This is a genomic window from Agromyces sp. Leaf222 (genome assembly GCF_001421565.1).
GTDB lineage: Bacteria > Actinomycetota > Actinomycetes > Actinomycetales > Microbacteriaceae > Agromyces.
In genome coordinates this window covers 2,222,825-2,280,495 of the sequence record NZ_LMKQ01000001.1, presented here as the reverse complement: position 1 = coordinate 2,280,495, position 57,671 = coordinate 2,222,825, and the positions used below count along the sequence as shown (strand labels likewise).

49 protein-coding genes, 1 tRNA gene, 1 other RNA gene and 1 pseudogene (2 of these 52 running past the window's edge) are annotated in these 57,671 nt (G+C 69.5%); 25 read left to right on the top strand and 27 right to left on the bottom strand.

What is annotated here, in order from left to right:
• From ASE68_RS10115 to aceE, 6 genes are all read right to left on the bottom strand, one after another.
• Window positions 1-1,032, bottom strand: the 5' portion of a protein-coding gene (locus ASE68_RS10115) for a beta-ketoacyl synthase (protein WP_055857963.1). It extends 204 nt beyond the left edge of the window; 1,032 of the gene's 1,236 nt are visible here — the first part of the coding sequence; it begins with the start codon at window positions 1,030-1,032; its stop codon lies beyond the left edge, outside the window.
• Between the two features lie 81 nt (window positions 1,033-1,113).
• Window positions 1,114-1,362, bottom strand: a complete 249-nt coding sequence (locus ASE68_RS10110; RefSeq protein ID WP_055857961.1) for an acyl carrier protein — start codon at window positions 1,360-1,362, stop codon at window positions 1,114-1,116.
• Window positions 1,363-1,427: 65 nt separating this feature from the next.
• Complete coding sequence (locus tag ASE68_RS10105; RefSeq protein WP_055861098.1) at window positions 1,428-2,432, bottom strand: beta-ketoacyl-ACP synthase III; 1,005 nt, start codon at window positions 2,430-2,432, stop codon at window positions 1,428-1,430.
• A gap of 38 nt (window positions 2,433-2,470) precedes the next feature.
• On the bottom strand, window positions 2,471-3,391 hold the full coding sequence (locus ASE68_RS10100; RefSeq protein WP_055857959.1) for an ACP S-malonyltransferase: 921 nt from the start codon (window positions 3,389-3,391) through the stop codon (window positions 2,471-2,473).
• 149 nt (window positions 3,392-3,540) lie between these two features.
• Window positions 3,541-4,686: a CdaR family transcriptional regulator gene (locus ASE68_RS10095; RefSeq protein ID WP_235480812.1), complete on the bottom strand. Its 1,146-nt coding sequence runs from the start codon at window positions 4,684-4,686 to the stop codon at window positions 3,541-3,543.
• A 66-nt stretch (window positions 4,687-4,752) separates the two neighbouring features.
• A complete protein-coding gene (gene aceE / locus ASE68_RS10090) occupies window positions 4,753-7,479 on the bottom strand; it encodes a pyruvate dehydrogenase (acetyl-transferring), homodimeric type (RefSeq protein WP_055857955.1) in 2,727 nt (908 codons plus the stop codon).
• A 169-nt stretch (window positions 7,480-7,648) separates the two neighbouring features.
• Here aceE and ASE68_RS10085 point away from each other — a divergent pair, with 169 nt between their 5' ends.
• From ASE68_RS10085 to rnpB, 5 genes are all read left to right on the top strand, one after another.
• Window positions 7,649-8,116, top strand: a complete 468-nt coding sequence (locus ASE68_RS10085) for a peroxiredoxin (RefSeq protein WP_055857953.1) — start codon at window positions 7,649-7,651, stop codon at window positions 8,114-8,116.
• Window positions 8,117-8,192: 76 nt separating this feature from the next.
• Window positions 8,193-8,265, top strand: a tRNA-Val gene (locus ASE68_RS10080).
• Window positions 8,266-8,368: 103 nt separating this feature from the next.
• Complete coding sequence (locus ASE68_RS10075; RefSeq protein ID WP_055857951.1) at window positions 8,369-9,211, top strand: Nif3-like dinuclear metal center hexameric protein; 843 nt, start codon at window positions 8,369-8,371, stop codon at window positions 9,209-9,211.
• A 37-nt stretch (window positions 9,212-9,248) separates the two neighbouring features.
• Window positions 9,249-9,986 (top strand): zinc ribbon domain-containing protein, encoded by a 738-nt coding sequence (locus ASE68_RS10070; protein WP_055857950.1) that lies wholly within the window; start codon window positions 9,249-9,251, stop codon window positions 9,984-9,986.
• Window positions 9,987-10,088: 102 nt separating this feature from the next.
• An RNA gene (gene rnpB, locus ASE68_RS15010) (RNase P RNA component class A) lies at window positions 10,089-10,464 on the top strand.
• A 28-nt stretch (window positions 10,465-10,492) separates the two neighbouring features.
• Here the strand turns inward: rnpB and ppgK are convergent.
• Window positions 10,493-11,248: a polyphosphate--glucose phosphotransferase gene (gene ppgK, locus ASE68_RS10065; RefSeq protein ID WP_055857947.1), complete on the bottom strand. Its 756-nt coding sequence runs from the start codon at window positions 11,246-11,248 to the stop codon at window positions 10,493-10,495.
• A gap of 35 nt (window positions 11,249-11,283) precedes the next feature.
• Entirely contained in the window at window positions 11,284-12,147 is an 864-nt protein-coding gene (map, locus tag ASE68_RS10060; RefSeq protein WP_055857944.1) for a type I methionyl aminopeptidase, read from the bottom strand.
• Window positions 12,148-12,158: 11 nt separating this feature from the next.
• Here map and ASE68_RS10055 point away from each other — a divergent pair, with 11 nt between their 5' ends.
• Window positions 12,159-12,344, top strand: a complete 186-nt coding sequence (locus ASE68_RS10055; RefSeq protein ID WP_055857943.1) for a hypothetical protein — start codon at window positions 12,159-12,161, stop codon at window positions 12,342-12,344.
• 61 nt (window positions 12,345-12,405) lie between these two features.
• On the opposite strand, the gene panB is transcribed toward ASE68_RS10055, so the two are convergent.
• Entirely contained in the window at window positions 12,406-13,329 is a 924-nt protein-coding gene (gene panB / locus ASE68_RS10050) for a 3-methyl-2-oxobutanoate hydroxymethyltransferase (protein ID WP_055857941.1), read from the bottom strand.
• 87 nt (window positions 13,330-13,416) lie between these two features.
• Here panB and ASE68_RS10045 point away from each other — a divergent pair, with 87 nt between their 5' ends.
• A complete protein-coding gene (locus ASE68_RS10045; RefSeq protein WP_055857940.1) occupies window positions 13,417-14,754 on the top strand; it encodes a glutamine synthetase family protein in 1,338 nt (445 codons plus the stop codon).
• A 10-nt stretch (window positions 14,755-14,764) separates the two neighbouring features.
• A complete protein-coding gene (locus tag ASE68_RS10040; RefSeq protein ID WP_055857937.1) occupies window positions 14,765-17,785 on the top strand; it encodes a bifunctional [glutamine synthetase] adenylyltransferase/[glutamine synthetase]-adenylyl-L-tyrosine phosphorylase in 3,021 nt (1,006 codons plus the stop codon).
• A 218-nt stretch (window positions 17,786-18,003) separates the two neighbouring features.
• Here the strand turns inward: ASE68_RS10040 and glnA are convergent, their stop codons facing one another.
• Window positions 18,004-19,428, bottom strand: a complete 1,425-nt coding sequence (glnA, locus tag ASE68_RS10035; protein ID WP_055857935.1) for a type I glutamate--ammonia ligase — start codon at window positions 19,426-19,428, stop codon at window positions 18,004-18,006.
• A gap of 147 nt (window positions 19,429-19,575) precedes the next feature.
• Between glnA and ASE68_RS10030 the strand changes: the two genes are divergently transcribed.
• Window positions 19,576-20,010: an RDD family protein gene (locus ASE68_RS10030; protein ID WP_055857933.1), complete on the top strand. Its 435-nt coding sequence runs from the start codon at window positions 19,576-19,578 to the stop codon at window positions 20,008-20,010.
• A 145-nt stretch (window positions 20,011-20,155) separates the two neighbouring features.
• Here ASE68_RS10030 and ASE68_RS10025 read toward each other — a convergent pair whose 3' ends face one another.
• From ASE68_RS10025 to lipB, 3 genes are all read right to left on the bottom strand, one after another.
• Window positions 20,156-20,866 carry a DUF4191 domain-containing protein gene (locus ASE68_RS10025; protein WP_055857931.1) on the bottom strand — a complete coding sequence of 237 codons (711 nt, stop codon included), beginning with the start codon at window positions 20,864-20,866 and terminating at the stop codon, window positions 20,156-20,158.
• A 73-nt stretch (window positions 20,867-20,939) separates the two neighbouring features.
• On the bottom strand, window positions 20,940-21,929 hold the full coding sequence (lipA, locus tag ASE68_RS10020; RefSeq protein ID WP_055857930.1) for a lipoyl synthase: 990 nt from the start codon (window positions 21,927-21,929) through the stop codon (window positions 20,940-20,942).
• Window positions 21,926-22,567, bottom strand: coding sequence for a lipoyl(octanoyl) transferase LipB (gene lipB / locus ASE68_RS10015; RefSeq protein WP_055857927.1), 642 nt, complete (start codon window positions 22,565-22,567; stop codon window positions 21,926-21,928). The genes lipA and lipB overlap by 4 nt, the downstream gene beginning before the upstream one ends.
• 275 nt (window positions 22,568-22,842) lie before the next feature.
• On the opposite strand from lipB, the gene ASE68_RS10010 reads away from it, so the two are divergent.
• Entirely contained in the window at window positions 22,843-24,438 is a 1,596-nt protein-coding gene (locus ASE68_RS10010; protein ID WP_055857925.1) for a hypothetical protein, read from the top strand.
• Here ASE68_RS10010 and sucB read toward each other — a convergent pair.
• From sucB to ASE68_RS09995, 3 genes are all read right to left on the bottom strand, one after another.
• A complete protein-coding gene (gene sucB / locus ASE68_RS10005) occupies window positions 24,435-25,949 on the bottom strand; it encodes a 2-oxoglutarate dehydrogenase, E2 component, dihydrolipoamide succinyltransferase (protein ID WP_055857922.1) in 1,515 nt (504 codons plus the stop codon). The two genes, ASE68_RS10010 and sucB, sit on opposite strands and share 4 nt — an antisense overlap.
• 67 nt (window positions 25,950-26,016) lie before the next feature.
• Window positions 26,017-27,390, bottom strand: a complete 1,374-nt coding sequence (gene lpdA, locus ASE68_RS10000; protein ID WP_055857920.1) for a dihydrolipoyl dehydrogenase — start codon at window positions 27,388-27,390, stop codon at window positions 26,017-26,019.
• Window positions 27,391-27,489: 99 nt separating this feature from the next.
• Window positions 27,490-28,992, bottom strand: a complete 1,503-nt coding sequence (locus tag ASE68_RS09995) for a leucyl aminopeptidase (protein WP_055857918.1) — start codon at window positions 28,990-28,992, stop codon at window positions 27,490-27,492.
• Window positions 28,993-29,080: 88 nt separating this feature from the next.
• Between ASE68_RS09995 and ASE68_RS09990 the strand changes: the two genes are divergently transcribed.
• From ASE68_RS09990 to ASE68_RS09975, 4 genes are all read left to right on the top strand, one after another.
• Entirely contained in the window at window positions 29,081-30,007 is a 927-nt protein-coding gene (locus ASE68_RS09990) for a proteasome assembly chaperone family protein (protein ID WP_055857916.1), read from the top strand.
• A 355-nt stretch (window positions 30,008-30,362) separates the two neighbouring features.
• Window positions 30,363-31,664, top strand: a complete 1,302-nt coding sequence (locus ASE68_RS09985; protein WP_055857914.1) for an RNA polymerase sigma factor — start codon at window positions 30,363-30,365, stop codon at window positions 31,662-31,664.
• A gap of 7 nt (window positions 31,665-31,671) precedes the next feature.
• Complete coding sequence (locus tag ASE68_RS09980; RefSeq protein ID WP_055857910.1) at window positions 31,672-32,943, top strand: Mur ligase family protein; 1,272 nt, start codon at window positions 31,672-31,674, stop codon at window positions 32,941-32,943.
• Complete coding sequence (locus ASE68_RS09975) at window positions 32,940-33,701, top strand: type 1 glutamine amidotransferase (protein ID WP_055857908.1); 762 nt, start codon at window positions 32,940-32,942, stop codon at window positions 33,699-33,701. Before ASE68_RS09980 ends, ASE68_RS09975 begins: the two co-directional genes overlap by 4 nt.
• 149 nt (window positions 33,702-33,850) lie before the next feature.
• Here the strand turns inward: ASE68_RS09975 and ASE68_RS09970 are convergent, their stop codons facing one another.
• Window positions 33,851-34,081 carry a hypothetical protein gene (locus ASE68_RS09970; RefSeq protein ID WP_055857906.1) on the bottom strand — a complete coding sequence of 77 codons (231 nt, stop codon included), beginning with the start codon at window positions 34,079-34,081 and terminating at the stop codon, window positions 33,851-33,853.
• 145 nt (window positions 34,082-34,226) lie between these two features.
• On the opposite strand from ASE68_RS09970, the gene ASE68_RS09965 reads away from it, so the two are divergent.
• The gene (locus ASE68_RS09965) at window positions 34,227-36,305 is read left to right on the top strand and encodes a type IIA DNA topoisomerase subunit B (RefSeq protein ID WP_055857904.1); all 2,079 of its coding nucleotides are present in this window, start codon (window positions 34,227-34,229) and stop codon (window positions 36,303-36,305) included.
• A gap of 93 nt (window positions 36,306-36,398) precedes the next feature.
• Here ASE68_RS09965 and ASE68_RS09960 read toward each other — a convergent pair whose 3' ends face one another.
• Entirely contained in the window at window positions 36,399-38,873 is a 2,475-nt protein-coding gene (locus ASE68_RS09960; RefSeq protein WP_055857902.1) for a DNA topoisomerase (ATP-hydrolyzing) subunit A, read from the bottom strand.
• 78 nt (window positions 38,874-38,951) lie between these two features.
• Here ASE68_RS09960 and ASE68_RS09955 point away from each other — a divergent pair, with 78 nt between their 5' ends.
• Window positions 38,952-40,100: an alkaline phosphatase family protein gene (locus tag ASE68_RS09955; RefSeq protein WP_055857899.1), complete on the top strand. Its 1,149-nt coding sequence runs from the start codon at window positions 38,952-38,954 to the stop codon at window positions 40,098-40,100.
• Window positions 40,101-40,252: 152 nt separating this feature from the next.
• On the opposite strand, the gene ASE68_RS09950 is transcribed toward ASE68_RS09955, so the two are convergent.
• The gene (locus tag ASE68_RS09950; protein ID WP_082462157.1) at window positions 40,253-40,837 is read right to left on the bottom strand and encodes a DUF3043 domain-containing protein; all 585 of its coding nucleotides are present in this window, start codon (window positions 40,835-40,837) and stop codon (window positions 40,253-40,255) included.
• Between the two features lie 38 nt (window positions 40,838-40,875).
• Here ASE68_RS09950 and ASE68_RS09945 point away from each other — a divergent pair, with 38 nt between their 5' ends.
• The 5 genes from ASE68_RS09945 to ASE68_RS09925 all read left to right on the top strand — a co-directional run bounded on the left by ASE68_RS09945 (window position 40,876) and on the right by ASE68_RS09925 (window position 45,992).
• Window positions 40,876-42,306: a dipeptidase gene (locus ASE68_RS09945; RefSeq protein ID WP_055857893.1), complete on the top strand. Its 1,431-nt coding sequence runs from the start codon at window positions 40,876-40,878 to the stop codon at window positions 42,304-42,306.
• Between the two features lie 76 nt (window positions 42,307-42,382).
• On the top strand, window positions 42,383-42,733 hold the full coding sequence (gene erpA, locus ASE68_RS09940; RefSeq protein WP_055857891.1) for an iron-sulfur cluster insertion protein ErpA: 351 nt from the start codon (window positions 42,383-42,385) through the stop codon (window positions 42,731-42,733).
• 200 nt (window positions 42,734-42,933) lie between these two features.
• Entirely contained in the window at window positions 42,934-43,836 is a 903-nt protein-coding gene (coxB, locus tag ASE68_RS09935; RefSeq protein ID WP_055857890.1) for a cytochrome c oxidase subunit II, read from the top strand.
• Window positions 43,833-45,569: a cytochrome c oxidase subunit I gene (gene ctaD / locus ASE68_RS09930; protein ID WP_055857888.1), complete on the top strand. Its 1,737-nt coding sequence runs from the start codon at window positions 43,833-43,835 to the stop codon at window positions 45,567-45,569. The genes coxB and ctaD overlap by 4 nt, the downstream gene beginning before the upstream one ends.
• Entirely contained in the window at window positions 45,570-45,992 is a 423-nt protein-coding gene (locus ASE68_RS09925; protein WP_055857886.1) for a cytochrome c oxidase subunit 4, read from the top strand.
• Between the two features lie 218 nt (window positions 45,993-46,210).
• On the opposite strand, the gene ASE68_RS09920 is transcribed toward ASE68_RS09925, so the two are convergent.
• The 5 genes from ASE68_RS09920 to ASE68_RS09900 are packed head-to-tail and all read right to left on the bottom strand — an operon-like array spanning window position 46,211 to window position 51,314.
• The gene (locus ASE68_RS09920; RefSeq protein ID WP_082462156.1) at window positions 46,211-47,080 is read right to left on the bottom strand and encodes a methyltransferase domain-containing protein; all 870 of its coding nucleotides are present in this window, start codon (window positions 47,078-47,080) and stop codon (window positions 46,211-46,213) included.
• A 32-nt stretch (window positions 47,081-47,112) separates the two neighbouring features.
• Window positions 47,113-48,720, bottom strand: coding sequence for a cytochrome bc complex cytochrome b subunit (locus ASE68_RS09915; protein WP_055857882.1), 1,608 nt, complete (start codon window positions 48,718-48,720; stop codon window positions 47,113-47,115).
• Window positions 48,717-49,793, bottom strand: a complete 1,077-nt coding sequence (locus ASE68_RS09910) for a ubiquinol-cytochrome c reductase iron-sulfur subunit (RefSeq protein WP_055857880.1) — start codon at window positions 49,791-49,793, stop codon at window positions 48,717-48,719. Before ASE68_RS09910 ends, ASE68_RS09915 begins: the two co-directional genes overlap by 4 nt.
• 38 nt (window positions 49,794-49,831) lie before the next feature.
• Entirely contained in the window at window positions 49,832-50,626 is a 795-nt protein-coding gene (locus tag ASE68_RS09905; RefSeq protein ID WP_055857878.1) for a c-type cytochrome, read from the bottom strand.
• A gap of 49 nt (window positions 50,627-50,675) precedes the next feature.
• The gene (locus ASE68_RS09900) at window positions 50,676-51,314 is read right to left on the bottom strand and encodes a heme-copper oxidase subunit III (protein ID WP_055857876.1); all 639 of its coding nucleotides are present in this window, start codon (window positions 51,312-51,314) and stop codon (window positions 50,676-50,678) included.
• Between the two features lie 132 nt (window positions 51,315-51,446).
• Between ASE68_RS09900 and trpD the strand changes: the two genes are divergently transcribed.
• Entirely contained in the window at window positions 51,447-52,499 is a 1,053-nt protein-coding gene (gene trpD, locus ASE68_RS09895; protein ID WP_055857874.1) for an anthranilate phosphoribosyltransferase, read from the top strand.
• Between the two features lie 84 nt (window positions 52,500-52,583).
• Here trpD and glpK read toward each other — a convergent pair.
• The 3 genes and pseudogenes from glpK to ASE68_RS09880 form a co-directional block, all read right to left on the bottom strand.
• Window positions 52,584-53,891: pseudogene (gene glpK, locus ASE68_RS09890) on the bottom strand (glycerol kinase GlpK); the annotation flags it as partial.
• A 1-nt stretch (window position 53,892) separates the two neighbouring features.
• Window positions 53,893-54,207, bottom strand: a 315-nt coding sequence (locus ASE68_RS19860) for an FGGY family carbohydrate kinase (protein ID WP_255353505.1), incomplete at its 3' end; no start/stop codon positions are given.
• A 119-nt stretch (window positions 54,208-54,326) separates the two neighbouring features.
• On the bottom strand, window positions 54,327-55,085 hold the full coding sequence (locus ASE68_RS09880; RefSeq protein WP_055857869.1) for an MIP/aquaporin family protein: 759 nt from the start codon (window positions 55,083-55,085) through the stop codon (window positions 54,327-54,329).
• Between the two features lie 202 nt (window positions 55,086-55,287).
• On the opposite strand from ASE68_RS09880, the gene dhaK reads away from it, so the two are divergent.
• The 3 genes in view from dhaK to dhaM are tightly spaced (at most 4 nt apart) and all read left to right on the top strand, a layout consistent with a single transcriptional unit that may run on beyond the window.
• Window positions 55,288-56,289, top strand: a complete 1,002-nt coding sequence (gene dhaK / locus ASE68_RS09875; RefSeq protein WP_055857867.1) for a dihydroxyacetone kinase subunit DhaK — start codon at window positions 55,288-55,290, stop codon at window positions 56,287-56,289.
• A 4-nt stretch (window positions 56,290-56,293) separates the two neighbouring features.
• Window positions 56,294-56,941: a dihydroxyacetone kinase subunit DhaL gene (gene dhaL, locus ASE68_RS09870; protein ID WP_055857865.1), complete on the top strand. Its 648-nt coding sequence runs from the start codon at window positions 56,294-56,296 to the stop codon at window positions 56,939-56,941.
• Window positions 56,934-57,671, top strand: partial view of a dihydroxyacetone kinase phosphoryl donor subunit DhaM gene (gene dhaM / locus ASE68_RS09865; RefSeq protein WP_082462155.1) — the 5' portion only. Its footprint extends 24 nt past the window's final position; the window shows 738 of its 762 coding nt (coding positions 1-738); it begins with the start codon at window positions 56,934-56,936; its stop codon lies off the right edge, out of view. Before dhaL ends, dhaM begins: the two co-directional genes overlap by 8 nt.

Below are 57,671 nucleotides of genomic sequence, written 5' to 3'. Positions count from 1 at the left end.
GGTGCCGCCGAGCAGGTGACCGGTCGAGGCCTTCGTCGCCGAGACGGGGATCTCGTGCACCCGGTCGCCGAACACGCTGTGCAGCGCGGTGTACTCGGCGATGTCGCCGACGGGCGTGCTCGTGGCGTGCGCGTTGATGTGGGTGACCTCGTCGGGCGTGGCACCCGCCTGCGCGAGGGCGTCGAGCACGGCACGGCTCGCGCCGCGACCCTCTGGGTCGTTGGCGGTGATGTGGTACGAGTCGGCGCTCACGGCGCCGCCGGCGAGCTCCGCGTAGATGCGGGCGCCGCGGGCGAGCGCGTGCTCCTCGGTCTCGATGACGAGGCTCGCCGCGCCCTCGCCCATGACGAAGCCGTCGCGGTCGACGCTGTACGGACGCGACGCGTGCGCCGGGTCGTCGTTGCGCTTGGAGAGGGCCTGCATCGACGAGAACGACGCGAGCGTGATCGGGTGGATCGCCGACTCGGAACCGCCGGCGATGACGACGTCGGCGAGGCCGAGCTGCAGGTGCTCGTAGGCGTTCGCGAGCGACTCGGTGCTCGAGGCGCACGCCGAGGCGACGGTGCGCGCGAACGCACGGGCCTCGAAGTGCATCGAGATGGCCGCGGAGGCCGCGTTCGGCATGAGCATGGGCACGGTCATGGGCAGAACACGGCGCGGGCCGCGCTCGCGCAGGGTGTCCCACGCGTCGAGCAGGGTCCAGATGCCGCCGATGCCGGTCGCGTAGTCGACCCCGAGACGCTCGGGGGCGACCTCGGGTGCGCCGGCGTCGGCCCAGGCCTCCATCGCCGAGATCAGTGCGAACTGGCTCGACGGGTCGAGGCGCTTGGCGACCTGACGCTCGAGCACCTCTTCGGGGCGGACCTTCGCGGGGGCCGCGAAGTGCACCGGCAGGTCGTACTCGGCGACCCAGTCGTGCTCGAGCGTGCGAGCACCGGATTCGCCGGCGAGCAGGGCATTCCAACTGTCACGGGCGGTGCCGCCGAGCGGCGAGGACGCGCCGATGCCCGTGATCACGATCTTCTTGGTCATACGAGAAACACTCCGATGGAGGAAGGGATCAGGCTGAGCGAGCGGGCCGGGGCGTACGCGCCGGCCCGCTCGGAGCGTCGCCTAAGCCGAGGCCTTGACGATGAAGTCGACGGCGTCGCCGACGGTCTTGAGGTTCTTGACCTCTTCGTCGGGGATCTTGACGTCGAACTTCTCTTCAGCGTTGACGACGATGGTCATCATCGAGATCGAGTCGATGTCGAGGTCGTCGGTGAACGACTTGTCCAGCTCAACCGTGTCGGTTGCGATGCCGGTCTCGTCGTTGATGAGCTCGGCCAGGCCGGCAAGCACTTCTTCGGTGGACAATGCCATGGTTCTTCTCCTTGAGGGTGTCTCGTTTGACCGAGAGCCAGTCTAGATGGACAGGGGTCGGCGGTTCACGGCAGAACCACCACTTGGGCGCCGAACACGAGGCCGGCGCCGAAGCCGATCTGGAGGGCGAGGCCTCCGGAAAGTTCAGGGTGCTCCTCGAGCAGGCGGTGGGTCGCGAGGGGGATCGACGCCGCGGAGGTGTTGCCGGTCGTGGCGATGTCGCGTGCGATCGCGACCGACTCCGGCAGCTTCAGCTGCTTGGCGAACTCGTCGATGATGCGCATGTTCGCCTGGTGCGGGATGAACGCGGCGAGGTCGGCCGCGGTGATGCCGGCGGCGTCGAGCGCCTGCTTCGCGACCTTGGCCATGTCCCAGACCGCCCAGCGGAACACGGTCTGTCCCTCTTGGCGAAGGGTGGGCCATTCGGCCGCCCCGTCGCGGTACTCCACGAGCGTGCCGTTCATGCCCACCGCGCCGGCCTTCGAGCCGTCGGAGCCCCACACCGTCTGCGCGATGCCCGGGAAGTCGCTCGGCCCGATGACCACGGCGCCGGCGCCGTCGCCGAGCAGGAACGAGATGGAGCGATCGGTGGGGTCGACGACGTCGGAGAGCTTCTCGGCGCCGATCACGAGCGCGTAGTGCGCGACGCCCGTGCGGATGAGCGCGTCGGCCTGGGCCACCGCGTAGGCGTAGCCGGCGCAGGCCGCGTTCGTGTCGTAGGCGGCCGCGGGGTTCGCCCCGACGCGGTCGGCGACGACGGCCGACATCGACGGCGTCTGGCGCACGTTCGAGATGGTCGCGACGATCACGAGGTCGATGTGCTCCGGCGCGACGCCCGACTTCTCGATGGCTTCGCGCGCGGCATCCGTCGCGAGGTCGAGCGCCGACACGTCGGCCCCGGCGCGCGTGCGCGTGATGATGCCGGTGCGCTGCTGGATCCACTCGTCGGAGGAGTCGATCGGGCCGATGAGGTCGTCGTTCGGCACGGCGTTCTCGCCGCGCGCCGCGCCGACGGCGTAGATGCGCGTGTAGGCGGGGCCGTGCGACTGCTGCAGGGTGGGCTTGGTCATGTTCGACATTCTCTCGGAGCGTTCGGCCGTGCCGCGAATCAGGCGGCCTGTTCGATGAGTTCGATCGCGGCCGTAAGGTCGTCTGGGGTCTTCACGGCGACCGTCGGCACGCCCTTGAGTGCGCGCTTGGCCAGGCCGACGAGTGCGCCGGCCGGGGCGACCTCGATGATGCCCGTGACGCCGGCTTCGGCGAACGAGGCCATGCAGCGGTCCCAGCGCACCGGCGAGGAGACCTGGCCGACGAGGAGGTCGACGAACTCGGTTCCGGATGTCACGATGCGGCCGTCGCGGTTCGTCCAGATCGTCTGGGCGGGGTCGGCCGGGCTCAGCGTCGACGCGACCTCGGTGAGGCGTTCGACCGCGGGACCCATGTAGCGCGTGTGGAATGCGCCGGCGACCTGCAGCGGAATCACCCGGGTGCCCGCCGGCGGCTCGGCCTTCAGCGTCTCGAGGGCGTTGAGCGCTCCGGCGACGACGATCTGCCCGCCGCCGTTGAAGTTCGCGGGCTCGAGGCCGAGTTCGGCGAGGCGTGAGAGCAGCACCGACTCGTCGCCGCCGAGGACGGCGCTCATGCCGGTGGGCGTCTGTGCCGCGGCATCCGACATCGCGCGACCACGCTCGCCGACGAATCGCATGGCGTCGGCGGCGGAGAGCACGCCGGCGCCCGCGGCAGCGGTGATCTCGCCGACCGAGTGGCCCGCGATGCCGCCGATCTTCGCGGCGCGGCCGTCGGCCAGCAGCGCGTCGAGGGTGAGCAGGCCCGCTGCGACGATGAGCGGCTGGGCCACCGCGGTGTCGCGGATGGTGTCGGCGTCGCTCTCGGTGCCGTGCAGGGCGAGGTCGACGCCCGCGGCCTGCGAGTACGCGTCGAGACGCTCGGCGCGCGCGGGGTCCGCGAGCCAAGGGGCGAGGAATCCGGGGGTCTGGGAGCCCTGACCAGGGCAGACGACGACGATCACGTCCCTAGTCTGTCAATGACGCCGGGTGCGCGTGTGTGCCGATGCGACAAGCTCTCACGGAAAGGCTTGTGCGCGTCCCACAGGCGGCCGCACCTCCGACGCGTCTCAGGGACGTGGCGGAGTCGGCTGCCGCGAGGCGCGACGGCGTCTCAGACGTTGCGTCGCCGCGGCGGATGCTCGTGGTCGCTCATCGAGCCGATGATGAGCGCGGACTGCAGGATGAGCGCCTCGCGTGCGCCCGTCGCGTCCCACCCGATCACGTCGGAGACGCGCTTGAGGCGGTAGCGCACGGTGTTGGGATGCACGAAGAGCTCGCGCGCCGTCGCCTCGAGCGATCGACCGTTGTCGAGATAGCTCCAGAGGGTCGTGAGCAATTCGGTCGAGTGCGCCTGCAGCGGGCGGTAGATGCGGTGCACGAGCGTGGCCCGCGCGAGCGGGTCGCCCGCGAGCGCCCGCTCTGGCAGCAGGTCGTCGGCGTGCACCGGACGCGGCGCATGCCGCCAGGAGCGCGCGACGGCGAACCCGGCAAGCGCGGCCTTGGCGCTCTTGGACGCGTCGACGAGGTTCGGCACCTCGTGGCCGAGCACGAGGTGGCCGGCGCCGAAGTGACCCTCGAGCTGCGTCGCGAACTCCATGAAGGTCATCGCGGGCGACGTGCCGACCTCGTCGGGCTGCCGGCCGAGCTGCTCGGAGCGTCCGATCACGAGCACGAGGCGATTGCCCTGCACCCCGATCAGCACGTCGGCCTGCATGTGCCGGGCGACCCGGCGCACATGGTCGACGTCGAGCTGCTTCGGCGCGGTGCCCACGAGCACCGCGACCTCGCCGTGTCCGTGCCAGCCGAGCGCGGCGATGCGGCTCGGCAGCTCGTCGTCGTACTCGCCCGAGAGGATCGAGTCGACCACGAGCGCCTCGAGCCGAGCATCCCAGAGGCCACGGGCCTCGGCCGCGCGGGCGTAGACGTCGGCCGCGGCGAACGCGATCTCGCGGGAGTACAGCAGGATCGCCTCGCGCAGCGGCTCGCCGCCGTCGCGCACGCGATCCTCGACGACCTCGACCGTCACCCTGATCAACTGCAGCGTCTGCTGCAGGCTGACCGAGCGGAGCAGCTCGCGCGGAGCCGCGCCGAACACGTCGGCCGCGATCCACGGCGTCGAGCGCGGGTCCTCGAACCACGCGATGAACGAGGAGATGCCGGCCTGGGCGACGAGCCCGACGGCCGATCGCCGACTGGGCGGCATGTCCCCGTACCAGGGCAGGGTGTCCTCCAGGCGCTTCAGCGTCTGGGTCGACAACTCACCCGCGATGGTTCGCAACCATCCGAGCGTCTCTGCCTTGGTACGGGGTTTCGCCACCTCGGGTTAGCTCTCGCCGCCGGCGGAACCGGTGGTTCCGGCGTTGACGTCGTGCAGGCGGTACTTCGCGATCGCCTGAGCCGGCACCGAGGCGTCGAGCTCTCCGCGGGCCACGAGCTGCTCGAGCGCGCGCACCACGACCGACGGCCCGTCGATCTTGAAGTAGCGACGAGCCGCTGCGCGCGTGTCGGAGAAGCCGAAGTCGTCGGCACCGAGCGTGGCGAAGTCGCCGGGCACGTAGGCGCGGATCTGGTCGGGCACCGCGTGCATGTAGTCGGACACGGCGACGAACGGACCGTTCGAACCGGCCAGCTTCGTCGTCAGGTACGGCACGCGCTTCTCGGCATCGGGGTTCAGGAAGTTGTGCTCGTCGGCGGCGAGGCCGTCGCGACGGAGCTCGGCCCAGCTGGTGACCGACCACACGTCGGCCGAGACGCCCCAGTCCTGGGCGAGCAGGTGCTGCGCCTCGAGGGCCCAGGGCACCGCAACGCCGGACGCGAGGATCTGCGCCGACGGGCCGTTGCCGTTGCCGGCCGCGACCTTGTGGATGCCGCGGAGGATCCCGTCGACGTCGACACCCTCGGGCTCGGCCGGCTGCACGATCGGCTCGTTGTACACCGTGAGGTAGTACATGACGTTCGGGTCGGAGTGCGACCCGCCGTACATGCGCTCGAGGCCGGCACGCATGATGTGGCCGATCTCGTAGCCGTATGCGGGGTCGTAGCTGACCACGGCCGGGTTCGTCGACGCGAGCAGCGGCGAGTGGCCGTCGGCGTGCTGCAGGCCCTCACCCGTGAGGGTGGTGCGGCCGGCCGTCGCGCCGATGATGAAGCCGCGCGCCATCTGGTCGCCTGCAGCCCACATGGCGTCGCCCGTGCGCTGGAACCCGAACATCGAGTAGAACACGTACACCGGGATCAGGGGCTCGCCCTGCGTGGCGTACGCGGTGCCGATGTTCGTGAAGGCCGCGAACGCGCCGGCCTCGTTGATGCCGACGTGCACGATCTGGCCCTGCGGGCTCTCCTTGTAGGCGAGCAGCAGTTCGCGGTCGACCGAGGTGTAGTGCTGGCCGTTGGGGTTGTAGATCTTCGCCGTCGGGAAGAACGCGTCGATGCCGAAGGTGCGCGCCTCGTCGGGGATGATCGGAACGATGCGGTGGCCGAAGTCCTTCGAGCGGATGAGGTCCTTCAGCAGACGCACGAAGGCCATCGTCGTCGCGATCTCCTGCGTGCCGGAGCCCTTCTTCGAGATCGCGTAGGCCGAGTCGTCGGGCAGCGAGATCTCGACGTGCTTCGAGCGGCGCTCGGGAACGTAGCCGCCGAGCGCACGACGGCGCTCCTGCAGGTACTGGATCGCCTCGTCGCCCTGACCCGGGTGGTAGTACGGGGGCAGGTACGGGTTCTCCTCGAGCTGCGCGTCGGAGATGGGGATGCGCATCTCGTCGCGGAAGCCCTTGAGGTTGTCGAGGGTCATCTTCTTCATCTGGTGTGTCGCGTTGCGCCCCTCGAAGGACTTGCCGAGGCCGTACCCCTTGATGGTCTTCGCGAGGATGACCGTGGGCTGGCCCTTGTGCTCGGTGGCCGCCTTGAACGCCGCGTAGATCTTGCGGTAGTCGTGGCCGCCGCGCTTGAGGCCCCAGACCTCGTCGTCGCTGAGGTGCGACACGAGCTCGAGGGCGCGCGGGTCGCGGCCGAAGAAGTTCTCGCGCACGTACGCGCCGGACTCGGTCTTGTACGTCTGGTAGTCGCCGTCGGGCGTGACGTTCATGAGGTTGCGGAGCGCGCCGTCGTGGTCGGCGGCGAGCAGCGAGTCCCACTCGCGGCCCCAGACGACCTTGATGACGTTCCAGCCGGCGCCGCGGAAGAAGCTCTCGAGCTCCTGGATGATCTTGCCGTTGCCGCGAACCGGGCCGTCGAGGCGCTGCAGGTTGCAGTTGATGACGAAGTTGAGGTTGTCGAGGCCCTCGTTCGCAGCGACCTGGAGCTGGCCGCGGCTCTCGACCTCGTCCATCTCGCCGTCACCGAGGAACGCCCAGACCTGCTGGTCGGAGGCGTCCTTGATGCCGCGGTTGGTGAGGTACCGGTTCAGCTGGGCCTGGTAGATCGCGTTGATCGGCCCGAGGCCCATCGACACGGTCGGGAACTGCCAGAACTCGGGCATGAGGCGCGGGTGCGGGTACGACGAGAGCCCGTGAGGCGCACGCGACTTCTCCTGGCGGAATCCGTCGAGGTCGGCGTCGCTGAGGCGGCCCTCGAGGAAGGCGCGGGCGTACATGCCGGGGGAGGCGTGCCCCTGGAAGAAGACCTGGTCGCCGCCGCCGGGGTGGTCCTGGCCGCGGAAGAAGTGGTTGAGGCCGACCTCGTAGAGCGAGGCCGCGCCGGCGTAGGTCGAGATGTGGCCGCCGACGCCGATCTCGGGCCGCTGCGAGCGGTGCACGAGGATGGCGGCGTTCCAGCGGAGCCAGGCGCGGTAGCGGCGCTCGATCTCCTCATCGCCGGGGAACTCCGGCTCGTTCTCGGGGGCGATCGTGTTCAGGTAGTCCGTGGTCGGAACCATGGGCACGCCGAGGTGCAGTTCCTTCGAACGCTTGAGCAGGCTGAGCATGATCTCACGACCACGCTGGTGCCCCTTCGCCGTGACGAGCGCATCGAGGGATTCGGCCCACTCGGATGTCTCATCGGGGTCGGAATCCAGGGACTCGACGGAGTAGGGGTCCTGGTCGTTGACAGTCACACTCGACCTTTCTCTACGGCAGATCATGCCGGGCGCGGCGATCCGCGCGCACGACGAACGGCCGGGTTTCGACCGATCACACTTGGCCATACTAGTGACATTCGCACAACGTTTCGGCTCGGTACGCTGTGCCTTCGCTCAGCGTTCGACAAAGCAGAGGAGAGAACGGATGCCGCTCCCGGCCGGTGCCCTCGCCCCCGACTTCGAACTGGTCGACGAGGCCGGCCAGACGGTCCGGCTTGCCGATCAGACCGCCGTCGGGCCGGTCGTCCTGGTGTTCTTCCCGCTCGCGTTCTCGCGCACCTGCGAGGGCGAGTTGGGCGTGCTGCGCGACCACCCGGCGCTCTTCGCCGGGGCCGGTGCGCGGGTGATCGGCGTCTCGGTCGACTCGAAGTTCTCCCTCCGCGCCTGGACCGAGGAGCAGGGCTTCGGCTTCCCGCTCCTGTCCGACTTCTGGCCGCACGGCGCGGTCGCCCGCGCCTACGGCGCCTTCCTCGAGGATCGCGGGCACGCCGCCCGGGCGACCTTCGTGATCGACGGCGCCGGGGTGATCCGGGCGGGCTTCGCCACGGGGCCCGGTGAACCGCGCACCATCGAGCAGTACCGCGCGGGGCTCGCGGCGCTCGGCCCGAACTGACGGCCCCGACCGGTCGGCCGGCGCGTCGGGGCATCCGTCGCTCGCGATAGCATTGCGGATGCGTCGCTCACGCGGCGGGCCTTTAGCTCAGTTGGTAGAGCGCCACGTTTACACCGTGGATGTCGTCGGTTCGAGCCCGGCAGGGCCCACTCGAGAGGGCCCACTCGAGTTGGCCCACACGCTGTGGCCCGCACGCTCCGGCCAGGCCCGGCGGCCGGACGGTACTCGGGGGCGCGACGGTAGGCTTGGCACGTGCCCGCTGACCTCGCCGACGTCCTCACCACGATCGAACGGCTCTGGCCTGTCGCGGGCGCCGAGCCCTGGGATTCGGTCGGGCTCGTCACCGGTGATCCGGATGCCGCGGTGCGGCGGGTGCTCTTCACGGTCGACGCCGTCGGCGAGACCGTCGACGAAGCCCTCGAGTGGGGTGCCGACCTCGTGATCGCGCACCACCCGCTGCTCCTGAAGGGCGTGACCACCGTCGCCGAGGACGGCTACAAGGGGTCCCTCATCGCGCGCCTGATCCGCGGCGGCTGCGCACTCGTCGCCGCGCATACGAACGCCGACGTCGTCGAGCGCGGCACCTCCGCCGTGCTCGCCGAGCGCATCGGGCTCGTCGACGCGCGCCCGATCGTGCCGAGCGCGGGGCCGAGTGGAGCCGCGGAGTCCGAACCCAGCCGCGGACTCGGCCGCGTCGGGCGTCTCGCGCAGCCCACGACCGTCGGCCGGCTGGCCCGGCAGCTCGCCGAGATCCTCCCGCCGACGGCGACCGGCGTCCGCGTCGCCGGCGGCTTCGACGACCCGGTCGAGACCGTCGCCGTCTGCGGGGGAGCCGGCGACTCGCTGCTCGGTGATCCCGCGGTGCGCGCCGCCGACGCGTACATCACCGCCGACCTGCGGCACCACCCCGCATCCGAATCCCGCGAGCAGTCGAGGCTGACCCGCGGGCCCGCCCTCATCGACGTGTCGCACTGGGCCAGCGAGTGGCTCTGGCTGGATGCCGCGGCCGCACAGCTCGGCGAGGCCCACCCCGATCTCGAGCTCCGCGTGAGCGAGCTCCGCACCGACCCCTGGGACTTCCAGGTCGTGCAATGATGACCATTCCCACCGCGAATCCCACAAGGAGCACCACGTGAAGGCAAGCCCAGCCGACCAGCAGCAACTTCTGCGCCTCCAGGCCGTCGACACCCGACTCCAGCAGATCGCGCACCGGCTCGGAAGCCTGCCCCAGTCCGGCCCGATCGCCGAGCTCGCCGCCCGCGATGCAGCCGTCCGCTCGCGCCGTGCCGAGGCGCAGGGCGCCCTCGAAGACGTGCGCGCTGAACTGAAGCGCATCGAATCGGATGTCGCGGTCGTCGAGGCCCGCATCGCGCGAGACGGCGACCGGCTGCAGCACACCTCCTCGACGAAGGATGTCGCGGCGCTCGAGTCAGAGCTCGCCTCACTGGCGAAGCGGCTGAGCGACCTCGAAGACCAGGAGCTGATCGTCATGGAGCGCGTCGAGCAGGCCGAGGGCGTCGTCGCGGGCATCGACTCCGAGCGTGCCGAGATCGCCGAGCAGACCGCGGCCCTCGAAGCGGCGCGCAACGAGGCGTCCGCAGGGCTCGTCGTCGAGCGCGACGGCGCAGAGCGCGACCGCATCGTCGTGGCCGGCGAGGTTCCGGCGGAGCTGCTCGCCTACTTCGAGCAGCGTCGAGCGCGCGGCGCGGGCATCGGCGCGGCGCTGCTGCGCCAGCGCACCTGCGGCGGGTGCACGATGACCCTCACCGGATCCGATCTCGACGTCGTGCGACGCGCCGCTCCCGACGAGGTGCTGCTCTGCCCCGAGTGCGACCGCATCCTGGTGCGCACCGAGGAGTCCGGCATCTGATCGGAGGTCGCGCCGGGCGTGCGCTGCGGGTGCGAGGCGCTCCGACGGGGCGCACCGCGCGGCGCGTTCGCCCAGCCACGGCCTGTACGCTTGGCGTGTGAGCGGGTCGGCAAGACGACCGCGTCATCCGAGCGATCGGATGCCGAGGAACGTCCGGGCTCCGCAGGGCAGGACGGTGGGTAACACCCACCCGGGGCAACCCGCGAGACAGTGCCACAGAAAGCAGACCGCCCGGCGCGCAAGCGCCGGGTAAGGGTGAAACGGTGGGGTAAGAGCCCACCAGCGGCCGCGGTGACGCGGTCGGCTCGGTAAACCTCGTCCGGAGCAAGGTCAGACAGGGAACGATGGGGCTGCCCGTCCCGTTCCCGGGTAGGCCGCTGGAGGGGCACGGCAACGTGTCTCCGAGAGAGATGGTCGTCCAGCCGGGGTCGCGCAAGCGCCCGGTGAACAGAACCCGGCGTATCAGCCGGCCCGCTCACACCTTCGCGCGCCGGGGTCGCCCCGGCTCAGTCGAGTGCGAGCGCCGCGGCACCGATGATGCCCGCGTTGTTGCGGTGCACGGCCGGCACGATCGGCGTCTTCAGGTCGAGCAGCGGCAGGAAGTGCTCCTGGTGCTTCGAGACGCCGCCGCCGACCACGAACAGGTCGGGCGAGAAGATGAACTCCACGTGCGCGTAGTAGCGCTGGAGGCGCTCGGCCCACTGCTTCCAGCTGAGCTCCTCGCGCTCCATCGCCGAGTACGCGGCGCGGTGCTCGGCGTCGTCGTCGTCGAGTTCGAGGTGTCCGAGTTCGGTGTTCGGGATGAGCACGCCGTCGTACAGGAACGCCGAGCCGATGCCCGTGCCCAGGGTCGTGAGGATCACGAGCCCGTCGACGCCGGCCGCAGCACCGAACCGCAGCTCGGCGACGCCGGCGGCATCCGCGTCGTTGATGAAGTGGATGTCGCGGCCGAGCGCCTTCTCGAAGAGCTCCTCGGCGTGCAGGCCGATCCACTTCTTCGAGACGTTGGCGGCCGACAGCGTGTGCCCGCGCTTCACGATGGCCGGGAAGCAGACGCCGAGTGCGAGTCCGTCGATGTCGCCGTCGGCGCCGATCGCCTGGAGGAGTTCGGTCGTCGCCTCGACGATGTCATCGGGCTTGCCGCCGTCGGGGGTCAGGACCTTGCGGCGCTCGGAGACGAGTGCGCCGGTCTCGAGATCGACGATCGCCCCCTTGATGCCCGTTCCGCCGATGTCGATCCCGATCGCGTGCTTGGTCGCCATGCCGACACACTATCGCGGCCTCGACGGCGGAGGCGTCAGGGAAGGGTCAGGATCTCGGCGCCGCGCTCGGTGACGACCAGCGTGTGCTCGAACTGCGCGGTGAGCGAGCGGTCGCGGGTCACGACGGTCCAGTCGTCGCCCCAGACATCCCACTCGATGGATCCGAGCGTGAGCATGGGCTCGATCGTGAACACCATGCCGGGCTCGATGACGGTGTCGAACTGGGGCGCGTCGTAGTGGGGGATCACGAGCCCGGTGTGGAACGCCCGGCCCACGCCGTGACCGGTGTAGTCGCGCACGACGCCGTAGCCGAACCGCTTCGCGTACGCCTCGATGGCACGGCCGATGACGTTGACCTGCCGGCCCGGCGCGACCGCGCGGATGCCGCGGGCGAGCGCCTCGCGCGTGCGCTCGACGAGCTGCGTCGCCTCGTCGCTCGCCTCACCGACGAGGAAGGTGTGGTTGAGGTCGCCGTGGTACCCGTCGAGGTAGGCGGTCACGTCGATGTTCACGAGGTCGCCGTCGGCGAGCACCGTGTCGTCGGGGATGCCGTGGCAGATGACCTCGTTGACCGACGTGCACGAGGACTTCGGGTACCCGCGGTAGCCGAGCGTCGAGGGGTACGCGCCGTGGCCGACGACGACCTCGTGCGCGATGCGGTCGAGCTCGTCGGTCGTGACGCCGGGCCGGATCGCGGCCGCCGCCGCCTCGATCGCGCGAGCCGCGATGCGCCCGGCTGCGCGGATCTTCTCCACCTCGTCGGGGGAGTAGCGGTCGCCGGCGGTGTTCTGGGCGGGTGCCGCGCGACCGACGTACTCGGGGCGGGCGATCGACGACGGCACCTGACGGGTCGGCGAGAGTCGTCCGGGAATGAGGTGGCCAGCGGCGTCCTTCGGCATAGGATCAGCCTATGGCCGAGGACATCGAACACCGCTTCTGGTACAACCTCAAGACGGGCGCAGTGGAGCAGGGCTTCGTGTCGCCGTCGGTCGACCGTGCCGGGCCCTTCGACACGCGCGAGGAGGCCGAGCACGCACTCGAGAAGCTCCGCGCGAACAGCGCGAAATGGGCCGCAGAGGACGCCGCCGACGACTGACCGGTGATCGGCGAGTCACGGCTCGCACGTCACCCGGTGCGCGACTCGGGGCCGGGGCGGCTCACTCGTAGCTGTGCTCGGCGCTCGGGTACTCGCCGCTCGCGACGTCGGCCTGCCACTCGGCGGCCGCCTTGCCCAGGATGCCGGCGAGGTCGGCGTACTGGCGAACGAACTTCGGCACGCGGCCGACGGTGAGGCCCGCCCAGTCGGTCCAGACGAGCAGTTGGCCGTCGGTGTGCGGGCCGGCGCCGACGCTGATGGTCGGGATGTCGAGGCGTTCGGTCACCTGGCGTGCGGCGTCGGACGGCACCATCTCGAGCACGACGGCGAACGCACCGGCATCCTGCACCGCCTCGGCGTCGGCGAGCAACTGCTGCACGCCCTCGCCGCGGCCCTGGATGATGTGCCCGCCGAGCCCGTGCTCGCTCTGCGGCGTGTAGCCGATGTGCGCCATGACCGGGATGCCGGCCTGCACGACGCGGCGGATCTGCTCGGCACTGCGCACGCCGCCCTCGAGCTTGACCGCGTGCGCGCCCGTCTCCTTCATGAAGCGGATCGCCGTGTGCAGCGCCTCCTCGGCGCCGACCTCGTAGGAGCCGAACGGCATGTCGGCGATGACGAACGCCCGCTTCACGGCGCCGGCGACGGCGCGCGTGAGGGGGATCAGCTCGTCGACCGTGACGGGCAGGGTCGTCTCGTAGCCGAAGACGTTGTTGCCCGACGAGTCGCCGACGAGCAGGAAGTCGATGCCGGCCTCGTCGAAGATGCGCGCCGTGAGCTGGTCGTAGCTCGTCAGGCCCGTGATCTTGATGCCGTCGCGCTTGGCGTTCTGGAAGTGGCGCGTGCGGACGCGCCTCGGGCCCCCTGGGGCTGCACCGCCGCCGTAAGGCGTGGTCTCGACGGCCGGTTCGGCCTGCGCGGCCGAGTTCGTCGCGGCGGGACTCGGCGCGTCAGGAGTGGCGGGGGATGCAGGCTGGTCGGACATGATGGCAGTCTCCCATACGCGCCCGCGCCGAAGGGCTCGCCGAACGTCCGCTTACCGCTACCCTGAGAGGAGCGAGAGAGGGTGTGGATGGACAAGCAGCGTGACTTCGTTCTTCGGACGATCGAAGAGCGGGGGGTCAAGTTCGTCAGGCTCTGGTTCACCGACGTCGTCGGCACCCTGAAGTCGGTCGCGATCGCCCCGGCAGAGGTCGAGGGCGCGTTCACCGAGGGCATCGGCTTCGACGGCTCGGCCATCGAGGGCCTGAGCCGCACCTACGAGTCCGACCTGCTCGCCTACCCCGATCCCACGACGTTCCAGACGCTGCCGTGGCGCGGTGACATCGACCCGACGGGTCGCATGTTCTGCGACATCACGACGCCCGACGGCGAGCCGGCCGTCGCCGACCCGCGCAACGTGCTCAAGCGCACGCTCGCGCGTGCGGCCGACCGCGGCTTCACGTTCTACACGCACCCCGAGATCGAGTTCTACCTGCTCCGCTCGTCGAAGTTCGGCGACGAGGGGCCCGTGCCCGTCGACTCGGCCGGCTACTTCGACAACGTGCCGGGCGGCACCGCTCACGACTTCCGTCGCCGCTCGGTGCGCATGCTCGAAGACCTGGGCATCTCGGTCGAGTTCAGCCACCACGAGGCCGGCCCCGGCCAGAACGAGATCGACCTGCGCTACGCCGACGCGCTCACCACGGCCGACAACATCATGACGTTCCGCACGGTCATCAAGGAGGTCGCGATCGAGCAGGGCGTCTACGCCACCTTCATGCCCAAGCCGTTCTCGCAGTATCCGGGCAGCGGCATGCACACGCATCTCTCGCTCTTCGAGGGCGACGCGAACGCGTTCTACGAGGCCGGCGCGCAGTACCAGCTCTCCAAGATCGGGCGTCAGTTCATCGCGGGCCTCCTCCGCCACGCCAACGAGATCTCGGCGGTCACGAACCAGTTCGTGAACTCCTACAAGCGGCTGTGGGGCGGCGACGAGGCCCCCAGCTTCATCTGCTGGGGCCACAACAACCGCTCCGCGCTCGTGCGCGTTCCGCTCTACAAGCCGAACAAGGGCCAGAGCGCGCGCGTCGAGTACCGCGCCATCGATTCCGCGGCCAACCCGTACCTCGCCTTCTCGCTGCTGCTCGCAGCCGGCATGAAGGGCATCGAAGAGGGGTACGAGCTGCCGGCAGAAGCCGAAGACGACGTCTGGGCCCTCACCGACAGCGAGCGCCGTGCACTCGGCTACAACCCGCTGCCCGCGAGCCTCGACCACGCGATCGAGTACATGGAGGAGTCCGAGCTCGTCGCCGAGACGCTGGGCGAGCAGGTCTTCAACTACGTGCTCGCGAACAAGCGTGCCGAATGGCGCTCGTACCGCTCGCAGGTCACGCCCTTCGAGCTGCAGCGCAACCTCGAGATCCTCTGACGCGCCCCGGATGTCACGCCAGGCACCAACACTCGGTCGACTGGCGCGCGCCGGTTTCGACGACCTCTCGGCCGCCGCGGCCAGGCTCGGGTCGCTCGCGGAGCTGACCGGACTCGACGAGGAGCACCTGCTCGTCGCGTTCGGGCACGCCGCAGACCCCGACGAGGCGCTGATCGCCACCGAACGGTTGCATGCGCGCGCGCCGCAGGAGGTCTCGGCGGTGCTCGCTCCCGCAGCTTCGGCCGAGCGGTTCGCTCGGCTGGTCGGCGCGTCGAGGGGGTTCGCAGACTTCCTGCAGCGGCATCCGTCCGAGATCGCGCTGTTCCAGGAGGTGCCGGGGCCGCCGTTCACGACCGACGAGGCCCGCGCGCTCCTGCTCGCGACCGTCGCCGGCGCCTCGGCGCATCCCTCCGTGTCATACGAGCGCGTGGCGTCGGCACTGCGCGTGCGCTATCGCAGCCTGTTGGCCCGCATCGCCGTGTTCGACCTCACCCGGGTCGACGCGGTCGAGGCGGTCGAGACGGTGGCGGCCGGACTCGCCGACCTCTCTGGTGCGACCCTCGACGCGGCGCTCGACGTCGCCCGGCGGTTCAGCGCCCGCGCGGAGGGTGCGCCGGCAGCACCGGGGCTGTACCCCGAGGCGGAGGTCGCGGCATCCCGCCTCGCCGTCATCGGCATGGGCAAGGCCGGGGCGCGCGAGCTCAACTACGTCAGCGACGTCGATGTCATCTTCGTCGGCGAATCGGCCGACGAAGAGGTCGTCTCGACGGCGCGAGCGCTCGAGATCTCGACCCGACTCGCGATGCTCACGATGCGCGTCATCGCCGAGCCGGGCATCGAGCCGCCGCTCTGGGAGGTCGATCCGAACCTCCGCCCCGAGGGCAAGGACGGCGCGCTCGTTCGCACGCTCGAGTCGCACCTGCAGTACTACGACCGGTGGGCCAAGAGCTGGGAGTTCCAGGCCCTGCTGAAGGCGCGGCCGCTCGCGGGCGACCTCGAGCTCGGTGATCGCTACGCGGCCGGAGTCGCACCCAAGGTGTGGGCGAGCTCGGGCCGTGACGGGTTCGTCGAGTCCGTGCAGCGCATGCGCGAGCGCGTGACCGAGCACATCCCGGCCGACGAGGTCGGCGTGCAGCTGAAGCTCGGCCCGGGCGGCCTCCGCGACATCGAGTTCACGGTGCAGCTGCTGCAGCTCGTGCACGGTGCCTCCGACGACGCGATCCACCAGCCGGGCACGCTGCCGGCACTCTCGGCCCTCGCCGACAACGGCTACGTCGGTCGCGAAGAGGCCGCCGAGTTCTCGCGCGACTACCGACTGCTCCGTGTGCTCGAGCACCGCCTGCAGCTCGAGCGGCTGCGACGCACCCACCTCATGCCGCGTGATGCGGCAGGCCTGCGTCGGCTGGCTCGGGCCTCCGGGCTCGCCCCCGATGCCGAGCGACTCGGCGAGATCTGGCAGTCGACCAAGCAGCGCGTGCGCGGGCTGCACGAGCGCCTGTTCTACCGTCCGCTGCTCTCGGCGGTCGCCGCCCTCCCGGCGTCGGGACTCGAGCTCACGAGCGCCCAGGCCGAGGCGCGGCTCGCGGCGATCGGCTTCCGCGACCCCCGCGGTGCCCTCGCGCACATCGGTGCGCTCACCTCGGGCGTCTCCAGGAGAGCCCAGATCCAGCGCAACCTCATGCCCGTGCTCATCTCCTGGTTCGCCGAGGGCACCGACCCCGACTTCGGGATGCTCTCCTTCCGGCGGCTGAGCGACACCCTCGGCACGACCCACTGGTACCTCGGACTGCTCCGAGATTCCTCGGATGCCGCGCTCAACCTGACGAAGGTGCTCTCCGGGTCCCGCTACGCGGCCAAGATGCTCGAACGCAGCCCCGAGGCGGTGGCCTGGCTCGAGGACCTCGATGAGCTGCGTCCGCGATCCCGCGAGGCACTCCGCGAGGAGTCGCGCGCCGTGCTGCAGCGGCACCACGATCCCGACGCCGCCGCCAAGATCCTGCGGGCCATCCGACGCCGCGAGGTGCTGCGTCTGGCGTTGGCGGCGATCCTCGACGTGTGCACGGTGCAGGAGCTCGGCTGGGCGTTGAGCGACCTCACCGAGAACCACATCGCCGCGCTCGTCGCCGCGATCCGTGGCGAGGAGCCCGACGGCATCGAGTTCGCCGTGATCGGCATGGGCCGATTCGGCGGGCGAGAGCTCGGCATCAGCAGCGACGCCGACATCATCTACGTCTATCGGGCCACGGATGCCGCACCCGACGCCGCGCATTCGCGGGCGTTGCGCATCGTCGCCGAACTGGTTCGACTCAGCGAAGACGCCCGGCTGCCGTTCGAGCTCGACGCGGACCTCCGCCCCGAGGGCCGAAACGGCGTGGTCGCACGCTCGCTCGACGCCTACCGGGCGTACTACGCGCGCTGGTCGCTGACCTGGGAGGCGCAGGCGCTGCTCCGCGCGCGCGGCGTCGCGGGCGACCCGGCGTTGCTGGCCGACTTCACCGAGCTCGCCGACACGATCCGCTATCCAGAGCAGATCTCCGAGCGCGACGTGCGCGAGGTCAAGCGCATCAAGGCCCGCGTCGAGAACGAACGACTGCCCCAGGGCGCTGATCCCAAGCGGCACCTCAAGCTCGGGCGCGGATCCCTCAGCGACGTGGAGTGGTTCGTCCAACTGGCGCAGCTCGAGCATGCGGCCGGGGTTCCGGCGCTTCGCACGACGTCGACGCTCGAGGCCCTCGACGCGGCGGTCGAGCACGGCCTCATCTCCGCCTCCGACGCCGAGACGCTGCGCGCGGCATGGATTCTCGCCTCCCGTGCGCGTTCGGCCCTGACCCTCTGGCTCGAGCGCACGACCGACGTGCTGCCCGTCGAGCGCACCCAACTCGAGGGCGTCGCCCGCATCATGGGCTACCCGCCCGGATCGGCCACCCAGCTCGAAGACGACTACCTCGCCGTCACCCGTCGTTCGCGCGCCGTGTTCGAGCGCGGGTTCTACGGCGAGGAACAGCAGCGCCGCGAACCGACGTCGGGCTGACCGGGGCTCGCCCGCCCGCGGGCTCGCGTGCCGACGGCCGGCGTCCGCGGGTCAGTTCGTGGGCAACCGGATGTCGGCGCACCCGGGGCCGTTGGCGACCGCGAGCGGCGCGGAAACCGAGCAGCGCGGAAACCGAGCAGCGCGGAAATGCGGAACGGCCCGCATCGCCGAAGCGATGCGGGCCGTTCCTGTGGGGACACCGCAGGGGGATGCGGGGATCAGACGCCGTAGTAGAGCTCGAACTCGAACGGGTGCGGACGCTGAGCCAGCGGCTTCAGCTCCTTCTCGCGCTTGTAGTCGATCCAGGTCTCGATGAGCTCCTTGGTGAACACGCCGCCCTCGAGGAGGAAGTCGTGGTCGGCCTCGAGCGCGTCGAGCACGGCGTCGAGCGAGCCCGGAACCTGCGGGATCGTCTTGGCCTCCTCGGGCGGGAGCTCGTAGAGGTCCTTGTCGACGGGCTCGTGCGGCTCGATGCGGTTCTTGATGCCGTCGAGGCCCGCCATGAGCTGCGCGGCGAACGCGAGGTACGGGTTGCCCGAGGCATCCGGAGCGCGGAACTCGATGCGCTTGGCCTTGGGGTTGGTGCCCGTGATCGGGATGCGGATCGCAGCCGAGCGGTTGCCTGCCGAGTAGACCAGGTTGACGGGAGCCTCGAAGCCGGGAACCAGGCGGTGGTACGAGTTCACCGTCGGGTTCGTGAAGGCCAGCACCGCGGGGGCGTGCTTGAGGAGGCCGCCGATGTACCAGCGCGCCAGGTCGGAGAGGCCGCCGTAGCCCGCCTCGTCGTAGAAGAGGGGCTTGCCCTCGCTCCACAGCGACTGGTGCGTGTGCATGCCCGAGCCGTTGTCGCCGAAGAGCGGCTTCGGCATGAACGTGGCGGACTTGCCCCACTGCTCGGCCGTGTTCTTGACGATGTACTTGAACTTCAGGATGTCGTCGGCCGCGTGCACCATGGTGTCGAAGCGGTAGTTGATCTCCTGCTGGCCGCCCGTGCCCACCTCGTGGTGCGAACGCTCGAGGATGAAGCCGGCCTCGATGAGGTTCAGCGTGATGTCGTCGCGCAGGTCGGCGGTCTTGTCGACCGGGCTGACCGGGAAGTAGCCGCCCTTGTAGGGGGTCTTGTTGCCGAGGTTGCCGCCCTCTTCTTCGCGGCCGGAGTTCCATGCGCCCTCGTCGGAGTCGATGGAGTAGAAGCTCGCGTTCTGCTTCACCTCGTAGCGCACGTCGTCGAAGATGTAGAACTCGGCCTCGGGGGCGAAGAACGCGGTGTCGGCGATGCCGGTGGACGCGAGGTACTTCTCGGCCTTCTTGGCGACCTGACGCGGGTCCTTCGAGTAGATCTCGCCGTTGCGCGGGTTGTAGATGTCGAAGATCATCACCAGGGTGCGCGCGGTGCGGAACTGGTCGATGTACGCGGTGGTCACATCGGGGATGAGCTGCATGTCGGACTCGTGGATGTTGGCGAACCCGCGAATCGAGGAGCCGTCGAAGAGCTGGCCGACGGTGAAGAACTCCTCGTCGACGGTCGACGCCGGGATGTTGAAGTGCTGCTGCACACCCGGGAGGTCGGTGAAGCGGATGTCGAGGAACTTGACATCCGTCTCCTTGATGAACTTAAGCACTTCAGACGAATCACTGAACATGGGTTGGAATCTCCAAGGGGGCGAGTTGAACCGGCGAGGCCGGACGGACGTGCACAGCCGTAGTCGACCGTACCGAGTGGTGGTTACCCGACCATGACGCAATTGTTTCAGACGTGTTACGTCGCCGCCGCTCGGTAGAATCGATGGATGCCTGACGCGACCCCCACCACCTTCGGCCAGCTCGAGCCCAGCCGGTGGCCGGGGGAGCGGCTCGGGCTGCCCGACGAGGGCCCGAACTCGGTCGCGCGGGTCGGTCGGCGCATCGCCGCGATCCTCATCGACTGGGCCGCCGCACTGGTGATCGCGCTGCTCTTCGCGCCATACAGCTCGCTGCTGCACTCCTGGCTCACGCTCGGCATCTTCGCGCTCATGCAGGTCGTGTTCATCCCGACCATCGGCGGCAGCGTCGGCCACCGGCTCATGGGGCTGCGCATCCTGCCGATCGCCGGAGGATGGGTCGGGCTCTGGCGCCCGGTCGTGCGCACGCTGCTGCTCGCCATCGTGGTGCCCGCGCTCGTGTGGGACTCCGACCAGCGCGGATTCCACGACAAGGTCGCGGGCACGGTGCTCGTCCGCTCCTGAGCGGCGGATGCTCCGCACGCCGGCTCGCGACATCCGGAGCCCCTGAGGCACGCCCGCCCGCGGCATCCGGAACCGGATCGATCGCCCGAACGACGAACGCGGCACCCGACCAGGTCGGATGCCGCGTTCGGGCGTCGGTGGGGGATCAGCGCATCTTGCCGCGCTGCGGCCGCGCCTTCATCGGGTCGATGCCCTTCGGGATGGGCAGCGAGGACTGCAGCGAGTTCAGGCGGTTCGACACCGCGAGCACCTCGGGCTTGGTCAGGGAGCGCTTGATCTTTCGCAGGGCGGCGGGCAGGCGGTGCAACTCGATCGCACCGTCGTCGTGGCCGACCGCGATGAGCGTGATCGGCACGTTCGGCAGCACGCGGGCGACCTTGCGCTTCTCGTCGTCGAGCATGCGCTTGGTGCGCGTCTGCGGACCCTCGCTGATGAGGGCGACGCCGCCGCGCCCGACGGAACGGTACACCGCGTCTTGCGTCTTGCCGTTGACGGCGACGGGCATCTCGTTGCCGATCCAGCCGCCGCGGAGTCCGCTGCGCAGGACCGCACCGACCGCACCGGGCTGGCCGTCGATCTGCGCGTAGGCCGCGCGCTCGGCACGTCGACCGAGGACGATGAGCGCGAGCAGCAGGCCCGCGAGCACGCCCGCCACGATCCACAGCGCGATCGTGAAGCCATTGCCCTCGCTCAACCAGAGGGCGAGCCCGAGCCCGACGATGACGGGGGCCAGGAACACGAGCAGCATGAGCCACTGCGCGCTCGAGTCGTAGCGGCGGGTCATCTGGAAGACCTGCCACATCTGCTTCAGACGCCCTGGCTCCTTCGGAGCGGACGAATCCTTGGTGCGTGCCATGTGCACAAGGATACCGGCGCGAAGGGCCGCTTCCGACCGCGATCGTGACGGTCGGAAGCGGCATCCGGATGACTCAGCCGACTGCCTGCGCGAAGCCCAGTGCCGGATCGGCCAGATGGGACAGCTCGGCGGGCAGCGTGCGCCCCTTGGCATGCATGGACTGGGCCCACAGCCGCCCTGCTCGGTACGACGATCGCACGAGCGGCCCGGAGAGCACGCCGAGGAACCCCATCTGTTCCGCCTCGGCCTTGAGCTCGATGAACTCCTCGGGCCGCACCCACCTGGCCACGGGCAGGTGGCGAGGGCTCGGACGGAGGTACTGCGTGATGGTGATGATGTCGGTGCCGGCATCGTGCAGGTCGTGCAGGGCCTGCGTCACCTCCGCACGCTCCTCGCCCATGCCGAGGATGAGGTTCGACTTGGTGATCAGGCCGGCATCACGGCCTTGGGTGATCACGTCGAGCGATCGCTCGTAGCGGAACGCGGGCCTGATGCGCTTGAAGATGCGCGGCACGGTCTCGACGTTGTGCGCGAAGACCTCGGGTCGGGCGTCGAACACCTGCCGCAGCAGGTCGGGCTCTCCGTTGAAATCGGGCACGAGGATCTCCACGCCGGTTCCCGGCGACTGGCGGTGGATCTCGCGGATCGTCTCGGCGTAGAGCCAGGCGCCGCCGTCGGGCAGGTCGTCGCGGGCGACGCCGGTGACGGTCGAGTAGCGCAGCTGCATGCGCTGCACGGATTCGGCGACGCGCCGCGGCTCGTCGACGTCGTAGTCGGCCGGCTTGCCGGTGTCGATCTGGCAGAAGTCGCAGCGCCGCGTGCACTGGGAGCCGCCGATGAGGAAGGTCGCCTCGCGGTCCTCCCAGCACTCGTAGATGTTCGGGCAGCCGGCCTCCTGACAGACCGTGTGCAGGTCTTCGCTCTTCACGAGGTCCTGCAGTTGGCGGTACTCGGGCCCCATCTTCGCCCTGGTCTTGATCCACTCGGGCTTGCGCTCGATCGGCGTCTCGGCGTTGCGGACCTCGAGGCGCAGCATCCGGCGCCCGTCTGGAGCGGCGCTCATGCGGCGATCACGGCCTCGAACTCGGTGCGCAGGGCGGCCTCGACCTCGTCGACGACCTCGGTCGGCGTGACCTCGCGGCCCAGCTCGCGCGAGATGGTCGTCACCCCGGCGTCGCGGATGCCGCAGGCCACGATTCTCGAATACGGTTCGAGTTCGTTCGAGCAGTTCAGCGCGAAGCCGTGCGTGGTCACGCCCTCGGCGACGCGGATGCCGATCGCGGCGATCTTGTTCTCGTGACCGGCATCGCCGACCCAGACGCCCGAACGGCCCTCGACTCGTCGACCCTCGACGCCCAGGCCCGCGAGCACGGCGATGAGCACGCCCTCGAGCCTGCGGACGTAGCCGACGACGTCGACCGGCTCGTCGAGGCGCAGGATCGGATAGCCGACGAGCTGCCCTGGGCCGTGCCAGGTGATCTTGCCACCGCGATCGACGTCGATGACCGGGGTTCCGTCGGTCGGCCGCTCGTCTGGCGACGTGCGCCTGCCTGCGGTGTAGACGGAGGGGTGCTCCAGGAGGAGGACGGTGTCGGGGCGTTCGCCCCTGACGACCGCGCGATGGACGGCGCGCTGAAGGTCGAGACCTTCGATGTACGGCACGGAGTTGGCGCTTAGCCCCGCGACGACGAAGTCGAGCATGCTCCGAGTCTAGACACGAGCGCCGTGCCACTCGTCCTCCCCACGCCGCGTCGGCGGACGCTTCGCATCGGTGGAGCTGGTCCTCGTCGTTCCGGGTGACTCATGGGCGGCACCGTAGGCGGATGAGCAGTGGGCGGACGAACGGCGGGCGGTCGGGTGGCAGGTGGTCTGGGGGCGAGCGGTCTGGCGGCGGAGGCGGGCGAGGTCGGCCCGGCCGACGATCGGGGGGATCGGATGCCGGGGAGTCCGCGCACCTCCAGGCCGCGCCGCTCGCCGTGGCAGGCGCGGGCATCGCGGGCTACCGGATCCTCAGGCGCATCGGATCCGGCTCGCGGGCCGACGTCTTCCTCGCGGTCGCGCAGCACGCCGAGGCCAGCGGCGATGCGTCCGCAGACCGGCGAGCCGACTCCCCATGTGAGACCGCCCCGCTCGTCGTGATGCGCATCTACCGCGACGACGTCGACGACCTCTCGATCGCCGCCGAGCTCGATGCGATGCACGCCGTTCCGGGCGCCGGCCTGCCGACGCTGCTGGATGTCGCGACCACCGACTCCGGCGGCAGGGTCGCCGTCGTGGAGCGCATCGGGGGAGCGACGGTCGCGCAGGTGATCCACGAGCGCAGCCTCGAGCCGGGCGAGGCCGTGACCTTGATCGCACCGGTCGTCGCGGGCATCGCACGTCTGGCCGAAGCCGGATTCGTGCACGGCAGGCTCGCGCCGAGCGATGTGCAGCTCGACTCCAGCGGCCGACCGCGTCTGCTCGGTCTCGGTGGTCTCGAGCCGCTGCCGGGTGACCACGCGTCCGCCACGATGTTGCGTCGAACCGGGCTCGACGCGCTCACGGCGTACGTCGACCAGGTCGTGGGCGCCGTACGCCCGGTCGGGGTGTTCGACGCCGCGGTCGATCTCGCCAAGACCGCGCTCGCGACTCGACCGTTCTCCCCGTTCGAGCGGGACCTCGAGCAGGCCCTCTTCCGCGCGGCGGCGCCGGCGCCGGTCGCGGGGCTTCCGCCGGTGCGGGAGCTCAGGCTCCCCGCTCGCGTGCTCGCCCCGCAGGCTCCCGAACCCGTCGAAGCGGCCGCGACCGCCGGTCCAGGTGCGAAACGGATGCGGCGCCGAGGGCTGCCGGGGCAGGCGGAGTCACGGCGCCTGACCTCGGGCCTGTTCGATCTCGCCGAGGTTCCGGTGCCGCTGATCGAACATCTCGCCGAGTCCGCCGATGCCGATCGCGTGGCGACCGTTCGACGGCGCGCGACGGCGTGGGTCGGGGCGCGTCGCAGGCCGGTGGTGGTCGGCGCGCTGCTCGGCGCTGCAGCGCTCGTGCTGCTGCTCACGGTCGTACCCTCCGCGGGCGGTGGCACCGATGGGAACCAGGGCGCGACTGCGTCGGCGGATGCCGGTCGGGCCGTTGCCGGAGCGGCGGAGGATGCGGAGGCCGACGGGGATCCGGCGGCCACGTCGACACCGAATGCGGGTGCAGTGACGGATGCGGAGTCGAGCGTCGACGAGGGGGAGGCAGACGACGACGAAGCGGGGTCGCCGGGCGAGGGTCTCGAGTCGCAGGACCCCGTCGTGGGCGCTCGCTCGCTGCTGCAGTTGCGCGAGTCCTGCTTCGCCGAGCTGGATCCGTCGTGCGTCGCCTCGTACGTGCAGCCCGGCTCGCCATTGGAGGACGCGGATTGGAATCTGATGCTCGCGGCGCGGGATGGCGCGGGCGGCGTGGAGGCCTACGATCCCGAGCGGATGGAGGTCGTGACGGAGATGGGTGCTGCGGTGCTCGTGCAGGTGGCACGTGTCGACGACGAAGAACCGGCCTCGCTCCTCGTGGTGAGGAGCGAGGCCGGTTGGCGTCTTCGCGAGATCTTCGACTAGATGCCGAGGTCGGCCTCGAAGTCGCCCGACTCGAGACGGTCCTTGACGGCCGTCAGGAAGCGAGCGGCGTCGGCGCCGTCGATGATGCGGTGGTCGTACGAGAGCGCCAGGTAGACCATCGAGCGAACGGCGATCGCCTCGGAGCCGTCGGTGGTCACGACCACCGGACGCTTGACGACGATGCCGGTGCCGAGGATCGCCGACTGCGGCAGGAACACGACGGGCGTGTCGAACAGTGCGCCGCGCGAGCCGGTGTTGGTCAGCGTGAACGTGCCACCCGAGAGCTCGTCGGGCTTCAGCTGGTTGTTGCGCGTGCGGTCGGCGAGGTCGGCGATCTGCGCGGCGAGGCCGGCGATGTCGAGCTCGCCCGCGTTGCGGATGACCGGCGTGAGCAGGCCGCGCTCGGTGTCGACCGCGATGCTCACGTTCTCCTGCGCCGGGTACACGATGGAGTCGCCGTCGACGGTCGAGTTGATGATCGGGAACGCGCGCAGCGCCTCGGCGGTCGCGAGGGCGAAGAACGGCAGGAAGCTGAGCTTGTTGCCGGTCTTGGCGAGGAAGTCGCCCTTGACCTTGTCGCGCAGGCGCGCGACCTTGGTCACGTCGACCTCGACGACCGAGGTGAGCTGTGCGGTCGACTGCATCGACACGACGGCGCGCTCGGCGACGACCTTGCGGAGTCGGGTCATCGGAACCGTGGTGCCGCGCAGCGGCGACGCCTCGAGCGGCGTGCGAGCGGGAGCCGCCTCCGCCTGCGGGGCGGACTGCGCCGAGATGACGTCCTGCTTGCGGATGCGGCCGCCGACACCGGTGCCGGTGACGCTGGCGAGGTCGACGCCCTGCTCGTTGGCGAGCTTGCGGACGATCGGCGTGACGTAGCCGGGTGCGCCGGCGTGCGAGCCGGACGCGGCCGGAGCCTCGGCAGCGGCTGCCGGTGCCGCGGGTGCTGCCGGAGCGGCAGGTGCCTCTGCGGCCGGAGCCGCGGGAGCGGCAGGTGCCTCTGCGGCGGGAGCCGCAGGGGCGGGTGCTGCCGGAGCCTCTGCTGCCGGGGCTGCCGGGGCTGCGGGTGCTGCTGGAGCTGCCGGTGCCTCTGCGACCGGGGCCGCGGGTGCTGCCGGAGCCGCCGGTGCCTCTGCTGCCGGGGCGGGTGCTGCCGGAGCTTCTGCGGCCGGAGCGGCCGGAGCCTCGGCAGCGGGTGCTGCCGGTGCCTCGGGCGCCGGGGCTGCGGCGGGCTCGGGCTCGGGCGCTGCCTCAGCGGGCGCTGCAGCGGCGCTGCCGTCGCCGATCGTCACGAGTGCGGTGCCGACCTCGACGGTCTCGTCCTCCTGGACGAGGATCGCCTCGATGACACCGGCAACCGGCGACGGGATCTCGGTGTCGACCTTGTCGGTCGAGACCTCGAGCAGCGGCTCGTCGACCTCGACACGGTCGCCGACGTTCTTCAGCCATCGGGTGACCGTGCCCTCTGTGACACTCTCACCGAGTGCCGGGAGGCTGACGGATTCGCTCATGCGCTTGTCTCCTTCACAGCGTTGGGACGCTTCTAGCTTATTGCAGTCGTATTGGGGTGATACAGGATCAGAGGGCGTGCAGCGGCTTGCCTGCGAGCTTCAGGAACGCCTCGCCGAGCGCCTCGTTCTGCGTGGGGTGCGCGTGGATGAACGGGGCGATGTCCTCGGGGTAGGCCTCCCAGTTCACCGCGAGCTGGGCCTCGCCGATGAGTTCGCCGACGCGGCCGCCGATCATGTGCACGCCGACGATGGGGCCGTCGTTGACGCGGACGACCTTGATCGAGCCGCTCGTCTCGAGGATGTGGCTCTTGCCGTTGCCGGCGAGGTTGTACTCGTAGGAGGAGACCTGGTCGGCGCCGAACTTCTCGCCGGCCTTCGCCTCGGTGTAGCCGATCGAGGCGATCTCGGGCTCGCAGTACGTGACCTTCGGGATGTTGACGTCTTCGATGATGATCGGGTTGAGGCCCGCGATCTCCTCGGCGACGAAGATGCCCTGCTGGAAGCCGCGGTGCGCGAGCTGGAGCCCGGGGACGATGTCGCCGACGGCGTAGACGCCGGGCACGTTCGTCGCGAGGCGCTCGTCGGTGAGCACGAAGCCGCGGTCCATGGCGACGCCGACCTCCTCGTAGCCGAGGCCGGCGGTGACGGGGCCGCGGCCGACGGCGACGAGCAGGAGCTCGGCCTCGACGGTCTCGCCGTTCTCGAGCGTCACGACGACGCCGTTCTCGTGCTGGGTCACCGACTGGAAGCGCACGCCGATCTTGTAGTCGATGCCGCGCTTGCGGAACGCGCGCTCGAGCTGCTTTGAGATCGACTCCTCCTCGTTCGGCACGAGGTGGGGGAGTGCTTCGATGATGGTGACCTCTGCGCCGAACGACTTCCAGACGCTGGCGAACTCGACGCCGATCACGCCGCCGCCGAGGATCGCGACCTTGCCAGGCACGAAGTCGAGCTCGAGCGCCTGCTCGCTCGTGATGACGCGGCCGCCGATCTCGAGGCCGGGCAGCGAGCGCGAGTAGGAGCCGGTCGCGAGGATCACGTTCTTGCCGACGATGCGCTGGTCGCCGACCTGCACCGCGTTCGGCGCGACCAGGCGGCCCTCGCCCTCGATGACGGTGATGCCGCGGGCCTTGACCAGGCCCTGCAGGCCCTTGAACTTGCTGGAGACGATGCCCTCGCGGTACGCGGTGACCCCGGCGACGTCGATGCCCTCGAACGTCGTGCGCACGCCGAACCGGGCGGCATCGCGAGCGTGCTCGGCGATCTCGGCCGCGTGCAGCAGCGCCTTGGTGGGAATGCAGCCACGGTGAAGACACGTGCCGCCGAGCTTGTCCTTCTCGATGAGGCCGACGGTGAAGCCGAGCTGGACGGCCCGCAGAGCTGCTGCGTACCCTCCGCTGCCGCCACCGAGGATGACAATGTCAAAGTTCTGCTCGGACAACCGGAATCTCCCTTGCGCACCTGTAACTGCGACACGGACTGCCCCGGATGCGTGACCGGCGGCAGAGTGAAGGGCGAAGATCTCGCCCATACGACCTTACTACCCGGCGGAGAGGTCCTCGCCCAGCGCGATGAGCGTTCGCACGCCGATCGCGGTGCCGCCGGATCCGGTGTGCCCCCATGCGCCGGCCTGGTTGAACGATGGGCCCGCGATGTCGAGGTGGGCCCACGGGATGCGTTCGCCGGAGTCCTCGCGTCGGCCGACGAACTCCCGCAGGAACACGCCGGCCACCAGCATGCCGGGGATGGTGGTGCCGAGCCGGGTGTTCGCGAGGTCGGCGACATCCGACTTCAGGTTGGCCTTGAGGTAGCCGGGCAGCGGCATCGGCCAGAACGCCTCGTCGACCGAGTCGGCGGAGGCGCGGACGCGACCGACGAGCGAGTCGTCGCCCATGAGGCCGCCCATGCGGTGGCCGAGTGCGACGACCTGCGCGCCGGTGAGGGTCGCGACGTCGACGATCGCATCGGGCTGCTCCTCGCTCGCGGCGACGAGGCCGTCGGCGAGCACGAGGCGGCCCTCGGCATCCGTGTTCAGCACCTCGACGGTCTTGCCGCCGCGGATGCGCAGCACGTCGTTGGGGCGGATCGCGGTGCCCGATGGCATGTTCTCGGCGAGGCAGAGCCACCCGGTGACCCGGATCGGCGCCTCGAGCGCGGCGAGCGCGAGGATCGCCGAGAGCACCGTCGCGGCGCCGGCCATGTCGGACTTCATGCCGACCATCGAGCCGCCCGGCTTGAGCGAGAGCCCGCCGGAGTCGAACGTGATGCCCTTGCCGACGAGCGCCAGGTGGTGGCTCGCAGTCGTTGGAGCGTACTCGAGGCGGACGAGCCGCGGCCCACGCGACGAGCCCTGCCCGACGCCGAGGATGCCTCCGAACCCGTCGGATTCGAGGGCTTCCTCGTCCCACACGGTCGAGGTCACCCCGAGCACGTCGGCGGTGTCGACGGCGATCTCGGCGAGTCGGGCGGGGGACAGGTCGGCGGGCGCCGCGTTCACGAGGTCCTTCGTGCGGTGCACCGCGTCCGCGATGATGCGCACGCGCTCGACGCGAACCCGATCTGCGGATGCCGGTGCGTGCACGGTGACGACCGCGACGGGCGTCTTCGGCTCCGAGCGGTACGTCGTGTAGAGGTACGCGCCGAGTGCGGCTCCCTCGAGCATCGCCTCGGCGGGGGAGCCCTCGGAGGCGGCGTCGGGCTCCTGGCCGTCGAGGGCGTCCGGAACGGCGACGGCGACGTGCGAGACGCCGGTGAGCTGGCGCAACGCGCTGCCGACGGCGAGACGCAGGCTCGCGGCATCCGCTCGCTCTCCGACCCCGGCGACCGCGACGACGGCCGGGCCGTCGCCCGAGGAGGGGATGCGCACGAGCTCGTCCGCCGCGCCGGACACGCCGAGCCCCGCGAGCAACGGGGCGACCCAGGCGTACCCGTCGACGTCGAGCAGCCTTGGGCCGTCGGGCGTGCTGACCGCCGTGAGCAGCACGACGTCGGCCTCGGAGGCGGTGGGCGGGAGTTCGCTGGTGCGCAGTTCGGGGACGCTCATGGTGGGAATCGTACGTGTTCGCTCTGAGCATCGACGGGGCGTCGCCGATCGGGGGCCGGTGCCAAGATGCGCTCAGTAGGCTTGAGGCATGCGCGATCCACGTTCCCTCTACGAGCTGAGCCCCGGTGTCGAGGTGCCCGCCGGGCTGCCGCTCGTCGCCGGACTCACCGGCTTCGCCGATGCCGGCGCCGCCGTCGCGCAGACCATGGAGTTCCTGCTCTCGACGCTCGACAACGTCGAGGTCGCGCAGTTCGACGCCGACGAGCTGCTCGACTACCGCGCGCGTCGCCCCATCATCCTCTTCGAAGAGGACCACATCACCGAGTACCGCCCGCCGCGCCTCCTGCTCTCGCTCGCCCGCGATGAGATCGGGCAGCAGTTCCTGCTCCTCAGCGGCTACGAGCCCGACTTCCAGTGGGAGCGGTTCGGAGCCGCGGTGCTGCAGCTCATCGAGCGCTTCCAGGTCTCCTCGCTCACGTGGATCAACGCGATCCCGATGCCCGTGCCGCACACGCGGCCCATCAGCATGACGGTCAGCGGCAATCGACCGGAGTTCGTCGAGGCGATGTCCGTCTGGCGGCCGACCACCGAGGCTCCCGCGAACGCGCTCCACCTCGTGGAGTACCGCTTGCAGGAGCTCGACCACCCGGTCGCCGCCTTCGTGCTGCTCATTCCCCACTACCTGGGCGACACCGAGTACCCGGCGGCCGCGGTCGCCGCGATCGAGGCGGTCTCGGCCGCGACCGGCCGGATCCTCCCGACCGACAGCCTCCGCGAGGCCAACCGCGAGTTCGTCTCCCGCATCGACGAGCAGGTGGCCGGCAACGGCGAGCTCGCGAAGCTCGTCGGCACGCTCGAGGAGCGTCACGACACCTACATGCAGGAGACCTCCTTCCGCTCGCCGCTCACCGACGAGGAGGGAGAGCTGCCGTCGGCCGACGAGATCGCGGCCGAGCTCGAGAAGTTCCTCGCGGTGCGCCGCAGGCACGACGACGAGTCGCCGCTCGGCGGGTGAGGCCGTCCGTCCCTCGCTGAACCGTCTTCCGCGACGCGAGGTGACGCGACGCGACTCGGGTCGCACCGGCTCCGGGGTGAGCGAACCTCGGGAATGCGGATGCCTCGACCGGCGTTGTGTTGAGGGAACGGACGTGTGTCCTCGAGGCGCGGGCGAGACGCGCTGCCCGCGTGGACGAGACGTGCAGTCTGCGGCTGTATAATGGTGAAAGGACCCGTTCTGGTCCGCGGGCACGATCGCGTGCCGGAGTCGCGGACTTGACATGGGTCCTCATAGTGTCCGAAAACGATCGGACCCACCACGACCCGCGACCCTCACTGGGCATGCGCCGTGCGATGTAGGAGAGGTTCAACCAATGGCAACGACGAAGGCTGCGACGTCGGCGAAGGACGAGGCCGAGAAGCCCGCCGCTCGCGCGACGGCTGCGAAGTCGACCACGGCCAAGGCAGGCGCGAAGACCGCGACTGCGAGCAAGACGCCGCGAAAGACCACCGCCAAGGCGGGAACGAAGGCCCGTGGCGCCGCCAAGGCCGGCGCCGATGACGACGGCGAAGAGAACGAAGAGGTCGAGGTCGACGTCGTCGAGGTCCCCGAAGGTGCAGAGGGCACCGACGCCGCGGCATCCGACGAAGACGAAGACGAGAAGCCCGTGGTCGTCGAGCCGCACCCCACCGGTGCGCTCGTGCTGCGCGCCGTCGACGACGAAGACGAGGTCCCGGTCTACTCGAGCGCCATCACCGGTGCGACGGCCGACCCCGTCAAGGACTACCTGAAGCAGATCGGAAAGGTCGCGCTGCTGAACGCGGCCGAAGAGGTCGAGCTCGCGATGCGCATCGAGGCGGGCCTGTTCGCCGAAGAGAAGCTCTCGCACATGACCGATGCCGAGAAGCGCTCGCAGCTCGGTCGCGAGCTGCAGTGGGTCGCGAAGGACGGCCAGCGCGCGAAGAGCCACCTGCTCGGCGCCAACCTCCGCCTCGTGGTCTCGCTGGCCAAGCGCTACACGGGTCGCGGCATGCAGTTCCTCGACCTGATCCAGGAGGGCAACCTCGGCCTCATCCGTGCGGTCGAGAAGTTCGACTACACCAAGGGCTTCAAGTTCTCGACCTACGCGACCTGGTGGATCCGTCAGGCCATCACGCGCGCCATGGCCGACCAGGCCCGCACCATCCGCATCCCGGTGCACATGGTCGAGGTCATCAACAAGCTCGCCCGCGTGCAGCGGCAGATGCTGCAGGACCTCGGTCGCGAACCCACGCCCGAGGAGCTGAGCCGCGAGCTCGACATGACCCCGGAGAAGGTCATCGAGGTGCAGAAGTACGGCCGCGAGCCCATCTCGCTGCACACGCCGCTCGGTGAAGACGGCGACAGCGAGTTCGGTGACCTCATCGAGGACACCGAGGCGGTCGTTCCGGCCGACGCGGTGGGCTTCACGATGCTGCAGAAGCAGCTCGAGTCGCTCCTCGACTCGCTGAGCGAGCGCGAGGCCGGCGTGATCCGCATGCGCTTCGGCCTCGGCGACGGCATGCCGAAGACGCTCGACCAGATCGGCGACACGTTCGGCGTCACGCGCGAGCGCATCCGCCAGATCGAGTCCAAGACGATGGCGAAGCTCCGCCACCCGTCGCGGTCGCAGTCGCTGCGCGACTACCTCGAGTAGGCCGGCGGTGCCAGCTGGAACCCTGCGCTACGCGCCGGCGATCCTGGCCGGCAGGCTCACCCGATTCGCCGCCCGGCTGCGCAAGCCCGGCGGCGGATCGGCTGTTCCCGGCCTCGTCGTCAACCGCCTCGCTCCGAACTACCTGAAGCGCACGCTCTCTGGCTTCCCCCAAGGGCTCGTCGTGGTGTCGGGTTCGAGCGGCAAGTCGACGACCACGAAGATGCTCGTCGCGATCCTCCGCGCCCACGGCGTCGACGTGTTCACGAACCCGTCGACCGCGAACATCAGCCAGGGCCTCACCTCCGCGCTGCTCGAGCGCGCCGACTGGCGGGGCCGTGTGCCCGGCGAGATGGCCGTGCTCGAGATGGATGAAGGGCACGGCGCGCTCGTCATGCAGGGCGTGGACGCCCGCACGGTGACGCTCATGAACGTGATGGTCGACCAGGTCGACCGGTTCCACGACTCCGAGATGGTGGCCGGCATGCTCGCGCGCATCGCGGCGCGCGCACGGGAGTCCGTGGTCGTGAACGCCGACGACGCCTACCTCGAACAGCTCGCGGCCCGGGTCGGGGCGGAGGTCGCGGTGCGGCGCTTCGGGGTCTCCGAGTCGGTCGTCGCGGCATCCCCCCGCGGTCTCGGCTACGCGAAGACGGCTGAGTCGCGCCTTTCAGTCGGTGAGGGCGTGCGACTCGAGTCCGTCGACGGACGCAGCGCGCTGATCGACGACCACGGGGCGACCGTGGCCGTCACGCTTCCGGCACGCGGCACCCACTACGGCGTCGATGCGACGGCCGCGTACACGACCGCGAAGTCGGTGCTCGGCGAACGGTTCGACGCGGCGGTCGCCGCCGACGCGCTGAGCGCGATCCCGGCGGTCTTCGGGCGGGGCGAGCGCGTGAGCGTGCGTGGTCAAGAGGTCGATTTCGTGCTCGTGCAGAACACCGCGAGCTACCAGCTCAACGTCGACAGCGTCGAGCCCGGTACCTCCGACATCCTGTTCGCGATCGGATCCGACGTGCGCGACCCGTCGTACTTCTGGCCCGCCGACGCCTCATCGCTCGGACGGGTGTCGATCGTCAGCGGCTCCAAGGCGGCCGAAGCCGCGCTCATGCTCGCCTACGACGGCGTCGGCATCGACCGGGTCGAGCCCGATCTCGCGCGGGCCGTCGACGACTTCCTCGCTGCGCCCGCGCCGGCATCCGGAACGAAGACGATCATCTTCTCAGCCGACTCGATGCGGCGCACGCGCGCACACCTCGGACTCACGGGAGCGGAATGACCCTCACGATCGTCACCCTGCTGCCGTCGCTGCTGAACACGAACGGCGACGCCGAGAACGCCGCGGTGCTCGCCCGGCGCGCCGGTTGGGCCGGTCTCGACGCGCGCGTCGTCGAGGTCGAGTCGCGCGACGACCTTCCCGCGCGCGTCGACGCGATCGTGATCGGCTCCGGCACGGATGCCTCGCTCGACGCCGCCCGCACGCGGCTGCTCGAGCTGCACGACGACCTTCGGCGCTGGGGTACCGAGGGCGTGCCCATCCTCGCGGTCGGCACCGGATGGGAGCTGCTCTCCTGGGGCATCGAACTGCCCGACGGCACCGGCATCGAAGGCCTCGGCATCCTGCCGGGGCGCGCCGTGCCCGACGTCGGCGGCCGCATCATCGGCGACCTGGTGGTCGCCGAGCGCGGCTCGCGAGAACTGCTCGTCGGCTTCGAGAACCATGCGCGCGCCTACGTCGGCGCCGAGGGCTCGCCGCTCGGGCGAGTCCGCTCCGGCGCAGGCAATGCGAAGGGCTCCGGTCAGGAGGGCGTCGTCATGGGCGAGGTCATCGGCACGCACCTGCACGGCCCGGTGCTGGCCAAGAACCCGGCCCTCGCCGACCGCATCCTCACGACCATGGCCGCGCGCGCCGGACTCGGCTACGAGCCGGGGGAGAAGACGCGCGTCGTTGACGCCTACGCGGAGTCCGCGCGCCGCGCACATCTCACGGCCGCCGGCGTCGAGGTGGAACCCGCAGCGTCCGACGCGCGGGACTGAACCCGATAGGGCCGGCAGGATCGCGCCGGACCGTCACGACTCGCTCTCGGGCGCCGATCGCGGCGGCGGCAGGCGCGAGGAGCACCCGGCAACGAAGGACGCCCCGGGATTTCCTCCCGGGGCGTCCTTCATTCGTCTGCTGCGCGGCCCTAGGGGCGGTCGTTGAGGCGCGACGACTCGTCGTGCCAGCTGTGCGCGATCTGCGAGAGCTTCTCCTGGTGCTTGCGCCCGTGGTGAGCGCAGAACAGCAGTTCTCCGTTGCCCACGACGACACGAATGTAGGCCTGCGCTCCGCAGGCGTCGCAGCGGTCGAGAGCGGTGAGCTCGTACGGGGTCTCGAGTTCATCGACCGCACCGTTGGTTTCGGTGTGCTGCGTCATGGCTCCTCCTCCTGGCTCACTGCGCGAAATCCGTTCCTCAATGAAAACACGAGTCGGGCGAGGTTCCTTCCGTTCTGCCGGGCATTTCGCTCACCGCGTAGCGCCTGCGCTCCGGCGTCGTCGGTGCTCAGTAGGCTTGTGCGACGTGAGCTCCGACTATTCCGCCCGCCATCTCTCCGTGCTCGAAGGCCTCGAGGCCGTTCGCAAGCGACCCGGCATGTACATCGGTTCGACCGACTCCCGAGGGCTCATGCACTGCCTCTGGGAGATCATCGACAACTCGGTCGACGAGGCGCTCGCCGGGCACGGCAGCGACATCGGCGTACGGCTGCATCCCGACGGCAGCGTCGAGGTGCGCGACCGCGCGCGCGGCATCCCCGTCGACATCGAGCCGAAGACCGGCCTCTCCGGCGTCGAGGTCGTCTTCACCAAGCTGCACGCGGGCGGCAAGTTCGGATCCGGCTCGTACGCGGCATCCGGTGGCCTGCACGGCGTCGGCGCCTCCGTCGTGAACGCGCTGTCGGAGCGTCTCGACGTCGAGGTCGACCGCGACGGCAAGACGTGGGCGATGTCGTTCCACCGCGGGGAGCCCGGCATCTTCGCCGATTCGGGTGAGCCCTCGCCCGACGCGCCGTTCACCCCGTTCGAGGACCGCAGCGAGCTGCGCGTCGTCGGCAAGGTCGCCAAGGGCGTCACCGGCACGCGCATCCGGTACTGGGCCGATCGGCAGATCTTCACCAAGGGCGCAGAGTTCCAGTCCGAGGAGCTGCTCGGGCGCGCCCGCCAGACTGCATTCCTCGTGCCCGGCCTCGCGATCGACGTGACCGATGACCGCGGCGAGACCCCGCACACCATGTCGTTCCAGTTCGAGGGGGGCATCTCCGAGTTCGTCGAGCACCTCGCCGTCGACTCGGCCCTCACCGATGTGTGGCGCCTGACCGGGGTCGGCTCCTTCACCGAGACGGTGCCGGTGCTCACCGAGGGCGGGGCGATGGTCCCGACCGAGCTGAAGCGCGAATGCGTGGTCGACATCGCGCTTCGGTGGGGCACCGGGTACGACACGGTCGTCAAGTCGTTCGTCAACATCATCGCCACGCCCAAGGGCGGCACGCATCAGACCGGCTTCGACCAGGGGCTGCTGAAGTTCCTGCGCCAGCAGGTCGAGCAGAACGCGCGCCGACTCAAGGCCGGCAACGACAAGCTCGAGAAGGACGACGTGCTCGCGGGACTGACCGCGGTCATCACCGTGCGCCTTCCCGAACCGCAGTTCGAGGGCCAGACGAAAGAGGTGCTCGGCACCCCCGCCGTGCGCGCGATCGTGACGAACGTGCTCACGAAGGAGCTCGGCCTCCGCTTCTCGTCGACCAAGCGCGATGACAAGGCGCAGTCCTCGCTGCTGCTCGACAAGGTCGTCGCCGAGATGAAGTCCCGCATCTCGGCGCGCACGCACAAGGAGACGCAGCGACGCAAGAACGCCCTCGAGTCGTCGTCGCTGCCGGCGAAGCTCGTCGACTGCCGGTCGACGGATGTCGCGCACAGCGAGCTGTTCATCGTCGAGGGCGACTCCGCGCTCGGCACGGCCAAGCTCGCACGCGACAGCGAGCACCAGGCGCTGCTGCCGATCCGCGGCAAGATCCTCAACGTGCAGAAGGCGAGCGTGGCTGACATGCTCGGCAACGCCGAGTGCGCGTCGATCATCCAGGTCATCGGGGCCGGCTCGGGGCGGAGCTTCGACATCGCGACGGCACGGTACGGCAAGGTCATCATCATGAGCGACGCCGACGTCGACGGCGCCCACATCCGCACCCTGCTGCTCACGCTCTTCTTCCGTTACATGCGGCCGATGATCGAAGAGGGGCGGGTCTTCGCCGCCGTGCCACCGCTGCATCGTGTCGTCGTGATGAACCCGGGCTCGAAGCCGAACGAGACGATCTACACGTACTCCGAGGCCGAGCTCACGGGCGTGCTCGCCGGGCTGAAGAAGCAGGGCCGGCGGTATCAAGACCCGATCCAGCGCTACAAGGGCCTCGGCGAGATGGATGCCGACCAGCTCGCGACCACCACGATGGATCGTCGCCACCGCACGCTGCGCCGGGTCGGCCTCGGCGACGCCGAAGCCGCCGGCCGCGTGTTCGAGCTGCTCATGGGCAACGAGGTCGCCCCGCGCAAGGAGTTCATCGTCGAGAGCGCCGACGCGCTCGAACGCGATCGCATCGACGCCTGAGCCCGGTCGGGGTTCGCCCCGACGAACGGAGATGAGCAACGCGGCGGCCCGACTCGGGCCGCCGCGTTCTCGCGTTCGTCGTCGGAGCGGTCGCTATGCGATGCGCGTGCCGACCGAGGCGACGTGCGCCTCGAGCGGCTGGCCGGAGGCGTCGCGCTTCGCGCCGGGGTCGGGCAGCTGACGCGCGGCTCCGTCGGCGGCGACCGCAAGCGCGGGCGAGGGACCGACCCAGGCGAGGTGCAGCGCATCTTCGCCCTTGAGGAACCGCTGGGCGCGCACGCCGCCCGTGGCGCGGCCCTTGCCGGGGAACTCGGCGAACTCGCTCATCTTGGCGCTGCCCGTGTCGACGCCGAGCAGGGTCTCGTTGCTGGCCGCGATCGTGACGACGACGGTCGAGTCGAGCTGATCGGCGGGCAGGCTCGTGAAGTGGATCGCATGGGCGCCCGCGCTGAGCTTCATGCCGGCCATTCCACCGGCGGGGCATCCCTGCGGGCGAACGGTCGCCGCCGGGAAGTGCAGCAGTTGCGCGTCGGAGGCGACGAACACGAGTTCGTCGCCCTCGTCGCCCTGCACCGCGCCGACGACCTCGTCGCCGGCCCTGAGGCCGATGACCTCGAACTCGGGCTTGTTGGGGTAGGCGCCGGTCGAGACGCGCTTGACGATGCCCTGCTTCGTGCCGAGCGCGATCGAGCGCTGCGAGGTGAGCGAGACGAGCGCGAGCACCTTCTCATCGCGGTTGGGGAGCGAGAGGTAGTCGCCGATCCTCACGCCGGCACCGAGCTGCACCGAGGTGGGCGGCAGCATCGGCACGTCGACGGGCGTGAAGCGGATGAGCCGACCGAGGTTCGTGACGGCGCCGATCTCGGAACGGGTCGAGGTCTCGAGCGTCGAGAGGATCGCGTCGTGCTTGCTGCGGCGGGAGGGCACGGTGATCGTCGGTGCGCCGTTCTCGGTCGCGGCGAGGTCGACGCGCGCGATGCGGCCGGTGACCGAGAGGAACACCCGGCAGGGGACGTCGGCGAGCTCGAGGATCGCTGCGGCGCGCTTCGCCGCCGCACCAGTGGCGATCGGGCGCGCATCGGTGAGGAGGGTGCGGCGCGGCGTGCCGTACTTCTCGGCGATCTCGGCGAGCTCGTCGGAGACGAGCGCCTCGATGCGGTGTCGGCTGGCCAACAGCGTCTCGAGCTCGGCGATCTCGGCGCGCAGCTTGTCGCGCTCGGCCTCGAGCTCGATGCGCGAGAACTTCGTGAGCCGGCGCAGTTGCAGCTCGAGGATGTAGTCGGTCTGCACGAGGCTGAGGTCGAAGACCTCCATGAGCCGGCTACGGGCGGCGGCCGTGTCGTCGCTCGATCGGATCACCTGGATGACCTCGTCGATGTCGAGGATCGCGATCAGCAGGCCGTCGACGAGGTGCAGGCGCTCCTGCCGGCGCGCGAGGCGGTACTGCGAGCGGCGCGTGACGACCGAGATGCGGTGTTCGACGTAGACCTGCAGCAGCTCGCGGAGTCCGAGCGTCTGCGGCCCGCCGTTCACGAGCGCGACGTTGTTGATGTTGAAGGAGTCCTCGAGCGGCGTCAGCCGGTAGAGCTGTTCGAGCACCGCATCGGGGCTGAACCCGGTCTTGATGCCGATGACCAGTCGCAGCCCGTTCGTGCGGTCGGTGAGGTCGGTGACATCCGAGATGCCGCTGATCTTCTTGGCGTTGACGCCGTCCTTGATCTTCTCGATGACCTTCTCGGGGCCGACGAGGTAGGGGAGTTCGGTGACGACCAGCCCGGTCTTGCGAGCCGTGATCGGCTCGATTCGCACCTTGGCTCGGGTCTTGAAGCTGCCGCGCCCGGTCGCGTACGCGTCGCGGATGCCGGCGAGTCCGACGATCGTGCCGCCCGAGGGCAGATCGGGCGCCGGCACGAACTCCATCAGGTCGTCGAGCGTGGCGTCGGGGTTCGCGATCAGGTGCCTGGCCGCGGCGACGACCTCGATGAGGTTGTGCGGGGCCATGTTCGTGGCCATGCCGACGGCGATGCCGCTCGCCCCGTTGACCAGCAGGTTCGGGTACGCGGCCGGGAGCACGGCCGGCTGCATGAACTGGTTATCGTAGTTCGGCACGAAGTCGACGACGTCTTCGTCGAGGCCGTCGTTCATCGCGATCGCTGCGGCGGTGAGGCGGGCCTCGGTGTAGCGGGAGGCCGCGGGGCCGTCGTCGAGCGACCCGAAGTTGCCGTGGCCGTCGACGAGCGGCACGCGAAGGGTGAACGCCTGCGCCATGCGAACGAGGGTGTCGTAGATCGCGGTGTCGCCGTGCGGGTGGTACTTGCCCATGACCTCGCCGACGACGCGGGAGGACTTGACGTGTCCGCGGTCGGGGCGCAGCCCCATCTCGTTCATGCCGAAGAGGATCCGTCGCTGCACCGGCTTGAGCCCGTCGCGAGCGTCGGGCAGGGCGCGGGAGTAGATGACGGAGTAGGCGTACTCGAGGAACGAGCCCTGCATCTCGGTGGCGACGTCGACGTCTTCGATGCGTTCGACGATCGGTTCTACAGCGGGCGGGTTCTTGGCTCGGGTCATCCGTGTTCTCTGCTGCTGGCGGCGTGGGGTGCACGCCGGGAACGAAGGGCGCGCCCTGCCTATGCGAGACTGGGCGCGATGCCTGCCATGCTACCGGTGCCCGCCGACGACGCTCCGCGCCTCACCGGAGTGATGGGCAGTTCGCTCGCCAGCCTGACGGGTGGCGAGAACGCGTTCGGGCTGCCTGCGGCATCCGGTGCCGTCGTCGTCCTGGTCGACGGACTCGGTGCGACCAACCTGCAGTCGCGCGCCGGGCACGCCCGCTTCCTCTCCGCGCGCATGGCCAAGCGCGACGTGATCCGCACGGTGCTGCCCTCGACCACGGCCGCCGCGCTGGCGAGCCTGACGACCGGTCGGCTTCCGGGCGAACACGGCCTGGTCGGCTACCGGGCCCTCGACGTGGCGAACGACCGGCTCGTGAACCAGCTCAGCGGCTGGGATGCGGCGATGGTGCCCGAGACCTGGCAGCGATCCGAGACCGTCTTCGAGCGCGCCTCCGCGCAGGGCATCGAGAGCTTCGCCATCGGCGCCGCTCGGTACGCCGACTCCGGGTTCACGAGGGCCGTGCTGCGCGGGGCGGAGTATCGCGCAGCCGCCTCGCTCGCCGACCGGTTCGCCGCGGCGCTCGAGCTGCTGCAGGGCGGCGACCGGCGGCTCGTGTACCTCTACGTGCCCGAGCTCGACCAGGCGTCGCACGCGCACGGCTGGGAGTCGGACCGCTGGCTCGGCCTGCTCGAGCAACTCGACGGCGAGGTCGCCTCATTCGAGCAGCGGATGCCGCGCACGACCGGCCTGCTCGTCACCGCCGACCACGGCGTGGTCGACGTTCCCGCCCATCGCCACGTGTTCGTCGATGCGAAGCCCGGACTCGTCGACGGCGTCCGCCACCTCGGCGGGGAGCCGCGGCTCCTCTCCGTCTACCTCGAGCCCGACCTCGGCGCGGGGGAGCGAGCCGCCGCGCTCGACCGCTGGCGTGCTGCCGAGGAGCACCGGGCGTGGGTGTTCTCGCGCGATGAGGCGATCGAGGCCGGCGTGTACGGGCCCGTCGCCGACGAGGTGCGCCCGCGCATCGGCGACATCCTCGTGGCCGCCCGCGCGGGCGTGGCCTACTACGACAGCCGGGAGGCCAACCGCCAGGCCGAGGCGATGATCGGCCAGCACGGCTCGCTCACCGACGAGGAGACGCGGGTTCCGCTCATTCGCGGCGGCGCGTTCCGGCGCGCCTGACGGTCACCGTCCGAGGGCGGCCGTGCGCGGACTCCCGCATCAGGGCGTTCGCACCATGCGCATCGGCCTTGGTGCGACATCCGTGCCCTCTGACGAGACGACGGCCGGGGCATCCGCCGCCGGCCGTCGTCTTCTGTTCGTCGTGCCGGGAGTCAGCTCGGGTACTGACCGCGCTTGACCTGCGGCTTCGGCAGGCGCAGCATGCGCAGCTGCAGGGCGCGCATCGCCGCGTACCAGCGCACCTTCTCGGCCTTGTCGCCGTAGCGCTGCCGGAGCTTGCGGGTCAGCACCGCGCCGAGGATGATCACGTCGATCACCGAGACGAGGAAGAAGGACCACAGCGCGATGATGCCGATGGCCTGCACCTCGGTGCTGGGGATGAACGTCAGGATGATGACGGCGAACATGACCGGGATGAGAATCTCGCCGATGCTGAAGCGCGCGTCGACGTAGTCGCGCACGAACTTCTTCTGCGGACCGCGGTCGCGCAGCGGAAGGTACCGCTCGTCGCCCGCTGCCATGCCGACCCGTGCACGCTCGCGTGCCTCGGTCTCCTTCGCGCGCGCCGCCTTCTTCGCTTCCTTGCGGTCGTCGGGCACGAGCGGTCGCTTGCGGGCGGCCTCCTGCTGGGCACGCGTGGGCGTGGGCGCACCCTTGCCGCTGGATTTGAGACGCGCCTGCGTCTCTTCGAGCGTCTCGGCGCTCGGCTGGTCGTTGTCAGTGGGGTTGTTGGCCACGGGGATCCCTCGAATCGGTTCCCCTTAAGATTACCGGCATGACCGAGCACCAGCCCACCGATCCCGATTCCACAGGCGCCGCAGAGGTCGTCGCCGCGATCCGCGACGCCGTCGACGTCGGATTCCCGTCGACCGTCGCCGACCTCGCGAACCTCGTGCGCATCCCGTCCGTCTCCTGGCCGGCGTTCGACCCCGAGCACGTCGCGCAGAGCGCCGAGGCCGTCGCGGCCCTGCTCCGCGACACGGGCGTGTTCGACCTCGTCGACATCCGTCATTCCGCCGTCGAAGACGGCTCGGAGCTCGGCCAGCCCGCCGTGGTCGCGAGCCGGCCCGCTCGCAACGGTCGACCCACCGTGCTGCTCTACGCACACCACGACGTGCAGCCGCCAGGCAAGGAGGAGGACTGGGAGACCTCGCCGTTCGAGCCGACCCAGCGCGGTGACCGGCTCTACGGCCGCGGCGCCGCCGACGACAAGGCCGGCGTGATGGCGCACGTCGGCGCCATCCGGGCCTTCGCGGAGGCTGCGGGCGACTTCGACCTCGGCATCGCCGTCTTCATCGAGGGCGAAGAGGAGTGGGCGTCGCGCTCGTTCGCGAACTTCCTCCGCGACAACCGAGAACTCCTCGCCGCCGACGCGATCGTTGTCGCGGACTCCGGAAACTGGGATCTCGAGACGCCCGCGATCACGGTCGCGCTCCGCGGCGCCGTCGCCTTCAACGTGCGCATCCGCACGCTCGACCACGCGTCGCACTCCGGCATGTACGGCGGCGCGGTGCCAGACGCGATGCTCGCGGCCATCCGCCTGCTCGACACGATCTGGACGGCCGACGGGTCGGTGGCGATCGAGGGCCTCACGAGCGCGGACCTCGAGCCGCCCGCCTACGACGAGGCCCAACTCCGCGCCGAGACGGGACTCCTCGACGGCGTCACCCCCATCGGCGACGGCGCGATCCTCTCGCGCATCTGGGCGAAGCCCTCCGTCACCATCACGGGCATCGACGCGCCGGATGTCGCGAACGCGTCGAACACGCTCGTGCCGGAGGTGCTCGTGCGGGTCAGCGCCCGCATCGCGCCCGGCCAGGACGCCACGGAGGCGTTCGAGGCGATCCGCGCGCACCTCGAGGCGAACGCCCCCTTCGGCGTGAAGCTCGGCTTCGAGGGCGTCGACCTCGGACAGGCATTCCTCGTCGACACCAGCGGCTGGGCCGTGGAAGACACGCGTGCCGCGATGACGGATGCCTGGGGCAGGCCGCCCGTCGACATCGGCGTCGGCGGGTCGATCCCGTTCATCGCCGAGCTCGTCGAGGAGTTCCCCGGCGCGCAGATCCTCGTGACCGGCGTGGAGGATCCGGACTCGCGGGCGCACAGCCCGAACGAATCGCTGCACCTCGGCGTCTTCAGGCGGGCGCTCCTCAGTGAGGCGCTGCTGCTCGCACGCCTCGACGCGCGGGGGAGCGGAGCATCCTGATTCCGGGTCATCTCGCAGCACGCCGGGTTAGACTTCCAGTGAACATGAGGCGTTCTTCGACGCACCGAGGAGAGACATGAGCGACACGATCACCGAAACGACGCACGGCGTGAAGCTGAGCGACCCTGCAGCCGACAAGGTGCGGAGCCTCCTCACGCAGGAGGGCCGCGACGACCTGCGACTCCGCGTCGCGGTGCAGCCCGGCGGCTGCTCTGGCCTCATCTACCAGCTGTACTTCGACGAGCGACTGCTCGACGGTGACGCGGTCGTGGACTTCGACGGTGTCGAGGTCATCGTCGACAAGATGAGCGTGCCCTACCTCGACGGAGCCTCCATCGACTTCGAGGACACGATCCAGAAGCAGGGCTTCACGATCGACAACCCGAACGCCGAAGGCAGCTGCGCCTGCGGTGATTCGTTCCACTGAGGATCGATCCGAACTGAGCAAAGGGAGGCTGCCATTGGCAGCCTCCCTTTCTTTCTTTGCGCCGATGGTGGCGGAATTCCGCGGCGGCAGGGGCCCGAAACGGCCCTGAGATGCACACTGGCGGGGCTGAGTCGGAGTAGGCTGTTCCACGATCATGCGCTTCGCTGTGAAGCGCCTTCGAGTCTCCCGAAAGGTCACCGGTGCGCCACAATCGCCGTCTCCGATGGGCTGCAATCCCGATCGCAGCGTCGCTCAGCCTCGTACTCGCAGGGTGCACGACGGCTCAGCTGAACGGATTCCTGCCGGGCTTCGAAGAGGGGCAGCCTCCCGTCACGAACCACACCGAGCGCGTCTCGGGCCTGTGGGTCACGTCGTGGATCGTGCTGCTCATCGTCGGTGTCATCACGTGGGGTCTGACGATCTGGGCGGTCATCGCCTACCGTCGCCGCAAGGGCCAGACCGGCCTCCCCGTGCAGCTGCGCTACAACATGCCGATCGAGGTCTTCTACACGATCGTGCCGTTGATCCTCGTGCTCGGCTTCTTCGCCTTCACGGCTCGTGACCAGGCCGAGATCGAGAAGCGGTTCGCCGCCGACGACATCGACGTCCAGGTCGAGGTCATCGCCAAGCAGTGGGCGTGGGACTTCAACTACGTGAACGAAGACGTCTACTCGCCCGGCATCCAGGGCCAGCTCGACGACGAGGGCCCCGAGGGCTCGCTCGTCGAGTCCGAGATCCCCACGCTCTACCTGCCCGTCGGCAAGAACGTGGAGATCGAGCTCGAGTCGCGCGATGTCATCCACTCGTTCTGGGTCGTGGACTTCCTTTACAAGAAGGACATGTTCCCGGGCAAGACCAACTACATGTCGTTCGTCCCCGAACGTGAGGGCACCTACGAGGGCAAGTGCGCCGAGCTCTGCGGCGAGTACCACTCGCTCATGCTCTTCAACGTGAAGGTCGTCTCCGAAGCGGAGTACGAGGACTACATCGAGTCGTTGCGCGATCTCGGCCAGGAGGGTCAGCTCTCCAACGAGTACGACCGCAACCAGAACCTGCCCGGAACGGGCGCGCCCGAACTGAAAGAGGAGCACGAAGGCGAATGAGCACCACGACCGCACCGGCTCGGCCGCAGTCGAGCAGCCTTCCCTTCGGAGCCTCGAAGGTCGAGCGCAAGGGCAACATCCTCGTCAAGTGGATCACGTCCACCGACCACAAGGTCATCGGGTACATGTACCTGATCACCTCGTTCGTCTTCTTCTGCATCGCCGGCGTCATGGCGCTGATCATCCGCGCCCAGCTCTTCGAGCCCGGGCTCGAGATCGTGCAGACCCGCGAGCAGTACAACCAGCTGTTCACCATGCACGGCACGATCATGCTGCTGATGTTCGCGACGCCGCTCTTCGCGGGGTTCGCGAACGTCCTCATGCCGCTGCAGATCGGCGCACCTGACGTCGCCTTCCCGCGACTGAACGCGTTCGCCTTCTGGATGTTCGCATTCGGTTCGCTGATGGCCGTCGCCGGCTTCTTCACCCCGCAGGGAGCCGCATCGTTCGGATGGTTCGCCTATCAACCGCTCGCGTCGACGACGTTCTCACCGGGCGTCGGCGGAAACCTCTGGATGCTCGGCCTCGGCCTCTCGGGCTTCGGCACGATCCTCGGCGCGGTGAACTTCATCACCACGATCATCACCATGCGCGCTCCCGGAATGACCATGTTCCGCATGCCGATCTTCACCTGGAACACGCTCGTCACCTCGATCCTCGTGCTGATGGCGTTCCCGGTGCTCGCGGCGGCCATGCTCGCCGCGGCGGCCGACCGCGTGTTCGACGCCCACATCTACGACCCCGCCAACGGCGGCGTCATCCTGTGGCAGCACCTCTTCTGGTTCTTCGGCCACCCCGAGGTGTACATCATCGCGCTGCCGTTCTTCGGCATCGTCTCCGAGATCTTCCCGGTGTTCAGCCGTAAGCCGATCTTCGGGTACACCACGCTCGTGTACGCGACCATCGCGATCGCCGCCCTGTCGGTCACCGTGTGGGCGCACCACATGTACGTCACCGGTTCCGTGCTCCTGCCGTTCTTCTCATTGATGACGATGCTCATCGCGGTACCAACGGGTGTGAAGATCTTCAACTGGATCGGCACGATGTGGCGAGGCTCGATCACGTTCGAGACGCCCCTCGTGTGGTCGGTCGGCTTCCTGATCACCTTCGTGTTCGGTGGTCTCACCGGCGTGATCCTCGCGTCGCCGCCGCTCGACTTCGCCGTGTCCGACACGTACTTCGTCGTCGCCCACTTCCACTACGTGGTCTTCGGCACCGTCGTGTTCGCGATGTTCGCCGGCTTCTACTTCTGGTGGCCCAAGTGGACCGGCAAGATGCTCAACGAGTCGCTCGGCAAGTGGCACTTCTGGCTGCTCTTCATCGGCTTCCACACCACGTTCCTCATCCAGCACTGGCTCGGAGTCGTGGCGATGCCCCGTCGGTACTACTCGTACCTGCCCGAAGACAACATCACGTGGATGAACCAGCTCTCCACCATCGGCTCCGCGATCCTCGCGATCTCGCTGATCCCGTTCTTCCTGAACGTCTACATCACCGCTCGTCGGGCTCCCAAGGTCACGGTGAACGACCCCTGGGGCTACGGCCGTTCGCTCGAGTGGGCGACCAGCTGCCCGCCGCCTCGACACAACTTCACCTCGATCCCGCGCATCCGTTCGGAGTCGCCTGCGTTCGACCTCAACCACCCCGAAGCCGGCATCCCCGTCGGCATCGGACCGGGCAAGGACGCACCAGACGCGCCCGTGTTCGACGCTGAGACGAAGGAAGTCAAGTAGATGCGCGCCAATGTCGTTCTCTTCTGGATCCTCGCGGGATTCTTCGCGGCCGCGGCCGCGGTGTACATCGCGTGGACCGCAGTCGATGACCTCGAGCCCGGCGTCGAGTGGGTGGGCCTCGTCGCCATCTCGCTGAGCGCCGTCCTGGCCGCGTTCATCGCGTTCTACCTCGGACGCGTGCACAAGGCACAGGGTGCTGAGCTGCCCGAAGACCGTCTCGACGCCAACATCGACGACGGCGACCCCGAGCTCGGCTTCTTCAGCCCCTGGAGCTGGTGGCCGATCATGCTCGCGGGCTCCGCGGCGCTGCTGTTCACCGGCCTCGCGATCGGCTTCTGGATCTCGTTCATCGCCGTGGGCCTCGGCGTGATCAGCCTCGTCGGCTGGGTCTACGAGTACTACCGCGGCAACTTCGCGCGCTGATCCGAACCTCGAAGCGGCCCCCGACACGATCGTGTCGGGGGCCGCTTTCGCGTGCCCGCCTGCAGCGATCTCGCCAGTGAGGCTTGCACAGACCCGCGAGACGCCGTTTGGCGTCTCTGAGGGGCACCTGGCGGCGTGCTGGAGTGTCCTATGCTTCCGTCGGGCGGAGCCTGGAGGCAGAGCCACGTGGTGCAGGTCGACTGCGGGCAGATTCGGGACTATCGGCGGAAGGCCAGGACGTCCACCGAGACCGTCACCGGCCGCGTCGCCGCGGGCACGTCGGAGGAGACCTCTGCGCTCACGGCATCGGTCGTCGTGTCACGTGCGTGGTGCGCCGAAGGCCCCATGGAGATGAGATGCGTCCTCTGTTCCGCCGTGACGGTCGCCTCGTATTCCACACGGCAGCGGGCGGCCACCTCGAAGCCGGCTGCACCGAGCGAGTCGGCGACCGTGCGTTCCTTGTCGGCGGGCACTGACAGCACGGAGCCGTCGCGTCTGAGCTCGGCGAGGTGGCGCTGACGCGGGACCACGACGACGAGGATGCCGCCGGGGCGGACGACTCGTGCGTACTCTTCGGGATTGCGTGGTGCGAAGACGTTGAGGGCGAGATCGGCAGCGGCATCGCGCAGGGGCAGTGGGCGCCAGATGTCGAGGACCACGCCGCTCGCACCCGGGATATTGCGGGTCGCCATGCGCACGGCGACGGGGGAGCGGTCGGCGAGCAGCACGGAGGACGCGGCGATACGGGATGCCAGCAGTGCGGCGTAATAGCCCGTTCCGCAACCGAAGTCGACGAGACGAGGCCCGGCCTGCTCGGAGCCTGCCGGTGGCAGAGCGTCGCTCGTAAGGTCTGCGATCGCCTCGGCGATCGGTCGGTACAGCGCGGAGTCGAGCAACGCTGCCCGAGCTGTGAGCATCTCGTGGTCGTCGCCCACGGTGCGGGGAGCACGTGGCGGAAGGAGGGTGACGGTGCCCTGCCGCGCGACGTCGAAGCGATGGCCGTTCTCGCACCCGATCACCAGGGGATCGATCGAGGAGAGGGCAGACAGACAGTTCGGGCACCGGAACCAGGTCGTATCGAACGACATGGTCACGGTGCCCGAACTGTTGAATGGATGGATCAGTGGTGGCCGTCGTGGCCGGACTCGATCTCGCCCTTGGTGACGGGCTCGATGCGGTCCTCGAAGAACCAGCGCGAGAGCGAGGCGCGGAAACGCTGACCGACCGTGATCTTGCCGCGAGCATTCGGGCGGATCATGAGCGGCTGGTACGCGTCGAAGCTCACGAGTCGCCAGCGGTCGTACTCGTCGAGCTGCTCGTGCACCTCGATGAACTCGCCACCGGGAAGGCGCACGATGCGGCCGGACTCGAAGCCGTGCAGCACGATCTCACGATCCTTCTTCTGCAGTGCGATGCAGACGCGCTTCGTGATGAAGAACGCGATGAAGGGTCCGAGGATCACCACGGCCTGGAGCGCGTGGATCACGCCCTCCATGGTCAGCGAGAAGTGCGTCGCGAGGATGTCCGAGCTCGCCGCGGCCCAGAGGCCCGCGTAGAACGTCACGCCGGCGGCGCCGATGGCCGTGCGGGTCGGAGCGTTGCGGGGACGGTCCGCGATGTGGTGCTCGCGCTTGTCGCCGGTGATCCACGCCTCGATGAAGGGGTAGATGAGCACCAGGACGATGAAGATCCCGATCGCGATGAGCGGTACGAGGATGTTGAAGGACCACGTGCGGTCCAGCCAGACGAACTCCCATCCCGGCGGAATGAGGCGGAGCGCGCCGTCGGCGAAGCCGATGTACCAGTCGGGCTGGGTACCCGCCGACACCGGTGAGGGGTCGTAGGGGCCGTAGTTCCAGATCGGGTTGATGGTGAACAGCGACGCGATGAGTGCGATGACACCGAAGATGATGAAGAAGAAGCCACCGGCCTTCGCGGCGTACACCGGCAGCACGGGCGGGCCGACGGCGTTCTGCTGGGTCTTGCCGGGGCCCGCGTACTGCGTGTGCTTGTGCACGACGACGAACACCAGGTGCAGCGCGATGAATGCGATGACCAGCGCGGGCAGGATCATGATGTGCAACGAGTACAGGCGTCCGACGATCTGCGTGCCGGGGAACTCCCCGCCGAAGAGGAGGAAGGAGATCCAGGTGCCGACCAGCGGGATGCCCTTGACCAGGCCGTCGATGATGCGGAGGCCGTTGCCCGAGAGCAGGTCGTCGGGGAGCGAGTACCCCGTGAAGCCCTCGGCCATGGCGAGGATGAACAGCGTGAAGCCGATCACCCAGTTGAACTCGCGCGGCTTGCGGAACGCACCCGTGAAGTAGATGCGCAGCATGTGCAGGCCGATCGCCGCCACGAAGAGCAGTGCAGCCCAGTGGTGCATCTGGCGCACGAACAGGCCGCCGCGGATGTCGAACGAGATATCGAGGGTCGACGCCATGGCGACCGACATCTCGACGCCCTTCAGCGGGACGTACGAACCGTCGTAGTGCACCTCGGCCATCGAGGCCTGGAAGAAGAACGTCAGGAACGTGCCCGAGATCAGGATGACGACGAACGAGAAGAGCGCGACTTCACCGAGGAGGAACGACCAGTGGTCTGGGAAGGCCTTGCGGCCGAGTTCCTTGATGAAGCCGGCGACGCTCGTGCGTTCGTTCACGTAGACCGCGGCAGCGGTCGTGAACGACCGCTTCTGCGTGCCGGTGGTGGGCGATGCGGTGCTCAATGACGCTCCCAGAAGCTCGGGCCGACGGGTTCGGTGAAGTCGCTCTGCGCGATGAGGTAACCCTCGTCGTCGATGGCGATCGGCAGCTGGGGCAGCGGCCGCTTGGCCGGTCCGAAGATGACCTCGCAGTGGTTCGCGACGTCGAACTGGGACTGGTGGCACGGGCAGAGCAGGTGGTGCGTGTGCTGCTCGTAGAGCGCAACGGGGCATCCGACGTGCGTGCAGATCTTGGAGTACGCGACGATGCCGTCGTACGACCAGCTCTCACGTTCGGGGAGCTGGTTGAGGTCGCTCGGGTCGAGGCGCATCAGGAGGACTGCGGCCTTCGCCTTCTCTTCGAGCTTGCCGTGCTCGAGTTCGGCGAGTCCTTCGGGGATGACGTGGAACGCGCTGCCGATCGTGACGTCGGAGGCCTTGATGGCCACGCCACTCGGGTCGAGGGCGAGTCGGGTGCCCTTGCGCCACATGGTGTGGCTGAGGAGCGGCACCGGCAGCTGGTCTTGCGGGGCGAAGCCGCGGAAGAGCACGACGGCGGGAAGCGGGAACACGACGATCGCACCGATGAGGCTGTTTCGGATCACGGCGCGGCGGGTGAAGCCGGACTCGCGGTCCGCGTCGGTGAACACCTTGGCCGCAGCAGCCTGCGTCTCGGGAGAGCCGCCGATCTCGTGGCGCTCGTCGACGAGCTCGACGTCGACCATGACGGCCTTGCCCCAGTGCACGATGCCGATGCCGAGGGCCAGCAGCGCGAGGGCTGCGCCGAGGCCGATGAAGAGGTTGTTCAGCCGGACGTCGCCGACGTTGTTCGACTCCATCGGGAAGAGCATGTAGGCGGCGACCGCCCACAGGCTGCCGAGCGCCGACAGGTAGAAGAGCGTGTAGACGGTGCGCTGCGCGCGCTTCTCCCGCTTGGGGTCCTCGTCGGTGACACGGGGGCGATGCGGCGGGAATCCGGGGTTCGCGAATGCGTCCTGAACGATCAGCGCGGTGCCCGGGGAGGCATCGGATTCGTGCGCGGCATGCGACGAGTCGGCAGCGGCGAGCTCAGCTCCGCTGTGGTCGTCCTGGGCCATGGTTCTCCTTCTTCAGGTACTTCGGTACCGACGTGCGCTTAGTTGGACTTCGCCGTGATCCACACGGTGATCGCGACGATCGCGCCGAGACCGAAGATCCAGATGAACAGGCCCTCGGCGACCGGGCCGAGGGAGCCGAGCTCGAATCCACCGGGAGACCGGTTGTCCTGCACGTACTTCAGGTACGTGATGATGTCGCGCTTGTCTTCGGGCGAGATGTTGAGATCGCTGAAGACGGGCATGTTCTGGGGGCCGGTGACCATGGCCTCGTAGATGTGCACGCCGCTGGTCTCGGTGAGCGCCGGGGCGAACTTGCCCTCGGTGAGCGCGCCACCTGCACCGGCGACGTTGTGGCACATCGCGCAGTTGATGCGGAAGAGCTCGGCGCCGTTCGCGGCGTCGCCGCCGCCGTCGACGAGGTGTGCGGGCGGGATCGACGGGCCGGGGCCCAGCGAGGCCACGAACGCGGCCAACTGCTGGATCTGCTCGTCGGTGAACTGAACCGGCTTGACCTGGGCCTGCGGGCCCTGCATCTGCATGGGCATGCGGCCCGTACCGACCTGGAAGTCGACCGAAGCGGCGCCGACGCCGACCAGGCTCGGGCCCGTCTCGGTGCCCTGGGCGGAGAGGCCGTGGCAGGTCGCGCAGTTCGCCTGGAAGAGCTTCTTGCCCTCTTCGATCGTCTGCTGCGAGGTGAGGTCGGTCTCGGCCTGCGCGGTGGTGCCGGCGCTCAGGGCGGCATAGGCGCCGCCCGTGAAGATGAGGCCGATCGCGAGCAGTGCGACCGTGGCGAGGGGGTGCCTGCGGCCTGTGCGTCGCTTCTGGCGGTTCATGGGGTTCTTCCTGTTCGCGTGCATGCTGGGTTGGCGCTCCTGCTGCAGGTTATTTGAGGACGTAGATGACCAGGAACAGGCCGATCCAGACGACATCGACGAAGTGCCAGTAGTAGGACACGACGATCGCGCTCGTGGCCTCCTTGTGACCGAAGTTCTTGACCGCGAACACGCGGCCGATGACGAGGAGGAACGCGATCAGACCGCCGGTCACGTGCAGGCCGTGGAAACCGGTGGTGAGGTAGAAGGCGGACCCGTACGAGTCGGACGAGAGCGAGATGCCCTCGGAGACGAGGGTCGCGTACTCCCAGACCTGGCCGGAGACGAAGATCGCGCCCATGGCGAAGGTGAGGAAGAACCACTCGACCATGCCCCACTGCGTCGGCTTCCAGCCGGTGGCGTACGGCTGCATGCGCTCCGCCGCGAACACGCCGAACTGGCAGGTCACCGACGAGAGCACGAGGATGATCGTGTTCGTCAGCGAGAACGGGAAGTTCAGCACGTCGGCCTGCGCCGCCCACAGCTCGGGCGACATCGACCGGAGCGTGAAGTAGATCGCGAAGAGGCCCGCGAAGAACATGACCTCGCTGCCGAGCCAGACGATCGTGCCCACCGCTACGGTGTTCGGTCGTTTGATCACCGGCGCGCTCGCCTGGAAAGTCAATGAGGTGCTCGTCACGAAGACCATTATGGCTGAAATCAGCACTGAGTTTTCGTCATCCTCGGGACTCGTGTCGCCCCGGATGCGGTTAGGTCACCCTAACCCGGGGTGTGAACGGCCCGTGAATCGGCCCTGAATCCGGTGGCTAGGATCGTGAGCATGTCCGCCGATCAGACCTGGCCCGTGATCCTGACCGCCCTCCTCGCAGGAGAGGACCTCAGCGTGTCGGATGCCGCGTGGTGCATGGAGCAGGTCATGACGGGCGCAGCCACCGAAGCGCAGCTTGCGGCGTTCCTCGTGGCGCTCCGTGCCAAGGGCGAGACGGTCGACGAGGTCGTCGGCTTCCGGGATGCCGTGCTCGAGCACGCCGTTCCGCTCGACGTGGATCCGATGGCGCTGGACATCGTCGGCACCGGAGGCGACCGGTTCGGCACGGTGAACGTGTCGACCATGGCGTCCGTGGTCGCCGCGGCATCCGGCGTTCCCGTGATCAAGCACGGCAATCGCGCGGCCAGCTCGGCCTCCGGCTCGTCCGACGTGCTCGCAGCGCTCGGCATCGACCTCACCCTGTCGGCCGACCGTGTCGGGGCCGTGCTCGACGAGGCCGGCATCACGTTCGCGTTCGCCTCGGCGTTCCACCCCGGATTCCGGCATGCCGGCGCCGTACGCGCCCAGCTCGGCGTGCCTACCGTCTTCAACTTCCTCGGCCCGCTCTGCAACCCCGCGCGGCCCGAGGCATCCGCCGTCGGCGTGGCGCACCTCGACCGCGTGCCGCTGATCGTCGGCGTCTTCCAGACGCGTGGCGCGACGGCACTCGTGTTCCGCGGCGACGACGGGCTCGACGAACTCACGACGACCGGCCACAGCCACGTCTGGGAGGTCTCTCGCGGCACGGTGAAGGAGCACGACCTCGATCCGCGCGACCTCGGCATCGCCCGCGCGAAGATCGGGCAGCTCGCCGGTGGCGACGCGGCGTTCAACGCGGAGGTCGTGCACCGCGTGCTTGCGGGCGAGCAGGGTCCGGTTCGCGACATCGTCGTGCTGAACGCCGCCGCCGGGCTCGTGTCGTTCGCGCTGGCGCAGGATCCGTCCCAGGTGCAGCGATCGATCCTCGACCGCTTCGCCGAGCAGATGGTCATCGCCGCCGAGACGATCGACAGCGGCGCGGCAGCGCGCAAGCTCGACGAATGGGTCGCCGCCACCCGGCGCTGAGGCGGCTCGCACGCTGCGGCGGGCGAACGCGCGACACGGGCCCCGCGGCATCCGCGGGGCCCGTGTCGTGTCAGTGCCGGAGGATCACTTCACGTCGTCGTCGACCCAGTCGAAGGTCTTCGTGACGGCCTTCTTCCAGAGGCGGATCTGGCGATCGCGCTCCTCGGCGTCCATCTTCGGCTCCCAGCGGGAGTCCTCCTGCCAGTTGGCGCGGAGCTCGTCGAGGTTGGACCAGAACCCGACCGCGAGTCCGGCCGCGTACGCGGCGCCGAGCGCGGTGGTCTCGGCGACCACGGGGCGCACCACCGGAACGCCGAGGATGTCGGCCTGGAACTGCATGAGCGTGTTGTTCGCGATCATGCCGCCGTCGACCTTGAGCTCCGTGAGGTCGACCCCGGAGTCGGCGTTGACGGCCTCGAGCACCTCCCTGGTCTGGAACGCGGTCGCCTCGAGCGCGGCGCGGGCGATGTGCCCCTTGTTCACGTACCTCGTGAGACCGACGAGCGCGCCGCGGGCGTCCGAACGCCAGTACGGCGCGAACAGACCCGAGAACGCCGGCACGAAGTACGCACCGCCGTTGTCGTCGACCGTCTTGGCGAGCTCCTCGACCTCGGGTGCGCTCGAGATCAGGCCGAGGTTGTCGCGCAGCCACTGGATCAGCGACCCCGTGACGGCGATCGACCCCTCGAGCGCGTAGTGGGCCGGCTGGTCGCCGAGCTTGTACCCCAGCGTCGTGAGCAGGCCGTTCTTCGAGTGCACGATCTCGGTGTCGGTGTTGAAGATCAGGAAGTTGCCGGTGCCGTACGTGTTCTTCGATTCGCCCGCGTCGAACGCGGCCTGGCCGAACGTGGCGGCTTGCTGGTCGCCGAGGATGCCGGCGACGGGGACCTCGCGGAGGAGGCTCGACAGGCTGGCAGTGCCGTAGACCTCGGAGGAGGAGCGGATCTCGGGGAGCATCGACTTCGGCACGTCGAACGCCTCGAGGATGTCGTCGCGCCACTGCAGCGTCTCGAGATCCATGAAGAGGGTTCGGCTGGCGTTCGTGACATCCGTCGCGTGCACGCCGCCGTCGACGCCGCCCGTGAGGTTCCAGAGCACCCATGTATCGGTCGTGCCGAACAGCAGATCGCCCGCCTCGGCCTTCTCGCGTGCGCCCTCGACGTTCTCGAGGATCCACACGATCTTCGTGCCGGAGAAGTACGTCGCCAGGGGCAGGCCGACGATCGGCTTGAAGCGTTCGACGCCGCCGTCCGCCGCGAGGCGGTCGACGATCGACTGGGTGCGGGTGTCCTGCCAGACGATCGCGTTGTAGACCGGCTGACCGGTGTTCTTGTCCCAGACCACGGCGGTCTCGCGCTGGTTGGTGATGCCCACCGCGGCGATGTCGTGCCGNCGTGTCCTGCCAGACGATCGCGTTGTAGACCGGCTGACCGGTGTTCTTGTCCCAGACCACGGCGGTCTCGCGCTGGTTGGTGATGCCCACCGCGGCGATGTCGTGCCTGGTCAGCTTCGCCTTGCCGAGCGCCTGGCCGATCACCTCGCCCGTGTTGTGCCAGATCTGCATGGGGTCGTGCTCGACCCAGCCCGCCTTGGGGAAGATCTGCTCGTGCTCGAGCTGCCCCGTCGCGATGATCGACCCCTTCTTGTCGAAGATGATCGAGCGGGTGCTCGTCGTTCCCTGGTCGATCGCCAGGATGTAGTCGGCCATGACTTCCTCTCTGTCTGCGGCCCCGCAGCGCGAGGCACGCCGTTCATTGATCGCTGGCCCGCGCCGAATCGGCGCGGGCCTGCCGTCGGTGCCCGCTCAGTCGAGCGCGGGCACGTCGCTCAGCCGAGTACGGGCAGGAGGACGAGCGCAGCCCATCCTGCGAGGAGGCCGCCGATGACCGGACCGACCACCGGGACCCACGAGTAGCTCCAATCACTGCCGCCCTTGCCCTTGATGGGCAGCACGGCGTGGGCGATGCGCGGACCGAGGTCGCGCGCGGGGTTGATCGCGTAGCCGGTCGGGCCACCGAGGGAGGCGCCGATCGCGATCACGAGGAAGGCCACCGGAATCGCACCGAGCTGGGCCGGCGTGCCGCCGTACGAGAATCCGAGGATGACGAAGACCAGCACGAAGGTGCCGATGATCTCGGTCACGAGGTTCCACCCGTAGGAGCGGATCGCGGGGCCGGTCGAGAAGACGCCGAGCTTGTTCGCGGGCTCGGGCTCGTCGTCGAAGTGCTGCTTGTAGGCGAGCCAGCAGAAGATGGCGCCGATGAAGGCACCGACGAACTGCGCGCCGATGTAGGTGAAGATCGACGCACCGTCGATCGGGATGCCCGGAACGAACTCGGTCTCGCCCTTGCCGAGGAAGTTCGCCGTGAGGCCGAGCGTGACAGCCGGGTTCAGATGAGCGCCGGATGCGTACGACACGATGACGCCGGAGAAGACCGCGAGGCCCCAACCGATGTTCACCATCAGGAACCCGCCGTTGAAGCCCTTGTTCTTCGCGAGCGCGACGTTCGCCACGACACCGCAACCGAGCAGGACCAGCATCGCCGTGCCCACCATCTCCGAAAGGAAGATGATCCCGAGATTCATTGCAACCCCCTTCGCGTGCGCCGCATCGTTGCGGCCGCAGTGTCACCATAGCCCCGTGGCCCGTTCAGGGGGAATGCCCGCGCGGGACTTGGAGAATCCTCTTCCACGCCGGTCGCCTGCTGGCGTAGGTTGGCGACGGGAGTGCTGCGTCGGGGCCGATGCATGGTCGCTCGGCATCCTGCAGCCCGGGGGAAGGATGAGCGTGAAGAAGATCATCAACGACCCGAAGCGGGTGGTCGAGGAATCGGTCGCCGGATTCGGACGGGCCCACGCCGATCTCGTGCGGGTCGAGTTGGACCCCGTGCACGTGGTCCGCGCCGATGCGCCGATCGCCGGCAAGGTCGGCATCGTGAGCGGCGGCGGCAGCGGTCATGAGCCGCTCCATGCCGGATACGTCGGCTTCGGCATGCTCGATGCGGCGGTGCCCGGCGCCGTGTTCACGTCGCCGACGCCCGATCCCATCCTCGCTGCCACGAAGGCCGTCGACGGCGGCTCCGGCGTGCTGCACATCGTGAAGAACTACACGGGCGACGTGCTGAACTTCGAGACGGCGGCCGAGCTCGCCGCGATGGACGGCATCACGGTGCGCGCGGTCGTCACGGACGACGACGTCGCGGTGAAGGACTCCCTCTACACCGCCGGCAGGCGAGGTGTCGCCGGCACGGTGCTCGTCGAGAAGATCGCGGGCGCCGCAGCGGAGCGCGGCGACTCCCTCGACGAGGTCGCCGACCTCGCCGAGCGGGTGAACGCGAACGCCAGGTCGATGGGGCTCGCGCTGACGGCGTGCGTCGTGCCGCACGCCGGCGAACCGAGCTTCGACATCGGCGACGACGAGATCGAGATCGGCATCGGCATCCACGGCGAGCCCGGTCGCGAGCGCGTCGGCCTCGAGCCCGCCGATCGACTGGTCGATCGCCTGCTCGAACCCATCCTCTCGGACCTGCCCTTCGGCGAGGGCGACCGGGTGCTGCTGTTCGTCAACGGCATGGGCGGCACGCCGCAGGTCGAGCTGTACCTGGCCTATCGTCGCGCCGACGAGGTGCTGCGCGAGCGCGGCATCACGGTCGAGCGCTCGCTCGTGGGCAACTACATCACGGCCCTCGAGATGCAGGGCATGTCGATCACGCTGCTGAAGCTCGACGACGAGCTGGTGGAGCTGTGGGATGCACCCGTGCAGACGGCGGCGTTGAGATGGGGGCGTTAGGCGCGTGGGACTGGACATCACCTGGGCGGTCGACTGGGTCAGGCGAAGTGCCGACGTCATCGCGGAGCACCGCGTCGAGCTGATCCGGCTCGATCGCGACATCGGCGACGGCGACCACGGCGAGAACCTCGATCGTGGGTTCACGGCCGTGATTCCCAAGCTCGACGACCTCGCCGCCGGGTCGACGCCTGGCGACGTGTTGAAGCTGGTCGCGATGACGCTCATCTCCACGGTGGGCGGAGCCGCCGGGCCGCTCTACGGCACCGCCTACCTCAAGGCGGCGGCCGCGGCCGGCTCGGACTCCTCGCTCGACGGTGAGGCGGTCGCGCGCCTGCTCACCGCGGCGCGCGACGGGGTCGTCTCGCGCGGCAAGGCCGAGTCGGGCGACAAGACCATGATCGACGCGTGGACGCCTGCGGTCGACGCCGCGACGGCGGCCGCGGCATCCGGAGCCGACGCGACGGCCGTGCTCGCGGCCGCCGCCGACGCGGCCGAGGCGGGCGCCGTCGCGACCGAACCCCTCGTCGCCCGCAAGGGCCGGGCGAGCTACCTCGGCGAGCGTTCGGTCGGTCATCGCGATCCGGGCGCGCAGTCGACGGCGCTGCTGCTGCGGGCGGCGGCCGACGCCGCCTCCGAGTCGACCGGTGCCTGAGGTGGGCGGCGACGCGCGCATCGGGGTCGTGTTCGTCTCGCACTCGTCGAAGATCGCCGAGGGGCTCGTCGAACTCGCCGCGCAGATGGCGCCGTCGGTCGCGCTCGTGGCCGCGGGCGGCACCGACGACGGGCGCATCGGCACGAGCTTCGATCGCGTCACGTCGGCCATCGGCGAGGCGGACTCCGGCGCAGGCGTCGTCATCCTGTGCGACCTGGGTTCGGCGATCCTCACGACCGAGACCGCGCTCGACTTCCTCGACGACGACGTGCGCGAACGCGTCGCGATCGCCGATGCCCCGCTCGTCGAGGGCGGGGTCGCGGCGGCCGTGGCCGCCGAGGCCGGTGAGCCGCTCGATGCCGTGGTCGCGGCGGCTCGGTCGGCGAACGCGGGCGACGGCACCGGACCCGGTGGGCCGGATGCCGCGGGCGGGCCTGGCGGCGCCGGCGCACCGGCATCCGAGGCGCCGACCGACGCGACCGTGGCGGCTGCCGCTGCTGGCCACGTGCGGCGGGAGACGATCACGAATGCCGATGGGCTGCATGCGCGGCCGGCCGCCGAACTCGTGAAGCTCGCGAGCACCTTCGACCAGCGGGTCACGGTGAACGGCACCGATGCCAAGAGCCTGCTCGCGATCATGGCGCTCGGGCTCACGAAGGGCGCCTCGATCGAGATCGCGAGCGAGGACCCCGATGGCGGAGCCGCGGTCGAGGCCATCGCGGCGCTCGTG

Coding starts and splice junctions, on each gene's coding strand:
- ppgK (WP_055857947.1), bottom strand. CDS start 11,248: ATGGCGACCAAGCACGCGATCGGGATCGACATCGGCGGAACGGGCATC.
- ctaD (WP_055857888.1), top strand. CDS start 43,833: ATGAGCACCACGACCGCACCGGCTCGGCCGCAGTCGAGCAGCCTTCCC.
- ASE68_RS09975 (WP_055857908.1), top strand. CDS start 32,940: ATGACCCTCACGATCGTCACCCTGCTGCCGTCGCTGCTGAACACGAAC.
- ASE68_RS09905 (WP_055857878.1), bottom strand. CDS start 50,626: ATGAACCGCCAGAAGCGACGCACAGGCCGCAGGCACCCCCTCGCCACG.
- panB (WP_055857941.1), bottom strand. CDS start 13,329: ATGTCCGACCAGCCTGCATCCCCCGCCACTCCTGACGCGCCGAGTCCC.
- ASE68_RS09910 (WP_055857880.1), bottom strand. CDS start 49,793: ATGGCCCAGGACGACCACAGCGGAGCTGAGCTCGCCGCTGCCGACTCG.
- ASE68_RS09970 (WP_055857906.1), bottom strand. CDS start 34,081: ATGACGCAGCACACCGAAACCAACGGTGCGGTCGATGAACTCGAGACC.
- ASE68_RS10105 (WP_055861098.1), bottom strand. CDS start 2,432: ATGACCAAGCCCACCCTGCAGCAGTCGCACGGCCCCGCCTACACGCGC.
- sucB (WP_055857922.1), bottom strand. CDS start 25,949: ATGAGCGAATCCGTCAGCCTCCCGGCACTCGGTGAGAGTGTCACAGAG.
- ASE68_RS09955 (WP_055857899.1), top strand. CDS start 38,952: ATGCCTGCCATGCTACCGGTGCCCGCCGACGACGCTCCGCGCCTCACC.
- ASE68_RS09995 (WP_055857918.1), bottom strand. CDS start 28,992: ATGAGCGTCCCCGAACTGCGCACCAGCGAACTCCCGCCCACCGCCTCC.
- trpD (WP_055857874.1), top strand. CDS start 51,447: ATGTCCGCCGATCAGACCTGGCCCGTGATCCTGACCGCCCTCCTCGCA.
- ASE68_RS10045 (WP_055857940.1), top strand. CDS start 13,417: ATGGACAAGCAGCGTGACTTCGTTCTTCGGACGATCGAAGAGCGGGGG.
- lipB (WP_055857927.1), bottom strand. CDS start 22,567: ATGCTCGACTTCGTCGTCGCGGGGCTAAGCGCCAACTCCGTGCCGTAC.
- ASE68_RS09985 (WP_055857914.1), top strand. CDS start 30,363: ATGGCAACGACGAAGGCTGCGACGTCGGCGAAGGACGAGGCCGAGAAG.
- map (WP_055857944.1), bottom strand. CDS start 12,147: ATGCCGAAGGACGCCGCTGGCCACCTCATTCCCGGACGACTCTCGCCG.
- ASE68_RS10055 (WP_055857943.1), top strand. CDS start 12,159: ATGGCCGAGGACATCGAACACCGCTTCTGGTACAACCTCAAGACGGGC.
- ASE68_RS10110 (WP_055857961.1), bottom strand. CDS start 1,362: ATGGCATTGTCCACCGAAGAAGTGCTTGCCGGCCTGGCCGAGCTCATC.
- ASE68_RS09990 (WP_055857916.1), top strand. CDS start 29,081: ATGCGCGATCCACGTTCCCTCTACGAGCTGAGCCCCGGTGTCGAGGTG.
- ASE68_RS10040 (WP_055857937.1), top strand. CDS start 14,765: ATGTCACGCCAGGCACCAACACTCGGTCGACTGGCGCGCGCCGGTTTC.
- ASE68_RS10025 (WP_055857931.1), bottom strand. CDS start 20,866: ATGGCACGCACCAAGGATTCGTCCGCTCCGAAGGAGCCAGGGCGTCTG.
- glnA (WP_055857935.1), bottom strand. CDS start 19,428: ATGTTCAGTGATTCGTCTGAAGTGCTTAAGTTCATCAAGGAGACGGAT.
- ASE68_RS09925 (WP_055857886.1), top strand. CDS start 45,570: ATGCGCGCCAATGTCGTTCTCTTCTGGATCCTCGCGGGATTCTTCGCG.
- ASE68_RS09945 (WP_055857893.1), top strand. CDS start 40,876: ATGACCGAGCACCAGCCCACCGATCCCGATTCCACAGGCGCCGCAGAG.
- ASE68_RS09960 (WP_055857902.1), bottom strand. CDS start 38,873: ATGACCCGAGCCAAGAACCCGCCCGCTGTAGAACCGATCGTCGAACGC.
- ASE68_RS09900 (WP_055857876.1), bottom strand. CDS start 51,314: ATGGTCTTCGTGACGAGCACCTCATTGACTTTCCAGGCGAGCGCGCCG.
- ASE68_RS10030 (WP_055857933.1), top strand. CDS start 19,576: ATGCCTGACGCGACCCCCACCACCTTCGGCCAGCTCGAGCCCAGCCGG.
- ASE68_RS09880 (WP_055857869.1), bottom strand. CDS start 55,085: ATGAATCTCGGGATCATCTTCCTTTCGGAGATGGTGGGCACGGCGATG.
- ASE68_RS10085 (WP_055857953.1), top strand. CDS start 7,649: ATGCCGCTCCCGGCCGGTGCCCTCGCCCCCGACTTCGAACTGGTCGAC.
- ASE68_RS09920 (WP_082462156.1), bottom strand. CDS start 47,080: ATGTCGTTCGATACGACCTGGTTCCGGTGCCCGAACTGTCTGTCTGCC.
- lipA (WP_055857930.1), bottom strand. CDS start 21,929: ATGAGCGCCGCTCCAGACGGGCGCCGGATGCTGCGCCTCGAGGTCCGC.
- erpA (WP_055857891.1), top strand. CDS start 42,383: ATGAGCGACACGATCACCGAAACGACGCACGGCGTGAAGCTGAGCGAC.